This window comes from Arthrobacter sp. S2(2024) (assembly GCF_036662515.1).
In the GTDB taxonomy this organism is placed as follows: Bacteria; Actinomycetota; Actinomycetes; order Actinomycetales; family Micrococcaceae; genus Arthrobacter.
In genome coordinates, this window is sequence record NZ_JAYKZI010000012.1 from 65,818 (window position 1) to 113,525 (window position 47,708).

Here is a 47,708-nt window from a genome sequence, read left to right on the forward strand (position 1 = left end):
TCGGAATCCATGGGAGGGTCTCTTCGATGAAGCCGCCCGTGGCGGCTCCGCCTTTTCCGGGATAGATCCGGTCGTACTGCAGGAGCAGCCAGACAAAGGCGAGGGCGGGAACGGCAGCAAGGACGTAGAAGGCATTCCGTTGAAGTTTCCGGAAGATCCAGGGCGCCACAGTTGCCGCTGCAAAGGTCACGGCAAGAACTGTGATCACTGGAATCTCCGCAAAGTCAGGAATAAGTTGTCAAAAGTTGGAGCAGGCGGTCAAGCGTTGGGTTCGGTGCAGGTAGTTTATCAACCATGAACATGGCAACTGCGCCTGAGGCCCCGCACCCGTCATCCGAGCTTGCTTCGGGGCCTGCCCTGTCGAACAAGGGCCAAATCCTTGCGTGGGCATCCTGGGACTGGGGTTCCGCGGCATTCAATGCCGTCATGACCACCTTCGTGTTCACCGTCTACCTGACGTCCAAGGCATTTGGCGGGGAAGACTCGGCGTCGGCGACGTTGGGTGCCGCGCTGGCGATTGCCGGCGTCGCGATTGCGCTCCTGGCACCGGTCACCGGTCAGCGCTCCGACTCCGGTGGCCGCAGGAAACTGTGGCTGGGGGTCAACACCGCCCTCGTGGCTGTCCTCACGGGCTCGTGCTTCTTCGTTTTCCCCAAGCCCGAGTTCCTGCTGCTGGGCGTCACGTTGGTTGCGCTCGGAAATGTGTTTTTCGAGTTCGCCGGTGTCAATTACAACGCCATGCTGGCCCAGATCTCCACCCCTGCCAATATTGGCAAAGTGAGCGGCTTCGGTTGGGGAATGGGGTATCTGGGCGGGATTATCGCGCTGCTCGCGGTGCTGCAGCTTTTCGTCCAGCCGTCTTTTGAATGGTTCGGGGCCTCCACCCAGGACAGCCTGAATATCAGGCTCGTGGCTGTCTTTTCCGCGCTCTGGTTCTTCATCTTCGCGCTACCGGTCCTCTTCGCCGTGCCGGAGCTCTCCGTCAAGAAAGCGGAATCCCGGCTCGGGTTCCTGGCCTCTTATGGTTTGCTCGTCCGCCGGATCAAGGCCATCTATCGAACCAGCCCGCACACCATCTACTTCCTGCTCGCGAGCGCCATCTTCCGCGACGGCCTGGCGGCGGTCTTCACCTTCGGAGGGGTCATTGCTGCCGGGACTTTTGGATTCGAGCTCAAACAAGTCATCTTCTTCGCGATTTTCGGCAATGTGGTGGCCGCCGTTGGCGCCATGATCGGCGGATTCCTGGACGACAGGATCGGGCCCAAGTCCGTCATCGTCATTTCCCTCATGGGACTCCTGGTCGCCGGCACCGTCATCCTGGTGCTTGGCAACGGCGACTACGGCTTCTTCGGGACCCATTGGGCAGGCAGCACCACTTTCTGGGTGTTCGGACTGTTCTTGTGCCTCTTCGTGGGACCGGCGCAAGCTTCCTCCCGCGCCTACCTCGCGAGGCTGGCGCCCGACGGCGAATCCGGCGAGCTGTTCGGGCTCTACGCCACCACCGGCCGGGCCGTGAGCTTCCTGGCGCCGGCCCTTTTCACCCTGTGCATCACCTTGGCCACGCCCCTGGTTGCCCCTGGCGCGGCCCAACGCTGGGGGATCCTGGGCATCATGGTGGTGCTCCTGGCCGGCTTGCTGGTGATCTTGCCCGTCAAGGCACCCGACAAGACCGAAATCGCCACAGTGCCGCTGAGCTGACAGATGGGGCTCACACAATCTGCCACAAACCCTTGATCTTTGATTGTTAGTAGAGTTTACTAACTCACATGGAAGCCCTTCGTGACCGCCAGCGCACCGATCGAGCAAGCGCAGCGACCCTGCCTTCGGACGGGCGCGCCCACAATCTCTCCTTGGTGCGCCAAACGCTCCACTCTGCAGGGGCGATGAGCCGTGCGGAACTTTCCCGGGTCCTGGGCCTGACCCGTGTCACGGTGTCGGACCTCATCTCGGACCTCCTCGAACGCGGCCACGTCGTGGAACTGGGACAGTCCGATGAAGTCCGCCCCGGCAAGCCGGCCATCCTGGTAGACATCAACCGCCGGGGCCTCCAAGTGATCGGCATGGACTTGGCGGAAAATTCCGTGCTGCGCGCCGCCGTCCTGGACCTTGACGGCAACATCCTCGAAAGGGTCGAGCGGTCCATCTCCGAGGAGACCGGCCCGGACGTCGTCAACGAGGTCCTCGAACTCGCTTCGGAAGCCGTCGGCCGGGCCACCGCCACGCTGCTCGGGATCGGCGTCGGGACCCCCGGCATCGTCAATGCGGGCGGCGAGGTCACCACGGCCCCCAACTTCGGATGGACGGACGTCGCCCTGCGCGATCTCCTCCAGGAGCGGACCGGCCTTCCGACCCTCGTTTCCAACGATGCCGACGCCGCAGTCCATGCGGACCACACTTTCGGCGGCGGCAGCGACGACGAAATCCTCGTGAAGATCGGCCGCGGTGTCGGTTCAGGACTCATCGTGGGCGGCAGGCGTGCCCGGGGCGCCCACTCCGCGGCTGGCGAAATCGGCCACGTCACAGTCGGCACCGACGGCGGGACCGTGTGCAAGTGCGGTAAAACAGGCTGCCTCGAAACCTGGATGTCAGTCCCCAGCCTCGAACGTGCCCTGGCCGAAGCGGCGGCGAGCTCCGAACCGGAGGCCGCGGCCGCCGTCGTACTCCGGGAAGCGGGCGAGCGGCTCGCCATCGCCCTCGCGCCCGTGGTTGGCGCCCTCGATTTGGGCGAAGTGGTCCTCAGCGGACCCCGGGAGCTTTTGGAAGGCCCCCTTCTCAACGCCGTCCAGCAGACCCTGCTTGAGCGGCTCTTGCACCAGGACCCTTCACCGGTGTCCGTCCGTCTCGCGGCAGACGCACAGGACATTGTCCTGCGCGGAGCCGCCGTGATGGTCCTGTGGAACCAGCTTGGTGTGGCCTGAGTGCCGCCCCGCCGTTTCCAGCCCTGACTACAAGCCACGCATCCCTTCGAAGGAGCCGGACATGGACACGATTCAGTCCCCCGCTACCCACTCTCTTGCCACAGGGGCCGCCCGCGCCCACCTCCGCCGTCTCGCGGCAGGCACCCTCATGCCCGGATTTACCGGCATCGCCGTCCCCGTCTGGATCCTTGAAGCGTACGACGCCGGGTTGGCGGCTGTGTGCCTCTACGGCACCAACGTGGCGTCCCCCGTCCAGTTGCGCGAGCTCTGCGCCGGGCTCCGCGCACATTCCCCGAACACGCTCATCGCCGTCGATGAAGAGGGCGGCGATGTCACGAGGCTGCACTACCTCACGGGATCGACGCAGCCCGGGAACGCGGTGCTCGGGCGTCTGGACGACGTCGAACTGACCGCCGCCAGCGCCAGCGCCATCGGCCACGAGCTCGCAGGCCTGGGCATCAACTTGAACCTGGCCCCGGATGCCGACGTCAATTCCGCTCCGGACAATCCCGTGATCGGTGTGCGTAGCTTCGGGGCCGAACCGGGCCTGGTGGCACGGCATACCGCCGCCTGGATCCGTGGACTCGAAGACGCCGGTGTTGCGTCCTGTGCCAAGCACTTCCCGGGCCACGGCGACACCACCACAGACTCCCATCTGGCGCTCCCTAGGGTCACGGCCGACGCCGCCACCCTGGACGCACGCGAACTGGTCCCGTTCCGCGCGCTCGTCGCGGCTCGCGGGGCCACCGTCATGACGAGCCATATCCTGGTCGAAGCCCTGGACCCGGACCACCCCGCCACGTTCTCCCCGCGCATCCTGCAGGACCTGCTGCGCCGTGATATGGGGTTCGAGGGCGTCATCATCACGGACGCCCTGGACATGGCCGGCGCGTCCGCCCAGACCGGCATTCCGGAAGCAGCCGTCGGCGCACTGATCGCCGGGGCGGACCTGCTGTGCCTTGGTTCGGAGACCGGACCGGCCCTCTTCGAACAGACGATCACCGCGATCGCCGATGCCGTTGGCGACGGGCGGCTGCCCATGGAACGCCTGGCAGACGCTGTTGCCCGCACGCAAGCACTGTCCTCGCGGTTCCCCGCCGCGGGTGCCGCGGAAATCCAGGAAGCCGCCATCAGGGGCCAGCTCGGCCTGCCCGGCCAGCCGCAGCATGCCGGGGTGCCTGCCGAGCCGAAGGCGCTCGACGGGGAGCGCATCGCCGAGGCCTTCGAGGTGTCCGAAGCCGCCGAAAGGTGGCTGGCGCGGGAGGAGCCCGTGGCGATCGTGCAGGTCGAAACCGGGTCCAATTTCGCGGTCGGCCGCGTGCCTTGGGGCCCTGCCGCCACAACTTCGGCAGTGGTCCGCGAAGGCGAGGTGCCCGACGGCGCGCGGGTCGCCGTCGTCGGGCGCGGCTTGGATGCCGAACACCCGCTGTGGACCGTCTTCGCCCGCTTGAGGGCCGAGGGGCACGCGGTGATCGCCGTCGAGTGCGGCTGGCCGCGCGGCGGGGCGGACATCGTCACCTATGGTGCGTCGCTCACGGTGTCCCAGGCCCTGACGGCGCTGCTGAACGGCACTGCCAAAGCCTGACCGCACCACGCCCAATCCATCGACAGAAAGTTGCCATGGAAGTCATTGTCACGCCCACTCCGGAATCGGCTGCTTCGGCCGCCGCCCAAGCCGTCCTCTCAGGACTCCCTGCGGGCGCGGGACCAGTACTGGGACTGGCCACCGGTTCGTCTCCGCTGGGACTGTATGCGGAGCTCGCAGCCGCGGCCGCTGCGGGACGCGTGGATTTCTCGGCCGCCAAGGGATTCGCCTTGGACGAATATGTGGGCCTTCCGGCTGGACATGTCCAGTCCTACCGCGAGGTCCTGATCCGCGAGGTCTGCGAAGTCATCGGGCTTCCCATGGCCGGGCTGAATGTCCCCGACGGTAGCGGCGCCACCCAGGCCGAGCTCGAAGCGGGAGCGGCTGCCTACGACGCCGCCATAGCTGCCGCCGGCGGGGTCGACGTGCAGATCCTCGGCATCGGCGCCAACGGCCATGTGGGCTTCAATGAGCCCGGATCCTCGCTGTCCTCGCGGACCCGTTTGAAGCGGCTCACGGCCCGCACGAGGCTGGACAACGCCCGCTTCTTCGAACACGACGGCGACGTCCCGACCCACTGCATCACCCAAGGATTGGGGACCGTGCTGGAGGCGCGCCGGCTGGTGCTCATCGCCACCGGCGCCGCGAAGGCCGCCGCGGTCGCTGCCGCCGTCGAGGGCCCGCTGACGGCGTCGTGCCCGGGTTCGATCCTGCAATGGCATGCCGACGCCGTGGTGGTTCTCGACGAGGCGGCAGCGTCCGGATTGGCTAACCGCGAGTACTACGACGACGCCGCGCGCGGCCTGGCTTTGGCCCCCTAGAAAGGCGCGGGCCGCTTTGCGCGACGGCCCCGAGTGGCATCATTCCGCCGCCCCTTCAAGAGGGCTAGGGTGGACGTATGAACGTGGATGAGACAGAACTTCCAGGCCTCGGGGTCCGCAAGGATTTCATCACGGCCTCGGGACGCCGGATCGGTGTTGTCGAGATGCGGGAGGGTGAGACCGAGCTTTTCGTCTCCACGTGGGACGATCCCGATACCTGCCAGGCATCCATCCCGTTGACCGCAGACGAAGCCGCCGCCCTGGGCAACCTCCTGGGCGGTCAGCACATCGCCATGCGTTTGGCCGAAGCCCACAAGGAAATCCCCGGCATTGTCACGCGGCAGTTCTCCATCACCGCTGACTCCCCTTTCAACAACCAGCCCATGGGCAAAGCCCAGATCCGCACCCGCAGTGGTGTCTCGATCGTGGCGATCATGCGCGAAGGCGAAGTGGTTCCCTCACCGGCTCCCGACGTCGTCCTTCACACGGGTGATCTGCTGGTGGCTGTCGGTACGCAGGAAGGTCTTGACTCTGCGGCTGCCATTCTGCGCAACGGCTGACGTTCATGGACCCCCTGGCCCTGACCCTCATTGAGCTGGGCGCAGTCGTTTTCTGTCTCGGCCTCTTGGCTCGCTTGGCCGGCAGGATCGGCATGTCCCCCATTCCGCTCTATCTGGTGGGGGGACTGGCGTTCGGGGCGGGTGGACTGATCAAACTGGATGGCATGCACGAGTTCGCCCATCTTTCCGGCGAAATCGGTGTCATCCTGCTCCTGTTGATGCTCGGCTTGGAATATACGGCGGCGGAACTCGTCACGGGGCTGAGGCGCTCGTGGCAAGCCGGTGTGCTGGACCTGGTGTTGAACTTTCTTCCGGGTGCCGGCATCGCCGTGTGGCTCGGTTGGGGGCTTGTCGGGGCGATCGTCATGGGCGGTGTCACCTATATTTCTTCCTCCGGCATCGCCGCGAAGGTGATCACGGACCTCGGCCGGATCGGTAACCGTGAGACGCCGGTGGTGCTGGCCATCTTGGTTTTCGAAGACCTCACCATGGCCATCTACCTTCCGATCCTGACGGCGATCCTCGCAGGCGTGGGCTTCCTGGGCGGGCTCCAGACGGTGGGTATTGCGCTGGCCGTGGTCACCTTGGTGCTGGTGGTGGCCCTCAAACACGGCCACCGGGTATCCCAGGCCGTGCACAGCGAAAACTCCGAAGTCTTCCTGCTCAATCTCCTCGGAGCCGCGCTCTTGGTGGCCGGCATCGCGTCCGCCCTCCAGGTCTCCGCGGCCGTGGGGGCGTTCATGCTGGGCATTGCGATTTCGGGGGCAACGGCCCACAACGCGACGCGGATCCTTGAACCGCTCCGGGATCTCTTCGCGGCCATCTTCTTCGTAGCCTTCGGCCTCAACACGGACCCGTCCAGCATCCCGCCGGTCCTGGGCTGGGCGCTGCTCCTTGCACTCGCGACAGCCGTGACCAAGGTACTGACCGGATTCTGGGCGGCAAAGCGGGCAGGGATCGCCGTTCCCGGCCGTTTCCGCGCAGGAGCCGCCCTGATTGCCCGCGGTGAATTCTCCATTGTCATCGCAGGCCTGGCCGTGGCCTCGGGAGTCGTACCGCGCGAGCTTGCCGCCCTCGCTACCGCGTATGTGCTGCTCATGGCCATCATCGGACCGCTCGCAGCCCGCTTCGTGGAGCCCACGGTCAAGGCCTTCCGCAAGTCCTCACGCAAACCGAAGGCCTCCGAGCCTATTGCGTCCTTCGAAGCGTGAGCATCGGCCGTTCCCCGACGCTCGCTCACTTTTGGGGCGTTTCCTTTGGACGCTCGCTCACATGATGAGCGAGCGTCTCCGCTATTGCCCGCATATCTGAGCGAGCGTCTTGGGAGATCTCACCCCTCGGCAGGGGCTAGACCGTTGTCCGGTGGAAGTTCAAGTGGCTGCGGCTCGCGGTGGGGCCGCGCTGGCCTTGGTAACGGTTGCCGTATCCGCCGGAACCATAGGGATGCTCAGCCGCCGAGGAGAGCCGGAAGAAGCACAACTGGCCGATCTTCATGCCGGGCCACAGCTTGATGGGCAACGTGGCAACGTTGGACAGCTCCAAGGTCACATGGCCTGAGAACCCGGGGTCGATGAAGCCGGCCGTGGAGTGCGTCAGGAGGCCGAGGCGCCCCAGCGAAGACTTTCCTTCAAGGCGTGCGGCGACGTCGTCCGGCAGGCTCACGGTCTCGTACGTTGAACCGAGCACGAACTCGCCCGGGTGCAGGATGAAGGGTTCGTCGCCCTCCACCTCAACCAGGCGGGTCAGCTCAGGCTGCTCCTCGGAGGGGTCGATGTGCGCGTATTTGTGGTTGTCGAACAGCCGGAAGAAGCGGTCAATCCTCACATCCACCGAGGACGGCTGAACCATCGCGGGGTCGTAGGGCTCCAGGACGATACGTCGGGAGTCGATTTCGGCACGTATGTCGCGGTCAGAGATCAGCACAGGATCAAAAGTACCGTATCCACCCCGTACCCCGTGGTGCCGGAGTGGCGCATGGGACTATAGTGCACCACATAGACTGCCGTTACCGCTGTTGTATTTGGGAACGGTGGCACGATGCGAATCTGGGGAAACATTGAGACGAATTGCGGTGCCCGTTGCCGTAGTGGTGGCCTGCCTTCTCACGGTGATGGCCCCTGCCTCCGGACCGCTAACCGTCGCGGCCCTGCCCTCCGAGACTGCCGCCCCTTCCACCTCAAGCACCACCGCAAGCGCTGAAAGTACGACGACGGCGTCCGCACCGCCGTCGGGATCCGGCCTTCCACAGGCCGCACCTGCGCCGGGGTCACCAACTGCCACCCCCGCAGCACCAGCAGCGGCCGCCCCCGCCCAAGCGGCACCCGCTGCTGCGGGCACCGCGTCAACGGTCCAAGCCGCGGCCTCGCCCGCGCAGGCAAGCCCCCCCGTCGCCCCAGGCAACGGCACGTCACCCCAGGCAGCGGCCGGCCCGCCCCCGGTGCCCTCCATCCCGCCGGCTTCGGGCCCGGACCCGCTCCCCGGCGCCGCAGGGGACGTCCCGCCGCCGGATCCGGCTCCAGCCCCGACCAAATCCTCCCCCGCGGCCGTCCCGCTCGTCTCAGCGCAAGCATTGGTCAATGACGACAATTCCGCCCAGGTTCTGGCCGTGTTCAACGCCATCAATGCCTACAGGACGTCGCTTGGCTTGAACCCGGTGAAGTACAACCCCACGGTGTCCACTCTTTCGCAGGACTGGTCCAACAACATCGCCAGCCGCCAAGTGATTGAACACCGCCCCAACTTCTGGACCGATCCCAGGGCCTTGAACCCCAACAACGGCGCAGGTGAAGTCATCGCTGTCCGCTGGGATCGGGATGCCGCCCAGCTTGTCGAATGGTGGAAAAGCTCGCCCGCCCACGACGCACTGCTGCGTGATCCACGTTTCAACGTGATTGGCGTCGGCATCACTTTCACGGACGGCAACTACCAAACCACCCCCAATAGCTACACGATGTGGGGCGTGGTCAATCTCTTCGGCTACACGACGCTGCCCGCCGGCACAGTCAACAGCCCGGGCGAGGGCACAGCCCCTCCCCAACTTCCGCCACCGACGGTCTGCGACCCCATCGTGAAGCACGAGCCGCCCACGCTGGACCTCAGTGCGGCAGCCATCCGCAGCGCAGGTGACCTCGTCGCCGTCGACCCTTCGGGAAACCTGAGGGACTACCCTGCACTTGGCAACGGCACGTTCGGTCCCGCCCGGACAGCCGGGACCGGTTTCGCCGGGGCGAAAGAAGTGATGACCACTGATTGGGACCGCGACGGCGTGATCGATGTCCTCGTCCAGATGCTGGATGGCAGGCTCCTCCTCTACCCCGGAGTGGTGAGCGGCGGGTTCAAGGCCCCAGTGGTGTTGGGCCTATCGGGTTGGCAGTCGATGACCATGGCCGTGGGCATCTGGTGCGGCAACAACCGGCTCCCGCAGATCCTCGCCATTGATTCCAGCGGCGCGCTTTACCTGTACCGGAACGTGGGGCTAACCGCCATGGTGGGGCGGACTCAAGTGGGCACGGGCGTCAGTGCCATCCGGCTCAGCATGGTGGACTACGACGCCGACGGCTTCCAGGACCTGCTGGCCGTGGAAGCAAACGGGAACCTGCGCCTCTACCGCGGCTCCGGGCTCACCACGCCGAAGTCGGAGGCAAGGCTGGTAGTGGGAACCGGATGGACGGACTACTCCGGATTGCGCTCGCTCAACGGTGTCACGGGCCTCAACACGACTGGAATCGCGGGCCTCCTGAGCAACGGAACGATCGAATATTGGGACCTGACCGGCGGACGCCTCACGACGCCGAGCACTCCGGTCACCGGCTTGGGCGGACTCAAGCTGGCGCAGTAACTGGGCCCTAAGCCTCGGAGGTCTGCTCCTCGATGACCGACTTGAGCTGCTCCAGCTGGACGACTTCCTCTTCCATGGTCTTCTGGATCATGCTGTTCATGAGTTTCTGCAAGCCCTTCGGGTGGTACTCCAGCGCGAACCGCAGGCGGGTATTGGGCCCCTCGGTGCTGAGGTAGTAGCCGCCGGTGGGCCGCGCAGGACCGGCAACGACGGCGAAGCGCACTTCGGCGCCCGGCCTGGCTTCAGTGATTTGGAAGTCAGCCGCGATCGGCCGCCCGCCCGGCCCCGCCAAAGTCTGCTGGTAAACGGCGCCTTTTTCGCCGGCATGTCCGGAACGGAGGGAAATGCTGCGGATTCCACTGCGCCACAGGGGATTGTTGAGCCCGTCCACCAGGAATTGGTAAACGGTCATGGCGTCGCGACCAATGAGTACTTCATGCTCTGCAAATGCCACGGAATCCTCTTTCGGCGTATGGCTCTTGGACATAGCCGGGTTCCCCATGACACAGCAGCTAACTGCTACAGAATAGTCAGGCGTGGCGCAGCGCAACACACCCACGTCGAGCCTTAACCGAATCTTTACGAGCCCGGCAGGGAATTTGATGAGACCGTGATACCGGTGAGTCTGTGTCCGGATCAGCGCGCCATCTGCGCTAAGCTGGGATCTGCTCCGGCTGGTTTGCGGAGCAATGCGGGCGTAGCTCAATGGTAGAGCGCTAGCTTCCCAAGCTCGATACGCGGGTTCGATTCCCGTCGCCCGCTCCATTTCTGCCCTGATTCAAGGTGCCCAAGCCCTTGGGTGTATCGTCAGGAGCTAGGAGCCATTTCGGCTCTGCTCTAGGGAGCGATCATGGCTGACAAATCACCTCGCCAAGCTGCATCGAAAAAATCCGGCAAATCCATCAAAGAAAAGCGCGCGGATAAGAGGGCTTCAGAGTCCTCCGCAACCACGGTGGCCAAGCCGGCAACCGGCAACAAAAAGTGAGCGGCCATATAGGCGCCATGACCCTCGGCATCCTGTCGACATCGCGGAAGCCGGACGAGCGCCGGCTGCCCGTCCATCCCCTGCATCTGGAGCGCATTGCTCCGGAACTCCGGCAACACATCCGGCTGGAGCGCGGCTACGGCGAGCGCTTCGGCTTTTCGGACAGCCAACTTGAGCCGCTGGTCGGTGGCATGGCAAGCCGTGAAGAACTGATCTCGAATTCGGATGTCATCCTCCTGCCCAAACCGCAGCCGGAAGACCTGGCCGACCTCCGCGACGGGCAAGTCCTCTGGGGTTGGCCGCACTGCGTCCAGGACAGGGCCATCACCCAACTCGCCATCGACAAGAAGCTGACCTTGATCGCCTTCGAGGCGATGAACCATTGGGCCAGCGACGGCGGCTTCGGGCTTCACGTGTTCCATAAGAACAACGAACTTGCAGGCTACTGCTCCGTCATCCATGCCCTTGCCCTGACGGGCTCGACGGGTGACTACGGGAGGCGGCTGAGCGCCGTCGTGATTGGTTTCGGAGCCACGGCGCGTGGCGCGGTCACAGCCCTGAACGCGCACGGCATCCACGATGTCCAGGTGCTGACCAACCGCGGAGTTGCGGCGGTCGGTTCGCCCATCCACTCGGTGCGCATAGTGCAGTTCGACCACGACCAGAACGCCCCTTTCCTGAGCGAGGTCATTACCGATCGCGGACGCAAGCCGCTGGCTCCGTTCCTTGCCGCCGCCGACATAGTGGTCAACTGCACGCTGCAGGATCCGAACTCGCCGCTGACGTACCTGCGGACCGAGGACCTGGATGCGTTCCAGCCGGGCAGCTTGATTGTTGACGTCTCCTGCGACGAAGGCATGGGCTTCAGTTGGGCGCGGACCACGACGTTCGCCGAGCCCATGTTCACGGTGGGCGACCACATCAACTACTACGCCGTGGACCACAGCCCGTCCTACCTGTGGAACTCGTCCAGCTGGGAAATCAGCGAGGCGCTCCTGCCGTTCCTCGAGACTGTCATTTCGGGCCCCGAGGCCTGGGACGCCAGCGAAACAATCTCGCGTGCCATCGAAATCCGCGACGGCATCATCCGGAACCCGGACGTGCTCCAGTTCCAAGAGCGCTCAGCCGACTACCCGCACCTCGCGGCGTAGTCGCCTCGTAACCTCATAATGCGGCTGAGCCGGGCGCCTTGTGGGTGCCCGGCTCAGCCGCGTTTTGGCGACACTCCGCTACGCCGACTGCGGGACGATCCGCACCATCCGGCGTCGGTCCCGGACATTCACTTTGAGCCGCAACTCAGACTTCCGGGCCAGCACGACGGCGACTGTCGCCGCGGCGAGCGCCGGCACCCCGCCTGACACCAAGAGTGCAGCGTGCGGGTTCAGGTGCTCGGCAAGCCAGCCCATCATGGGTCCACCGATGGCTTGGCCACCGATGAGCACCATGATGTAGAGGCTCATGACGCGGCCGCGGATGCTCATGTTGGCGCTGACCTGGACCAGCTGGTTGGCGGCGGTCAGGAACATGAGGCACCAGAATCCGGAGAGGACCATGGCAGCGGAGAGCCACACCATCGATGGCGCCAACGCGGCCAGGCACAGCATCAAGCCATACATCCCGGCGCACAGCACCACCGAGCGCAGGCGCAACTGGCGGCGGCGGGCAGACGTGATTGCTCCGGCGAGCGCGCCAAGGGCCACCATGGCGTTGAGCAAACCGTAGCCGCCGGCACCGGCATGGTAGATGTGGTCCGCGAAGGCAGCGAGGAGCACGGGCAGGCTCATCGCGAAGACCGCTACAAAGCCGGCCATGAGCCACGGCCAGTAGATCGTGGGCTTGCTGAGTGCGTATCGCAGTCCCTCCTGCAGCATCCCCTTGCGTTTTGGCACGGGCGTGCTGACATAAAGTTCATTCTTGCGCAGCATCAAGAGCATGGTGACCGTGGAGCAGCAAGCCACCGCGTTCGCCGCGAAGGCCCAGCCCGCTCCGACCGCGGTCAGCAGCACGCCGGCCAGGGCGGGACCAATGAGGCCGCCCAACTGGAATGTGGTGGAGTTGACGCTAATCGCATTGCGCAGGTATTTCGGCCCCACGAGTTCGTTGACAAAGACCTGCCGTGCGGGCTGGTCGAGGACCGTCACGAGGCCCAGGACAAAAGCGATCACGTAAACGTGCCACACCTCGATGTGGTGGCTCAACGCCAACACGGCAAGGATGGCAGCCAGGGAGGCCGCGACGCTTTGACACAGGATGAGGATGCGTCGCTTGGCGAAGCGGTCCGCCATCATGCCGCCCCAGGGGCCCAGGAAAAGCGACGGCGTGAACTGCAATGCCACCGTTATTCCGACGGCGGTGACGGATCCGGAGAGCTGTAGTACCAACCAGTCCTGGGCGATTCTCTGCATCCAGAGTGCGATGACAGCTACGAAGTGGCCTACGGCGAAGATCCGGAAGTTGGGTACTTTGAGGGAAATGAAGGTGTGCCGCCAAGGCAGCCGTTCGTTGACGACGGCAATCGGCTGGGTGACCGTGTCAGGGTCGGCAGCGTGCGGAATTCGGCTGCTTGCGGCGAGTGAATCGATGGCAGGTTGGCTGACGTTTGCCGCTGAGGGCGGTGGGGGTGCCAAAAGTAGTCCTTGGATAGGCGTTTCGCTGGGATGCCTTTAACGCTAGGGTTGGCCGCGGTGATTATGGAAGTGAATTGGCCGTATAACTAGCATTGCGAAGTGCAATACACCGGCGTGAGCGGCGGTGAAGGTAGCTATCCAAGGAGTCCCGTGTTCGAACCCGTGCAGCTGCGGTCCTTCCTGGCCGTGGCCGAGACTTTGAGTTTCACGAAGGCAGCCGAGCGCCTCGGCCTGGCCCAACCCACGGTCAGCCAGCATGTGCGAAAGCTGGAGATGGCGGCCAAACGGGCGCTCGTAGCCCGCGACACCCGGGATGTCCGGCTCACCGACAATGGCGACGCCATGGCAGGCTTTGCCCGCAACATCCTCTCAGCGCACGATTCCGCGGCGAGGTACTTTTCCGGTTCAGCCATGCGCGGCCGTTTGAGGTTCGGAACCGCCGACGACCTCGCGATCACGGGGCTGCCTCGGATCCTGCGCGAGTTCCGGCAGCTGTACCCCCAGATCAACCTTGAACTCACGGTCAGCCAGAGCGACCAGCTCTACAAACGGGTCAATGCGGGCCAGTTGGATCTCGTCTTCGTGAAGTGGGTGGGCGAGGCGAAGGACGGCACGGTGGTGCGGCACGACAAATTTGCCTGGGTCGGGGTCGAACAAACGGTGCTGGACCCGGCCAGCCCCGTGCCGCTGATCTGCTATCCGGCTCCGAGCGTCAGCCGGAAACTGGCCATCGACGCGCTGGAGGCCATGGGCCGGACGTGGCGGGTCACCTGCTCGACCAAGCAGATCGCCGGTGTCCTGGCAGCGGTGCGTGCGGGCATCGGCGTCGCCGTGATGCCGTCGTCGTTGGTTCCCGAGGACCTCACGGTGATCACCAAGCGCTTCGACCTCCCGCCCGTGGGCGACGTCGACTTCACCTTGATCCGCAACCCCTTGGCGAACGCCGAGGTGGTGGATGCGCTGACGCAGGCGATCATCGGCAGAACACTCAATAAGCAGGCGTAGCAAGCGCCACCAAACCGCGCGTGGCTAAACCGCGCTGCGCTCCGGGGCGAGCGCCTGCGCGGCGAGAAGGACGGTCCGGACGATCGCCTTCCGGCGCCGCTCCGCCCTGATTGGCCCCTTGCTGCCGGCCATGAGGCCATCCAGCTCGGGCAGTACCGGCCACGCGTCACACAACGCAATGATGGTGAGCATCAGATCTGCCGCGTCTTCCTTGGACGTCCCCGGCATGGCCCGGATGACACCGTCAACCTTGTTCCTGCAGTTCGCGGCCCGGTCCGGACGGTTCACCACATATTCGCCCCGCTCCAGGCCCTCCCAAAACAGCAGCCTCGGAAGGGTGGGGTCCTGGTGGTGATGGTCGAACAGGCGTCCGGCGTAATCGGCCAAGGCTTCGGGACCGGCGCCCTCGATGCGGACTTCGTCCACCACTTTGCTGAGCTGGGACGCGATCACGGCGTCGAAGAGAAGATCCTTCTTACCGAAGTACTGATAGATGCGTTCCTTGTTGACTCCGGCCGCAGCAGCGATGCGGTCCACCCTGGCGCCGGCGAGTCCGAATTGGCAAAACTCGGCAGTCGCCGCCTCAAGGAGGAGTCGCTTGGTCCGCTCGGTATCCCATGCCATGTGTCCACCTTAACAGATTCCAACCAAGTAGTTGCAGTTTTCGAGGGTGGGGTCTAGTCTGAACTCACGCCGAAAGCAACCAATTAGTTGGAGAATGTCATGAACACCCAAATCCCCGTTGCCGCATCCGCGGACAGCGCCGCGGTTGCGGCGTTTGCCGAGCCGGCCGCACACGCGCACTCTGCGCATCTGCCTTCCATGCACACACCGTCGGTGCATATGCGTGCCGTGATCACCTGGCTCGCCATTTTTCCCCTCGTGGCGATCGGCATGACGATCCTCGCTCCGCTCACGGAGTCATGGCACCCCGCGCTGCGCGCCCTCGTCCTGACCCTTGTTGTGGTTCCTACCGCCGTCTACCTCGTTGTCCCCAAACTGATCGCTGGCTACGGCTCGCTGAAGAGGCGGCAGGCACGGAAGGCCGCCGCCAAGGCCTAGCGTGTGTCAGGCATCACCCGGCGATCCGGCGGCCACACGCTAAACTTGTCACGTTATGAACCGCACAATGTTTAAGTCCAAGATCCACCGTGCCACGGTGACCCATGCCGATCTGCACTACGTAGGTTCAGTGACGGTCGACCTGGATCTGCTGGATGCTGCGGATATTCTCCCCGGCGAGCTCGTCTCCATTGTTGACGTGACGAATGGCGCGCGTCTGGAGACTTACACCATTGCCGGCGAACGCGGCTCCGGCGTCATCGGCATCAACGGGGCCGCGGCGCACTTGGTGCACGTGGGCGACGTCGTCATCCTCATCACCTACGCGGAGATGACCACCGAAGAAGCCAAGGCCTACCAGCCCAAGGTTGTCCATGTGGACAGGGCCAACAAGCTCGTCCAACTCGGCAGCGATCCCGCCGAAGGCATCACTCCGGGCATCATGCGCCCGCCGCACGCCCTCAACAACGCCCAGCTGAACTAGGCTTCCCGTAGTCACGGGGCACTTCCTTACGTGGTCCACATGGCGGAACATGCCGCCGTCGTGCCTTACGGGCGAATAAAGCTGATTTAGGCTGGGACTGTGAACCCACGCCGCCCCGCGCCCGTCCCCCGCCGGATGTCGTAGTGCTGGGCGTCCTTTCCGGGTTCTTCGTGGTGTGGGCCATCATCCTGGTGGGCATGTTCGTCGGCAAGCGCGGGATCCTGGGGGACAATGCGCGTTCGGTCCTCAGCGGCCTGACTTTCTTCGTCGCGAGCCCTGCGCTTCTCTTTGAAACCCTGGGCAAGGCCCGTCTTCACGATGTCTTCGCCGCTCCACTCCTGGTCACGGCGGTGGGCGCCGTCGCCACAGGCAGCCTTTTCTTCATCGTCGTGAAGTTCTGGCTCAAACGTTCCCTGCCCGAATCGCTTATGTCCTCCATGAGCGCTTCGCTAGCCAACTCGGCGAACCTGGGCATCCCTATCGCGGTGTTCGTCCTCGGCGACGCCAGCTATGTGGCGCCCCTGCTGATCTTCCAGCTCGCGTTCTTCACGCCCATGTACCTGATGGTGCTCGATGCCAGCACCAGCAGCCACCGCACCACTCCCCTGCGCTTCGTCCTGATGATCGTCCGGAACCCGATGATCGTAGGATCCGCCCTCGGTTTGGTGGTCGCCGGGACGGGCTGGCAGGTGCCTTCGCTCATCATGGAGCCGATCCATTTGATCGGCGGTGCCGCAATTCCCGCGATGCTGATGGCGTTCGGGATGAGCTTGAATGGTTCGCGGCCCCTGCAGAAGGACACGGGCCGCCGGACGGATGCCCTGCTGGCCAGCGGCTTCAAGCTGTTTGTCCACCCCACAATGGCGTACCTGTTCGCCCGCTTCGCGCTGGGCCTGGAAGCGCATGCGCTGTTCGCCGTGGTGGTCACGGCGGCCCTGCCCACCGCGCAGAACGTGTTCGTGGCGGCGAGCCGCTACAACACGGGAATCACCGTGGCCAAGGATACGGTCCTGATCACCACGGTGGTGGCCGTCCCGGCAATGATCGCAGTGGCCCTGCTGCTTACCTAAGCCCGCCCCACCCAACTAGCTCGCAGTAGGTGTCGTTTAGACGCCCCAAAACGACATTAAGTGCGAGTCAGCTGGGCGGGCGCCTACTCTTCGTCCACTGAGTCCAGGTACCTGTCCAGGAGCTGTGCGCAGCGGATGAAACCCAAATGCGAATACGCCTGCGGGTGGTTTCCCAAGTGGGTCTCCGTGCCGGGATCGAACTCCTCGGGAAGCAGCCCGGTAGGACCGAAGAGCGCCACCAGCTGGTTGAACAACTCCAGCGCGTCGTCCAGTCGGCCCACGGCGAGGTACGCCTCAATCAGCCAGGTGGTGCAGATGTGGAACCCGCCCTCCAAACCCGGCAGGCCGTCGTCGTACCTGTACCGGAACACGGTGGGACCCACCCGCAGTTCCCGCTCGACGGCGGTGACGGTGTCCAGGAAGCGCTGGTCGCGGACGTCCAGCAGGCCCGAGAGTCCGATGTGCAGAACGGCCGCGTCCAGGTCGGGGCTGTCGTAGGCCACGGTGTAGGAGCTCGCGGATTCATCCCAACCCTCGCGGAGGACTTCAGCGCGGATGGTGTTGGCCGTTTCCTCCCACTCGGCCCCGATGGGGCGTCGGAACCGGACCGCCGTGTGCATGGCCCGGTCCAGCGTCACCCAGCACATCACCTTGGTGTAAATGTGGTGCCGCGGCGCGCGCCGGGCTTCCCAGATGCCATGGTCAGGTTCGTGCCAGCGGGCCAGCACGGCGGACGCCATCTGTTCCATGAGCTGCCAGTGCTCGTCCGGCAGCGTGCCGCGGCGCCTGCTGAGGGTCTGGATGAGTTCGGCGATCGGGCCGAAGACGTCCAGCTGCACTTGGTGGTCGGCGGCGTTCCCGATCCGCACGGGCCGTGAGCCGGCGTAACCGGGCAGGCTCTCGATAATTGCCTCGGTGGACAGCGGGGAGCCGGTCACGGAGTACAGGGGGTGCAGCCATTCCGGCCCGGGCGCGTTCTCGAGGATGCGGCCGAGCCAGCGGAGGAACCCGTCTGCCTCCTCGGTGGAACCCAGGTCCACGAGCGCATTGACCGTCATGGAGCCGTCGCGGAGCCAGCAGTAGCGGTAGTCCCAGTTGCGGGTGCCGCCGATCCCTTCCGGCAGCGACGTGGTTGGAGCCGCGAGGACGGCCCCGGTCGGCTCGTGCACCAGCGCCTTGAGGACCAGTGCCGAGCGCCGCACCAACGAAGGTTTCATGTCGGGCAGTTCCAGCCCACGGACCCACTGCCGGGATTGGTGCGCGACGGCGGCCCGCCGGGCAAGCTCTCCGGCGGGGTCCGGCGTCGTCGGCTCAGTGTCTCCGCACCTCAGGTTCATGACGATAGGACCGTACGCGAGGCTGACTTCAGCGGTGGCGGTTCCGTGCTTGCCGTCGCTCGTGACCGTGAAGGACACTCCGGGGGCGAACAGGATAATGGGATCCGAGGTGCCCACGACGTGCAGTTCTTCGCCGCGGATCTCCATGTTGAACGGAGCGTTGGCGTAGTCCGGCCGCGGGGCGAAAACAATCCGCGCGCTGCCGGTTCCGGAGAGGACACGGACCAGGCTGGTGATGCCGTCCGGTGCCGGCTCAAGGTAGTCGGTGACCGTGACGTCCGCCCAGCGCGTCTCCACGATCATGGTGTTGTCCACGTAGCGCTGGCCCAGCACCTTCGACGCCTTGACCGGTTCCACGCTGAAGTGGCCGGCCGGGTCTCCACCCAGGATGTGCGCGAACAAGGACCCTGAATCCGGGAGGGGATGGCTCATCCAGCAGATCTTGGCCTCCGGGGTGAGCAGCGCCGTCGAGGTCCCGTTGCCGATCATCGAATGCCGCTCCAGCCCCACTGCGTCCTCGCCGAACAGCCACGCTCGGCGCAGTTCGAACAGGATGGCGAGCACTTTGGCGAAGGATTGCGGGTCCGGCAAGCGATGGCGCGCCTTGGTTTCTCCGTCTCCGACGTGCAGGCCAAGATCCGGGCCCCGCAGGGTGGCGATTGCGAGCTCATCGCTGTCCGCGTCGCCGGCAAACAGGGCCGCGCTGGCCCCCAACTGTGTACGCAGATGCTCCAGCGCGGCGTCTTTGGAGGGTTCCACGATGGACAGGTCCAGAACGGATCCGTCCACAATGAAAAACAGGCCCACTTCACGGGCGATCTGGTGCGCCTCCCGGGTCACCCTGGCGACCACGGCAGGCGTGGCTGGCCGGGTGTGGATGGCTACCGCCACGGGCTTGCGCTCGATGCTGATGCCCTTTTCGAAGCCAATGGATTCGTTGAGGGCCGTGGCTGCCTGTTGAAGGACGGCTTCCGTGGCCATCGAGATGCTGTACGCGTAGGTCATGTCGAACTCGGCGCCGTGCGAGCCCACCAAGTGGACTTCCGCCGGCAGCCGCGACACTGCGGCAAGGTCCCGCAGCGACCTGCCGGAGATGACGGCAGTGTGCGTGTTCGGCAGCGCTGCCAGTGCCCGGAGAGCGACGGCGGCACTCCCCAACGGGAGTGTCTCAGTGGATACGCCTTCCGCGGCGCAGAGTGTTCCACCGTAGTTGCAAGCCACCAGGAGTCCCGGAGTGCGGGCCAGCATCCTCAGTTCCGCGAGCAGCTCCGGAGTGATTCCATCGTGCGCGGCCTCGGATTGGACTGCCGTCCGCAGGAGACCCAGCGGAAGCGATTTTGTCAGCAGTGCCGAATCGGCCACGGACAAATTGAGCGGAGTAGCCATGGGGACGATCCTTCCGGGGTGGATTCGTCCAGTTTCCGCCCGGCGGGTTTCGCCTCCATGACCCGCGTATTGCCGGGGTGTAACGAGTTTGATCGGCACAACAGCCATCCTCCGCGTGCTCGCTCGTTCCTCGCTTAGACGCACGCTTCCGGATAACTGCCGCGCCGATCGCTCAGTCCTTACACCCGCGTCAGCCCCACGGCTTCCGCGACCAGCTCCACGGAACGCAAGCGCTGCTTCGTGCCGGTGCTCTGGTGGGCGACGATCAGTTCGTCGGCATCGGCGTGGCGGGCAAACTCGTCGAGATACTCGCGCACCACCTCCGGTGTGCCCACCGCCGAGTACTTCACCATTTGCGCGATGTGCTGGCCCTGCGGCGAGTCGAGGATGAGGTCCGCTTCGGCGTCGGTGAATTCGCGTCCGCCGCCCAGGAAACGGGAGACCCGGTCCCTCTTGACCTCGAGGAAGAGCCGTTGGGCTTCAGCCGCCGAATCCGCGGCCACTACGTTAACGCCAGCGATCACGTAAGGCTCCTGCAGCTGTTCGGACGGTTTGAACTCGCGGCGGTAGATGGCGACGGCGTCCTGCAGCGCGTTGGGCGCGAAGTGCGAGGCGAAGGCGTAGGGCAGGCCGAGCTGCGCGGCCAGATGCGCCCCGAACAGGGAGGAGCCGAGGATGTAGAGGGGCACGTTGGTGCCCTTGCCGGGCGTTGCTTCGACGCCCTGGATCCGGGTGGGTCCTGTGAGGTAGCCCTGCAGCTCCAGCACGTCCTGCGGGAAGGTGTCCGCGGCCATGGGATCGCGGCGGAGCGCCCGCATGGTGTTCTGGTCACTGCCGGGCGCCCGTCCGAGGCCGAGGTCGATGCGGCCCGGGTGCAGGGTTTCGAGGGTGCCGAACTGTTCTGCGATGGTGAGCGGCGAATGGTTGGGCAGCATGACGCCGCCTGCACCGAGCCGGATAGTGCTGGTGTTGGCCGCGATATGGGCAATCAGCACGCTCGTAGCCGAGGAAGCGATTGAGCCCATGTTGTGGTGCTCGGCATACCAAATCCGTCGGTAGCCGAGCCGTTCGGCCAGTTGCGCCATGGCGACGCTCCCGGCGAAACTCTCCGCCGCCGTCTGGCCTTTGCCGATGATTGCCAGGTCGAGGATGGAGAGGGGAACAGTCACGTGATGCCGGCCTTTCGAAGGTGGTTTCGTTCGAGGGGCCGGTCTCCCGGCCACTCTTGCGACAACGACGGCGGTGCCCGGGTTATTTCTCCAGCTCGCGTGGGTTCCGTCTCAGCTCGCGAAGATACTGCACATCGTTGAACTCGACCTGAACGCGCTCGTCGCCGGGCGAAGAGAACCATTCGGCCGCCATCGACCGCCAAGACTCGATTCCCGTGTATTGCCATTGCCCCCAGGAATCGTAGATGTGGACGTTGTCGTTGTAGAGCGCCGCGAATGCGTCAACGTCCTTCGCGTGGACAGCGGCTGCGTAAGCTTCCAGCGCCTGATTGACCGGGGTTTGCTCGTTGCTCACGAAAAATCTCCTCACGTGTCGGCAGTTGTGTGGGAAGCCTAGACCGCGGTTGTTTTGTGACCCTTCGGGACCTCTAATGAACCCCAGTTAACCCTTGTATCCCCGCGTTTCAGAGCGCTTTGACCGGCTCTTGGCGCTGCCGGATAGTTGCAGCAACGCACACCATCCATCACTTTCGAAGGGGATTCCATGGCTATTTCACGACTCAAAACAGGCGCCGCACTGGCACTCGCCGTGACCACGACTCTCGGCCTCGCCGCTTGCTCTGACCCGGGCGCCTCAGCGGCGTCAGCGCCGTCGTCGTCCGCTTCCGCGGGCAAGACTTTCAACCTGTCGCCGGAGCAGAACCGCTTCCCTATCACCAAGGACGACGCCGCTGCGGCGCTCGTCCCGGAGGCCATCAAGGCTGACGGCAAACTCACCGTGGTGACCACAGGCGGCACCGCTCCGTTGAGCCTCTTCGCGACGGACAACAAAACCCTCATCGGCAACGAAGTCGACCTCGCCTACGCAGTCGGAGAAACCTTGGGCCTAAAGGTTGAGGTCCTTCCCGTGGCTTGGGCCGATTGGCCCTTGGGTATTGAATCGGGCAAGTACGAGGCCGTCCTCTCCAACGTCACCGTAACGGAGGCGCGTAAGGAGAAGTTCGACTTCGCCACCTATCGCACGGACCTCCTGGGCTTTTATGCCAAGAGCGACTCCCCGATCGGTGAGATCAAGGAAGCCAAGGACGTGGCGGGCAAGCGGATCATTGTGGGCTCGGGCACCAACCAGGAAGCAATCCTGTTGCGCTGGGACGCCGAGAACAAGAAGAACGGCTTGAAGCCGGTTGAATTCCAGTACTACGACGACGACTCGGCTTCCTCGCTCGCCGTGCAATCCGGCCGCGCGGACCTGACGTTCGGCCCGAACGCTGGAGCGGCGTACAAGGCCGCAAAGGACGGCAAGACCAAGCAGGTGGGAACAGTCAACGGCGGCTGGCCTCTTAAGGCGGACATTGCCTTCACCACCAAGAAGGGCAACGGTCTTGCCGTTGCAGCCCAGGCAGCCCTCAACAAACTGATCCAAAACGGCACGTATGGAAAGATCTTGGACCGCTGGGGGTTGTCTTCGGAGGGTATCGCGAAGTCGGAACTGAACCCGCCGGGCCTTCCGAAGAGCTAGCGCCGGCTCCGGGGTGTAACTTTCCACGTATCCGGAACCGCTGCGGACCGGACAAGCGAAAGGGAGTTCCATGGGCCAGCGCCTTGCCATCCTCGACGACTACCAAGCCGTGGCCTTCGACTACGCGCCGTGGGCCGAGCTCGCCGACGACGGCGTCGAAGTCACCGTTTTCACGGAGCCTCTGGCGGACGTCGCGGACTCGCTCCGCGACTTCGACATCATCATCGCAATGCGTGAACGGACCACTTTCGACGCCGGGCGCTTCCGGCAACTGCCGAAGCTGAAGCTCCTGGCCACCACCGGGATGGCCAACGCAGCCATCGATCTACTCGCGGCCGCGGAGCAGGGCATCACGGTCTGCGGGACGGGCGGCTCGCCGGCCGCGGCGCCCGAGCTGACGTGGGCACTGCTCCTGGCGTTCGCACGGAGAGTGCCGTTCGAGGACCGCCGGCTGCGCGCCGGAAAATGGCAGAGCACCGTGGGTTTCGAACTGTCTGGGAAGACCTTAGGAGTACTTGGACTCGGTAAGATCGGGAGCAAAATCGCCGGCTACGGCAACGCGTTTGGCATGGAGGTCATTGCTTGGAGTCCCAATCTCACGGAGGAAACCGCGGCTGCGGCGGGTGCGCGCAAGGTGGGCAAGGAAGCACTCTTCCGGGAGTCCGACGTCGTTAGCGTCCACGTGCGGTTGTCGGAGCGGTCCCGGGGGCTCGTCGGGGAGGACGAACTGCGGCTCCTCGGGCCCAACGGTGTCCTGGTCAACACTTCGCGTGGACCGATAGTGGATGAGTCCGCCCTCCTCCGCGGACTGAACGAGGGGTGGCTCGGCGGCGCGGCCCTGGACGTGTACGACGTCGAGCCCTTGCCGGCGGACCACCCGCTTCTCATGGCGCCGCGCACCGTGCTGACGCCGCACTTGGGTTATGTTACTTCGCAAAGCTACGCCCGCTTCTACGGCGAGGCCTTCGAGGACGTCCGGGCGTGGTTGCGGGGCGATCCGTTGCGGGTGCTTACGGGTTAGTGCATCAGTTGGGCTTAGATTGTCAGGTGCCTGCCGAATTCTCGCTCCGTCCCGCCCTGCCCGCCGATGCCGCGTGGATCGCGGAACTGCGCGCCGTCGTCATGCGACCCGATTTGGAGCGGCTAGGGCGTTGGGATCCGGTCCGCGTCAGGGAGCGTTTCTTGAAGGCGTTCCAGCCGGAACACACCTTTGTCATTGCCGTGGAAGGGCAAGCTGCAGGTGTCATCGCGGTGCGCCCGGAACCCGACGCTCTGTGGATCGAACACTTCTACCTCGCTCCGGAGTTCCAGGGGCAACGGCTTGGTGCCGGCGTGCTCCGGCGGGTCATGGGCGAGTCCAAGGACCACCGGCCATTCCGTCTCAACGTGCTCCAGGGCAGCCCGGCCCGACGCCTCTACGAACGCCACGGCTTTGTCCTGGAAACCGAGGATCCGGTGGACGTGTTCATGGTCGCCGCGCCTGTCGGGCACTGTTAATCGATCCGTGTCGGACTAAGTGACATCGCAGTTCGCCGGGCGTGTTCCAAGCGCGCGCAGAAGCCTGCCGGCACTTGAACTGGCAATTCATTGATCGGGAACCAGCGGACGTCATCGCTTTCCTCACTCACGGCGATCTCCACATCCGGGTTTGCTGTCGCGGCGAACCCCACATCCCAATGGGCGGCACATGAGAATCCCCCATGCAGATCGTGTCGGTCAAGATCCACGATTGCTGGAGAAAGCAGGACCAGGTCATCAATTCCGGACTCCTCGCGGGCCTCCCTCTGTGCAGCTTCCGCCACCGACGCGTCGTTCGACTCGACGTGACCGCCGAACTGCACCCAGAACTGCCCCTTGCGATGGAAACACAACAGAACACGATCGAATTCAGGCGAAAACACGAAGCAGGACCCGGTGACATGCTCCGGCCCACCATTTCGACGCAACGCGGCGTCCCCCGCCAAGTTCAGGAACTGCAGATACGCGTCCCGTAATCCCGATTCAGGAAGTGTCCTGAGGCTGGCAAGCAGATTGGCAAGAGGCATCCTGCTATTTTGCCGCACAGGGCAACGAACAACTCAATGCCACGACGAGGGGTGTGATGCGTCGGATAGATGTCACCCTAGGTGCCCGTTAGCCGATCCTTTACCGCACACTCCTGACGCTCTGAACAAAATCTATCTGCAGGGATTGCGGGGGCACCTCCGAACGAGCTGCGACTCTTGGTGGATGCTTAGAACATGCCCGCTTGGGGCGGGGGTCGACGCACTTGCCGGAGAATGGAGACGACTCATGACCAATTTTGAGAACCCGGCATTGGAGCAACTGGCCGACGCGATCGCGCTGTGGAGGTTCAACCCCGACGGCCGCGGCCAGGAAATCGTCGACGCCGCCGTCGACGCACTCGTTGGCGGTGTCGACTCACCCACCCTGCGCGAGCTGGCCGGCATCCCCGGCAACGAGTCACGCTCCGTCCTGGGCGAACTGGTTGACACCACTACCGCCGAGTTGGGCATCAACCACCTGCCGGATCCCACGGGCTCTGCTGCTTTTCGGGTCATGGCCCGCCAGGCGATCGCTGGACGAATCACGGCCAGACAACTCACCTTTTGGGCGTACCGTAACATCGGACCGGAAGCCGAGGAGTTTGCGCAGCCCTTCGTGCACCTCTCCTGGCTCTACGAGGACGTCGACATACAGAAATGGTCTATAAACGACGTCGACCGCGCCGTCATCTCCGAGGCCAAAGCGTATTTGGCAGGAGAACCATCCAAATGGTTGAAGCTCCCTATCAACGCAGCGAACCTGACAGTGGAGCCACGAAGTCCGACTGCCAGAATTCGGCAGTGGCTCAAGCGGAAGACAACACATTGACACTCAAGAACGACACCAGTACCGTCAGTGTCCTTTGATCCCGGCAGTCCCATTTCCTGGAACTGAGACATTAGCCTGTCTAATCGCGCCGGGCCGCCCGGTCAAAGAACTTTCATGTGGCACGGGCCTTCAGCGGCCCTTGGGCTCAGTGGGCCATGCGGCCATTTCTGACCTGGTGAAGGATCCTCCACCGGACAGAATCGCTGTTGCAGGGTGACTGCGTCTCACGCACCAGGCCTGGCCAACGGTTCGCTACATCGCTAGAGCGACCGGCTGATGTGCGCGAGGTAGATTTGCTTGAGGTCCGGCCTCCAAATGAGTGCTTGCCACTTGCCATTCGCGATCACCGTCAGTGTGACCTTGTCGCCTTTGCGTACAGAGCCAATCGGGCTGACGAATTTATAGAAAACATTGAAGGGACACACGTTTCCTGAGAGATCCTCTGCCTCCAACCTGACCGTGATGCCGCTGCGGCTGCCCGTTTTCCGCGTGACGGTCGCCTCGAACTGCCGCCATTGAGCCCCGGACGCGAGTAGCTTCCGGATCCCGCCGTAGTCGGTGAGCTCGGTCCAGAGCGCGAAGGCCACCGCGGCCGGGACAAACAGGAAAAAGAGACCAAAGAGCAAGGGATTCGGATGGTTCGCATCGCTGGCCCCATCGATCCAGATGTCGTGCAGATCGGTTGTATCGACGTTGAGCGCGACGCGGGAGCCGGGCCCGGGCAGGGTGTTGCAGACTGCGTTGACTCTTGTAACACCCTGCAGGTGCTGCCCACCGACGGTGTAGTCGAGGTCCAGCTGGCATCCGTCAGAGTGACGACCCGTTTCGGTTTGGGCACTGACGATTCCATTAGTCCTTGTGTAGCTGGCGAATGCGTGTTTAATCCCAGCTAGGACAGCCCATCCGAGCAATCCCGAGATCGATGCAATGACCAGCACCGCAGCCGCGCGTCTCAGCCACAGCCTCCTGCGAAGCCAGCTGCCTTCCCAGACCGGGAACCCCGGGCTCGGCGGTATGGATGCCCGGATACGGACCTCCTCGGTGAGCTGGACCCAGGAGCTCCCGTTGTCGTCCCCCGCACCACCCGGCGACGGGGCGTCCGTCGCATATTCATGAGCCATGCTGCCATCTTGCCGCATGGAACAACGAACAACTCGTTGCTCCGGCAGCGCCGCGGTCAACGTCGATCAGCGCCCGTAAGCCGGTCCCCCACCGGCCAGCTCAACACCTTCATGCCTTCCCTTCAGGAAAGCCTTAATGTGGGTCCCCCCTGATTCCCGTATGACCCGCCCGCAAAAGTGCCCGGTGAAGGCGCCCTAAACGCTACACTTCAGGGCTCCCGGCAGCCCTGAAAATTCGAGGACGCACTAAGGCTTCTCGGCCAGCGAAGGCGTCCCGGTGAACGCCGCCCGCGGTGCTCACCGTTTAGGGCCTCCATGGGAACCACCGTGATGAATGCCGGCGTTCAGCCCCAATTGGCCGCTCAAGAAGTTTGCGGTTATGGTTTTGGCTATGGAGATTGAGGTCGACAGAGCCTAGCCACCTGACGTTCGGTGGCCGCCCGGTTGTTTGCGCTCGTGCGCACCCGGTGAGAAATCTCGCTTTCAGCTGTCTGTAGCCGCTTTTCCGGCGGCCCTGCGTCCGAGCTGAAAGATTCCGTACGTCAGGTGCAGTGCCCTCCGAAGTAGCGCGCGTTTTCGCGCCCCGGAGAGAGCACGTTGACCCATGACTATGCCCCCAGATGGGCAAGAACCGAAGGACTGTGTCTCATGTCAGCACAATCAGCCATCTCCTTGCACGATCTTTCATTCGAGTGGCCCGACGGCACTCCCGCTCTTCAGCGGCTCAATGGCACCATGACCACCGGCCGGACTGGACTAGTCGGCCGCAATGGTGCAGGAAAATCGACCCTGCTCCGTTTGATCGCCGGCACACTGACGCCGACCCTGGGCCGGGTCGAAACCGTCGGTGACGTGGGCTACCTTCCTCAGACCCTCACCCTCGGGCAGCACACGACGGTCGCCGCATTGCTCGGCATCGACGACATACTCACGTCGCTCCATGCCATTGAGGACGGCGACGTCGATGAGCGCCATTTCGACACGGTCGGCGACGACTGGGACATTGAGTCCCGGGCAGACGAGGCTCTGCACGAAATCGGCTTCTCAGCGGGTGACCTCAAGCGGCAGGTCGGGGAGCTCTCAGGTGGCGAGGCAATGCTCATCGCGCTGACCGGGCTGCGCATCCGCCGCACCCCGGTCACGCTCCTCGACGAGCCAACCAACAACCTTGATCGGCGCACCCGGGCCAAACTTGCCGACTTCGTCGACAGTTGGCCGGGTACCCTCGTGGTGGTCAGCCACGACCTCGAGTTGCTTGAGCACATGGACTCCACTGCTGAGCTTCATGCCGGCAAGCTTGACGTGTTTGGTGGCCCGTACAGTCTTTTCACCGAATATCGCGAGCAGGAACAGGCCGCCGCCATCCAGGCAGCACGGAGCGCCCAGCAAGCGCTGAAGGTCGAGAAGAAGCAACGCGTCGAAGCCGAGACGAAGCTTGCCCGCCGCGAGCGGACAGCGAAGAAAACCCAAGCCAGCGGCGGCATCCCGAAGATCCTGGCCGGCAACCGGTCTAGCAAGGCGCAGGCATCTGCCGGCTCGATGCGCTCGACCCTCGACGACAAGGTGCTGTCAGCCCAGGCCGCCGTCGACGCCGCCGACGCGAGGGTCAGGGAAGTTGAGCACATCCACCTCACCCTTCCAGATCCCGACGTGCCACGGAGCCGCCGGATCGCCGAGCTGAGCGACGGTTCCCGCACGATCGCCATCCAAGGCCCCGAACGCGTGGCCCTGGTGGGACCCAACGGCTCAGGCAAATCGACGCTCCTCAAACACCTCGTTGAGAGGCGCCCTGCAGAATCCTCGGGCCGGATCACCGGAAAGCTGCTGACCGGCCGGGTGGGATACCTCCCGCAACGGCTCGACGGACTGGACGATTCCCGCTCAGCGCTGGACAACGTGCGGGCAGCGGCTCCGGCGTCGGCGCCCGAAGACATCCGCAATCAACTCGCACGTCTCCTCCTCCGGGGATCCACCGTTGATCGCCCGGTCTCCAGCCTGTCAGGAGGAGAACGGTTCCGGGTCAGCCTCGCGAAGCTGCTCCTGGCGGAGCCGCCCGCCCAGCTGCTGATCCTCGACGAGCCGACGAACAACCTCGACATTGCCAGCGTCGAGCAGCTCGCCGAAGCCCTGGACGCCTACCGTGGCGCACTGCTCATCGTGAGCCACGACCTCGGGTTTCTCCGGCGCCTCAACATCGACACGGTAGCCGAGCTCGACGGCGAAGGGGGCCTGCGCGAGCGCACGGAGCCACTCACCTAGGGCCCGCAGCAAATCAGAGCTGTTGTTCCCACACGGTCAGTTGGAGCCGCACCAGCTCCGCGTCCGGGTCGCGCGAACCGCCGTCGTCGGTCTGCAAGCCGACGACGGCGGCCGCGACTCGCGCACGGAAGCTCACCGCGCGCCCCCGGCGGGTACCGACTCCAACGCCCCCGAGCGCGCCGGCGTCGTGAGGCCCAGGTTCTCGCGGAGGGTCCTGCCGACGTATTCCGTGGGGTACACGCCACGTTCCTGCAGCTCGGGCACCAAGTGGTTCACGATGTCGTCTAGGCCGGTGGGGATAAGCCACGGCGAGATGTTGAAGCCGTCGACGGCACCCACCCGGGCGTACTCGGCCAAGGTATCGGCCACGGCTGTGTAGGATCCGGTGAACGTCGCGTCAACCCTGGACGTCCTGGAGCTCACGAACTGCCGGATGGACAGGCCCTTCTCCTTGGCCTCGGCGCGCCATTGCTCGGCGAGCTGCCGGGCTTTGGCCCCGTGGAAGCCGCTCCCCCGGGTCTCGGAGGTCTCCTCCACCACCGGATCGATCTCCGGAAGCGGACCATCGGGATCGTAGGTGGACAACTCCCGGCCCCAGAACTGTTCGAGATACGCAACTGCCTGCTGCGGCCCGATCTGCAGGCCGCGGACCCACTCCTTCTTCTCGCGGGCTTCCTCGTCAGTGGCGGCGAGGATGAACTCGCTCGCCGGCATGATCTGGACGTCGTTGGCGTCCCGTCCAGCAGCCAGGGAGCGCGAGACGATATCGGCGCGGAACTCCACGGCGTCGTCGAACTTCGGGTGCGCAGAGAAGATCACATCCGCTTGGCGGGCGGCGAAGTCGCGTCCTTCCGGGGAATCCCCGGCTTGGAACAGCACCGGCCTGTACTGGGCGCTGCGCGGCAGCCGGGGGGTGACGTCCACGGAATAGTGCTGCCCGGAGTGGTGCACGCGCCGCGCATGGCCGGGAACCGCCCAGGAATCCGCGCAGACGGACGAGGAGACCGCTCCGTCCTCCCACGAATCCCAGATCTTCTTGGCGGTCTCCACGAATGCTTCGGCGTGGATATAGCGATCGGCGTGGTCCAGGTAGCCGCCCCGCCGGAAGTTGGCCCCGGTCCACGCGTTGTCCGTGGTCACGACGTTCCAGGCGGCGCGCCCGCCGGAGAGCAAGTCGAGGGAGGCGAGCCTGTGAGCGAGGTCGGCGGGATCGTTGTACGTCGTATTCTGCGTGGCCACGAGCCCGATATTGGACGTCACCGACGCGAGCGCCGCCAGCATGGTCTGCGCGTCCGGCCTGCCCGCGACGTCCAGGGCGTGCGGTCGTCCGAGATGTTCCCGCAAGCGCAGGCCCTCGCCCAGGAAGAAGGCTGCGAACAGCCCGCGCTCGGCGGTCTGGGCGATCCGTCGGAACGACTCAAAGTCGGTCTGCGAACCGGATTCAGGCGCTTTCCAGATGGTGCCGGAATTGACGCCCTGGAAGAAGATCCCGAACTGGATCTTCCCGCTCGGCTGGAATTTAGCACGGTTGTGCTGTGTCATAGTCTCTCCTCAGTTTTCCAAGCCAACGACGGCGGCGCCCGCCGCGCCCACGCTCGCGTACCGGCTCAGCGGCCGTTCAAGACCCAGCAGTTCCCGGAACGTGCCGCCCTGCGCAACAGGCTTCAGCACCCCGCGGCGACGAAGCTCGGGCAGGACCAATTGCGCCAGTTCCTCGAGCTCCACGTCCAGCACAGCCGGATGCAGCCTTACGCCGTCGGCCACGGCCAGCAACCCGGCAAGGAAGTCGACCAATTCCGCCGCCGTGCCGACGAAGCGCGCCCGGGAACTGGTCCACGGAGTAAACGCGTCCAGTTCGGCGAGCCGCGCGGAGGCGCTTTGCCCACGCGAGTCAAGGACGACGTCGAGCTCCGCCACTACCGACGGGCCGCCCCCAACAGCCGGGCCGCCCCCAACAGCGGTCCGGGCACGCACGTCCGCAACCTCCTCGGCGAGAAGTGAAGGCGTCGGAGCGGACACCAGCACCACGTCGGCGTCCGAACGAAGCAAGCCAGCCTGGGCAACCACGGGCAATTGCCCCTGCAGCGGGCGCGGAATGATGGAGGGACCCTTCACGGAATACCCGGCCCCTGCGAAATCCGCCGGCGTCTCGAAGTCGATGTAGTGCAGTTTGTCCACGTCAAAGTACCGACCGGTGGGGACGTCGCGGATCACGGCGTCGTCCTCCCAGGAATCCCAAAGCCGCCGGCTCACTTCCACCGACGCCGCGGCCTCCTGCGCCAAGGCGGCACCTTCAACAAATGAACGCCCGACGGCGGCAGCCTCCTCCGCGGAGCCGCTCGCCGCGACGAGCCAACCCGCCCGTCCGCCCGAGACATAGTCCAAGCTCGCCAGCTGAGTGGAGATGTGGAACGGCTCGGTGTAGACCGTGTCCACTTCCGGTACCAGCACGATGGAACTCGTGACGGGACCCGCGAACGCGGCGCGCTGAAGGGCGTTCAGGCGGCCTGCAACATCTCGCCCGCCAGCGCCGGAGCCGTCAGTCCCAGACCCATCAGCGAACGTCGCCACATGAATCCCGGCCGATTCCGCCGCCAGCACCGTGTTCCGGATCCGCGAACCGTTCAGCAACTCATCCGGGGCATGCCGGGCTTTGCGCCAGGCCGCGGGGTGGGCGCCGTCGCCGTCGAGCTCCAAGGCCAGGAATCCGGGCTGGCCCGGACGGGAGATGCCGCTCATTGCTGCTCCTGCCTTTCGTAAGGGATCTGTTCGCCGGCTTCGATGGCCACGCTCAGCCGGTTTTCCGAGGGTGGGAGCGGGCACGTGGCAAGGTCCGTGTAGGCGCACGGCAAGTTGACGGCACGGTTGAAGTCGAGCACCACGGAGCCGTCCGATTCCGGGGTCACCGTGAGCGAGCGATTGGCCGCGTAGGTGGTCTTGCCCGACGTCGCATCCGTGAACAGCACCGAGAGTGTGCCCGGCGCATGTCCGTTGAAGGCCGTGAGCACCAAGTCCTGGCCCGCGAGGTTGAAGTGGAGCTCGCCGGGCGCCTCGTAGACGTGCTGGATACCCTCGACGGCGGCCCCCACTGTGGTCGGTCGGGGAACCTCAAACGGCACGAACGTACCGTTCACCGCGAACGATGCATCCGGTGCGTATGCGGGCGTTCCGCGGTATTCGTTGAGCAGCGGATTCCCGGGGTGCCGCGGCCGGACGATGTACTCGCCGCCGCGCTTGGCGAGCTCGACGACCGTGTCCCCCGCGTTGAGGTTGAGGCCGTCTCGTTCCGCGATGGGGCCGAAAACGACGGTGGCCCCGGCGGCGTCGGTGTTGAGTTCCCGGCCGTCCCGAAGCAGGCTTTCGCCTGGTCCTAAAACCACAGTGACGACGTCGTTCTCCACACTCCAGGCGCCGGGCACCCCGTCGAGCGGAGCAGCTTCGGAACCAAGCCAGTGCAGATGGGTGACAGCGAGGAATCCGTGCGGATCGGCCCGGTGACGCTCGTGCTCGGCGTGCCATTCCTGCCAGGCGGCGGTGAAGGCCGCAGTGGTGGACGTAGCCGTTTCAGTGGGCGTAGGCATGATTCCTCCTGTGGTTTGCATGATCTGTGGTGACAGTTCCGGAAGCGTCCGGTGACGTGGCGCCAGCGAATTCCGGGCGGCCACCAAAGGGATCCGCCGGTTCCCACAAGGTGGTGGGCGCGGCGGCGCGGACGGCCGGGATGACCTCGAGCGCGAACCGCTCCAGGATCTCCAGCTGCTGCTCGAAGGGCAACGTGGTGGGCAAGGAAATGGACTGAAGATCGTGGCCGTAGAGCGAGTGGTAGCTCAGGATTTTGTCGATCACCTGTTCCGGACTGCCCACCAGTGCTGGCCCTTCAGCCACGGCATGCTCGATGTCCCGGAACGGCGAATTGTTGCCCGGGACGTTGCGTCCAGCGGTCAAGGCCTCATAAACAGGCCCGAACTGGCGCTTGGCTTCCTGCGTGGTGTCCGCGACGAACACGCCGCCTGCGCCGGAACCCGAACCGAGGTACTGGTGCCGAGGATCGTGGCCGTGGCGTTCGTATTCCTCGCGGTAGTGGTCGATCAGGATCTTGTAGTTCTCGCGAGGCTGGATGGCGTTGGCCGTGAAAAGTGGATCGCCCCACTGGGCGGCGAGGGCAGCCGAGGTCAGGGTTGTAGCCGAGCCGTGCCAAATCCGCGGCGAACCCGCAAACGGTCGCGGCGTCGTCGTCGTCGCTTCGCTCAATGCGGGCCGGAAACGGCCGGACCAGGTGACGTTTTCTTCACGCCACAGCCTCCGCAACAAGCCATACTTTTCGGCGAGCAGCTCCCACTGATCATCGAGGGAGAGCCCGAACAACGGATATTGCAGCACTTCGTTGCCCTTGCCGATCACGAGTTCCAGGCGGCCCCGGCTCAGCTGATCGATCGTGGCGTAGTCTTCGGCCACCCGCACGGGATCGAGCACCGACAAGACGGTGACGCCGGTCTGCAATCGAATACGGTTGGTGACCGCCGCGATGGCGGCGAGGACCGTCGTCGGGGACGATGAGATGAACTCACCGGCATGCCTCTCCCCCACAGCGAAACTATCGAAACCCAATTCCTCGGCCCGGCGCGCAGTCTGCACCACTTGGTTGAGCCGCTCGGCCGTCGAGACGATTTCTCCCGTCAGCGGGTTCTTCAGGTGCGGAATGATGTCGAGTACCTGGAACTTCACTGTGTTTTCCCTGTCTGGGCACTCCCGAAGTTTGCCTCTGTCACGGTCTTCGATTCCGGCAAGGCTTCCTGCGAAAGGCCCCAGCGGTCCAGGACCTTCCCGTAGGAGCCATCCTTGATCGCCGAATTCAGGGCATCCGTGATGGCCGGAGCCAGGCCGTTGCCTTTGAGGGTGGTGGCCGCGACGAGGGTCTCTGAAGGCCAGCCAGCGTTGACTTTGCCCACCACTTTCAGGTCGTCCCGCGTGTTCTCGCGGTAGGAGACGGACGGATAGGGCGCGATGTTCAGGTCCGTCCGGCCCGAGGAGAGCGCCAGGATGGTGTCGGCGTCGGAGGAGTAGTACTGCAGTGTTGCCGGAGCCTTGCCACGGGATTCCAGGTCCTTGTTCCAGGCCAGGAGGATCTTCTCCTGGTTGGTGCCCGAGCCCACCGAGACCTTCAGCCCGGAGATGTCGTCCGCACCCTTGATGTTGTACGTGGACGATTTCTTGGCTTCGAATCCCATGTACGCGGCGCGGTAGGTGGAGAAGTCGAACAGTTTCACCCGGTCCTTATTGATGCCCACGTTCGAGAAGACCGCTTCGAAATCGCCCGACTGCGTCTTGAGCGGCCAGTTCTCCCAGGAGGTGACCTGCACGTCCAGTGCGAGGCCCAGCTTGTCGGCCACGAGCTGGGCGATGTCCACCTCGACTCCGATCGGGGTCTTGTCATCCGTCGCATGGAAGGACAGCGGGATGGACCCGGCCGTGGTGGCAACGGTCAGTTTGCCGTCCTTGCCGATCGCGGCCGGCACGGCGGCTGCCGCGGCGGGATCCTTCTGCGCCCGGATACGGTTCTGCTCGGGCGAGGTGTTGTAGACGACGCCGTTGCGGGCGGCACTCGCCGACGGGCTGGCCCCGGCCGCGGAGGCACCGGGGTCGGAGCACCCGGCGAGCGCCGGGAGTACGACGGCGGGCAGCACCGCGAGCGCGAGAAGCCTGGTTTTGATGCGTGGCATTGGGTTGGTTCCTCAGATGTTGAAAGCTGGTTCGATGACTTTGGAGAAGAAGCTCCGCGTCCGGGGTTCACGGGGATTCGCGAAGATCTCCTGGGGACTGCCTTGCTCAACGATCTGGCCCTGATCCATGAAGACCACGATGTCTGCGACGTCGCGGGCGAAGCCCATTTCGTGCGTGACGATGATCAACGTGGTGCCGGAGGTGGCGAGTTCGCGGATGACGTCCAGGACTTCGTTGACCAGCTCCGGATCGAGCGCCGACGTCGGTTCGTCGAAGAGCAGGATCTTAGGGTCAAGGGCAAGCGCCCGGGCGATGGCAACGCGCTGTTGCTGGCCGCCGGACAACTGCCGCGGATAGGCGTCGGCCCGGTCCTTGAGGCCCACGCGGTCCAGGAGTTCCAGCCCGCGCTTGCGCGCTTCGGCCTTGTTCCGGTGGAGCGCGACGACGGGTGCTTCCGTCACGTTTTCCAGCGCGGTGAGGTGCGGGAACAGGTTGAAGTTCTGGAACACCATGCCGATGTCCGTGCGTTGCTTGAGGATGTCCTTTTCGCGCAGTTCGTGCAGCTTGTTTCCGCGGACCTGGTAACCCACCAATTGGCCGTCGATGGTGATGTACCCGCCGTCCACCTTTTCCAAGTGGTTAATAGTCCGCAGAAGCGTGGACTTACCCGAGCCGGAGGGTCCCACGATCACGGCGACGCCGCCTGGCGGCACCGTCAGGGACACACCCTTGAGGACTTCCGTTCCCCCAAAGGACTTGCGGACGTTGGTGATTTCCACGTGGCCGCGGGTTGCAGCGGCGGCTGGCGCCGCCGTCGTCGGGCTCTCAGCGGGAAAAGCAGCGGTGCTCATCGGGCGTCCTTCGCTCGGTCAAGGTTCACGGGTGCGTGGGTGGCAAAGAACTTCCTTGCCTTCTGCAGCGGAGTGAGCGGCAAGTTGCGGACGGCGCCCTTCGAATAATGCCGCTCGATGTAGTACTGGAAGACGCTCAGGACCGAGGTAATGGCGACGTACCAGAGGGTCGCCACGAGGAGCAGCGGAAGGACTTGCTGGGTGCGGTTGTAGATGACCTGCACGGTGTAGAAGAGCTCGGAATAGGCCAGGACGTAGACGATTGAGGTGCCCTTGACCAGGCCGATGATCTCGTTGAAAGCGGTAGGCAGGATGGCCCGCATGGCCTGCGGCAAGACGATCCTGGTGGAGCGTCGCCACGCCGGAATGCCTAGGGCCGCGGCTGCCTCGAGCTGGCCCTGATCCACCGAGAGGATGCCGCCACGGATGATCTCCGCCGAGTACGCCGCCTGGTTGAGGGTCAGGCCCAGGATTGCCGCAGCGAATTGGCTGATGAGCGTGGTGGTCTGGACCTCGAAGAAGCGGATATCCGTGAAGGGTATGCCCAAGCTGATTTTCTCGTAGAGGTAGCCAAGGTTGTACCAAAGCAGCATCTGCACCAACAAGGGAGTGGAACGGAAGATCCAGGAAAACGTCCAGGACACCGACAGCAGCAGGGGCGAGGCCGACAGCCTCATGAGGGCCAGGATGAAACCGAGGACAAAGCCGAGCGCGCCGGAGATGGCCGTCAGCTTGAGTGTCTCCACGAGGCCGTTCACCACGGACTGCGCGGTGAACCATTGCGCCACCACGCCCCACTCCCAGCGCGGATTCGTCGCGAGGGACCAGGCCACCGCCACGACGCCAAGCGCCACCACAACCGTGCCTACCCAGCGCCATGGATGCCGGGCCGGGACCAGCTTGTAGCCGGAGTAGTCGGTTGGGGCACCCGGGGCGGCAGCACCCTCGGCTGCACTCCGGGCGGCGGCACCCGGCCCGGCGGCCGGCGTCGGGCCTTCCGTGACGGCGCTGGCGGGCGCCGGTTCCGGTGCAGATTGCTGTGCGGACTGCGCCACTGTGGTTGCTGCTGAACTCATGCGCCACCTCGCTTCGTATGGGTTGTTGGCTATCGGATGGCTGCCAATCTAGGGGCGCTCCCGAAGCGGCTGCAAGGCAGGTTTTTGCACTTCTTCATGGGGATTCATCGCGCTTCGCGCGGCTTCATACGGAGCCATATGAGTCCGTTCTTTGCGCTTGTTGACGCACCGTGACGCGTGGTGAACGGCCGTTACCCGGGCCTCGACCGAGGGCCCGCCGGGTCCCTAGGCTCGGGTACCACCAGCCACCGCCAACAGGAGTTGCCATGCCGCCCTTCGCCCCCACGATCGTGTTCATTGGCGGTGGCCCGCGCTCAGCCGGCATCCTCGAACGGCTCGCGGCCAACAGGTCCGGCCTCTTCGACGGGCCCCTCTCCATCCACGTCGTCGAGCCGTACGAACCCGGTTCCGGGAGGATCTGGCGCTATGACCAGAGCCCGGGACTACTGCTCAACTCCACGGCCGCGGACGTCACGATGTTCACCGACAACTCCGTGGCCTGCGACGGTCCCTCCGTTGACGGTCCGGGCCTCGCCACATGGGCAACGGGCGTGCTCGACGGTTCCATCCGCGACGTCCCGGAGTTGGAAGCCCACCTCCTCGAGCAGCTCCGGGTGCTGACACCGGCCTCGTTTCCTAGCCGGCAGCTCCAGAGCAAGTACCTCGAGTGGTTCTTCCGCCGGGCCGTCGCGGCACTCGGCCCGGACGTTTCGGTGACGGTCCACCGGGACACGGCAACCGCCGTCGAACGCCACTCTCCGGAGGGTCCGGGAGGGCCCGACGGCGGTGCGAAGTACCGCGTGCGGCTCGCTTCTGGCGGGGTGCTGGAGGCTGACCTCGTGGTGTACACGCTGGGCCACACGGACTCCCGCGCCGAGCCGGAATCGGCGCGGTTGGCCGAGTTCGCCGCCCGGCACGGCGGGTTCCACGCGGCGCCGTCGTACACCACCGACGTCGACTATTCGGCGATCGCACCCGGCCAGGACGTCCTGGTTTCGGGCATGGGGCTGGCGTTCGTGGATCTGTTGGTGCTCTTGTTCGAGGGCCGTGGCGGCCGCTTCGAAGACAGGCCCGACGGCGGCCTGGACTATGTGCCGTCCGGCGCCGAACCGCGGCTCTGGGCAGGCTCCCGGCGCGGAGTGCCGTACCACTCCAAGATCTCCTCCACCCTGCGCGGCGAACCCGTCGGCGCACCCCGGTACTTCACCGCGGACGCCGTGGAGTTGCTGCTCGCCGCGCACGAGGAGCTGGATTTCCGTACCCAGCTGTGGCCCCTCATCGCCAAAGACGCCGGCTACGCCTACTACCGCGAGCTCTTCACCGGCTATCCGGAACGCGTCCACGGCGGCTGGGACGAATTTTCGGCGCGCTTCGATGCCCTGGATTGGTACAGCCGCGAACGCGAAAACCTCGTGGCCTCGGCGGTCCCGGACCCGGCCCTCCGTCTCGACCTCGAGGCCCTGGACCAACCGTTCAGCGGTTGCGCCTTCGCGGACCATGCCGCGGTGCAGAGATCAGTGGCGAACTACATTGAACGCGACCTCAAGCTCCGCACGAGTCGCGACCATTCGGAAACCCTGGCCTTGTTCACGGCCCTGCTCCGGGTCTACATGGAACTCGGCCGGCTGGTCCCTCAGGAGCGGCTCAATTCGCGCTCCCAACAAGCGGTGCATGGTTGGTGGCACGGCTTCTTCAGCTTCGTGGATTCCGGCCCGCCGCCGCACCGGCTGCGCGAAATCCTTGCCCTGCACCGGGCCGGATTGTTGCAGTTCCTGGGTCCGGGCATGTGGGTGCGCCCGGACGAGGCCAGCGGGCGGTTCGTGGCCGGTTCCTTCCAATCGCCCGTGGTGGTGGACGCGGCGGCGTACATCGAGGCCCGCTTGCCGTCGCCGTCGGTGGCGCGATCGGCCAACCCCGCGCTGGCGGACCTGCACGACGTCGGTTGGGGCACCGAACAGTCGCTCCTCACCTCGGACGGTCCCCACTCCACCGGTAAGCTGTTGGTCTCGGGTTCGCACGAAGTCCTAGCTGCCGACGGCGTGCGGCAGGCGGGGCTTTTCGCCGTCGGACCCTGGACCTCGGGTTGGGGCGCTGGCGCGTTCGCTCGGCCCGGCACCAACGCAGCGCCGTTCCGCGAGAACGACGCCCTGGCCCGCCGCCTCCTGGCCGAACTCTCCGCCCCTCACCCAACCAGCTCCGTCCACCCAACCAGACCAGCCCACCCAACTGACTCGCAGTTGTTGTCGTTTTGACGCTCCATAACGACAACAACTGCGAGTTAGTTGGGGACATTCACGAAAGGTAAGCCATGACAACAACGCCGACCCTGCCGCCGTCGGGCCTTTCCGTCCTGACATTGCCCATGCGCGATCCCCGCGTCAAGCCCCTCCTGGACGAACTCGCCGTCGAATACACCACGCGCTACGGCGACCTCTTCGGCAGCGGAGGCGCGGCCGAGGAACTCAACAGGTACCCGGCTGGCGAGTTTGCCGCACCCCACGGCGCGCTGCTCATTCTGCAGGAGAACGGGGAAACCGTGGCTGGCGGGGCTTTCCGCCGCTACGACTCCCGCACGGCGGAGCTCAAGCGGATCTGGACGCATTCGGCGCACCGCCGTCGAGGACTGGCCCGGGTTGTCCTCGCGGAACTGGAAGCCGAGGCATCCCGCCGCGGCTACCGCCGCATCTACCTCACCACCGGTCCGCGGCAGCCCGAAGCCAAGAACCTGTACCTGGCCACGGGCTACACCCCGCTGTTCGACGTCGACGCGGATCCGGAAGAGATCAAGCACCTGGCGTTCTCGAAGGACTTGGCGCCCATCGAGGCGTGAGCCTACCCCACAGCCTGGCGCGCCGCGGCTTCGATCCGGGCGCGGTGATCGGCCCATTCTTCGGTGGTTCGCTGCGACAGGTTCAGGTCCCCCGGACCTTTCCCCGCCGAGCCGTCGATCAGCTCACGAAGTATGTCGGCATGCCCCAAGTGCTGGGCTGTCTCGACGCACATGTGCACCAGGATTTGATGGAGCGTCACGCGTCGGCGTTCTTCCGGCCACCACGGCACTTCCCCCGGAGCGTCGAGTGGGAGCGATTCGATGGTTGCATCGCTGTGCCCGGCCGAGAAGCGGTGCAGTTCGATGATCTCTTCCCTGCTCTCTTCCTGCGGAACCCACAGGTCCGCGTCAGGTTCGGCATCGTCGGCAAACCACGGTAGATCCCGGCCGCTCGGCCGGCCAAAGACCTCCCCGAAATACCCAAGCTCCACACTGGCCACATGCTTGACCAGTCCCAAGAGGTTGGTGCCGGTGGGGGTCATGGGCCGGCGGACGTCGTACTCGTCGAGTCCGTCGAGCTTGGCGATGAGCTCGCCGCGACGGGCGCGCAGATATTTGAGCAGAACCGCTTTGTCATCCATCCGGGCACTATACCGTTGCGGAGCACGGCAAAACTTTCCCGCCACACCGCGGCCCTGGACCACTAGGCTATGCGCATGGCCAAGAAAACAACAGCTGAAAAACTTGCCACGATCCAGCAGGGATACACCCTCGATGGGCCCACGATCGAGCTGGGTGCCGCCATCGTCGACGGCGAAGTCCACAAAGAGGCCCAAGTCCGGTTGCCGCTGTCCATGATGAACCGGCATGGCTTGGTGGCCGGGGCCACAGGCACCGGCAAGACCGTCACCCTGCACATGATGGCCGAACAGCTGTCCACGGCCGGCGTCCCCGTCTTCCTGGCGGACATCAAGGGAGACCTTTCAGGACTCGCCACCGCGGCGACGGCCAGCGAGAAACTCACGGCCCGCACCGCAAGCCTCGGCCAAGAGTGGGTAGGCAAGGCCTTTCCGGTCGAGTTCCTCTCATTGGGCGGGGATGGCAACGGCGTTCCCGTCCGGGCAACCATCACCTCGTTTGGCCCCATCCTGCTCTCGCGCATCATGGAACTCAACGACACGCAGGAATCCAGCCTGCAGCTGATCTTCCATTTCGCCGACCAGAAAAAACTGGAACTGATCGACCTTAAAGACCTGCGGGCCGTCATCCAGTTCCTGACCTCGGATGAGGGCAAGGCTGAACTCGAAGACCTCGGCGGACTCTCCAAGGCCACGGCCGGCGTCATCCTGCGCGAACTCGTCAACCTCGAGGCCCAAGGCATGGAGAAGTTCTTTGGCGAGCCGGAGTTCGACACCGCAGAACTCCTCCGCACAGCCCCGGACGGCCGCGGCGTGATCAGTTGCCTTGAACTTCCCACGCTCCAGACCAAACCCATGCTGTTCTCGACGTTCCTGATGTGGTTGCTTGCGGACCTTTTCGAAGACTTGCCCGAAGCAGGAGACCTGGACAAGCCCAAGTTGGTGTTCTTCCTCGACGAAGCCCATCTGCTCTTCTCCGACGCATCCAAGGCCTTCCTCGAAGCCATCACCACCACTGTGCGGCTCATCCGGTCCAAGGGGGTCGGGATCTTCTTCGTCACCCAGACACCCAAGGATGTCCCTGCCGCCGTCCTCGGTCAGCTTGCCAACCGGGTCCAGCATGCCCTGCGCGCATTCACCCCGGAGGACGCCAAAGCCCTCAAGGCCACCGTGTCCACGTTCCCGGTGAGCGACTACGACCTTGAGGAAACCCTCACTTCCGCCGGTATCGGCGAAGCGGTCATCACCGTCATGAACGAAAAGGGCGCGCCCACGCCCGTGGCGCTGACCAAGCTGCGTGCCCCGGAATCCGTGATGGGACCCAGCACGGACGAACTGATCCGCAGCACCATCGCCGCTTCCCCGCTGCTGCCGAAGTACGGCACGGCCGTGGACAACATTTCGGCCTACGAGAAACTCACTGACAAAGGGACCGCGCCCTCCACCGGAGAAGCCGCACCAGGTCGGCCACCGGTACCAGCCTCCGTTGATCCTCGATCCGTGGACGCCGAAGCCCGCAGGATAGAGGAAGAAATCCTTGGCCGTCCCAGCAGCCGCCCGCTACCAGGCTCCGAAGCGTGGCCGCCCGCACCCGCGCCGGTCCAAACACCGGCTCCGCAGCAAGGCGGCGACGGCATGATGGGCGATCTCGCGGGCGTCCTGGGTGGTGCGCTCGGCGGCGGAATCAAAAGCATGGCACGGTCCTTCGGCACGCAACTCGGCCGGGAATTGCTCCGCGGAGTGTTCGGAACCTCATCGCGCCGGCGCCGCTGAAACGGAGCTGCCACCCGCCGTCGGACTCTTCCCAAATGCGTGTCCAGATGTCACGGGAGGGGAAGGATGCCGGGGTATTGCGGAACCGGCGGGTAACGTAAAGGGCGTGCAGTTGAGTCAAGCGTTGGTCAAGACCGCGGCCGGGTGGCTGCTCGGTCTGATGCTTGCTGTGGCCGCTGCGATCGTTTCCATCAACCTGGTGAGCAACTCCATAGCCAGCCCCCAGCAGCAAGTGCGCGATTACCTGTCGGCCCTCCAGCAGGGGCACGGCGGGGAAGCCCTCGGACTCCTGCACGCCTCCGTGCCCAACGCCAATGCGGCCATGCTGGACGGTACCGCCCTGCAGACGGCGGCGTCGAAGATCACTGATATCAAACTCGGCAACGCCGAATCCCGTGGCGGAAACCGGGTGACGGTCCCCATGGACTACCAGATCGACGGCAAGGCGCTGCATTCGGACTTCCTCCTGGAACGGACGGGCACCGAGTGGCTGTTCTTCGGCAAGTGGTCCTTCGTGCCGTCATCCTTGCCGACCATCGAGGTCACCGTGGTGAACGCCAACGAGGCCACCCTGAACGGCGTCCCGGTAAACTTGCCCAACGGCCGCAACAGCTTTGCCGTGTTTTACCCCGGCCAATACGAAGCCAGCCTCGCCGGCAAATACTTCTCGGCGCCGACTACCAGCACGTCAGTGACCACAGGCGCCCTGCCGCAGGCGCCCCTCAACCTTTTGACCAAGCCCACCGACGCCATGATCAAGGTGGTGAGCGACAAGGTCAAGGAATTCCTGGACACCTGCGCCGCGGATGCCACCAAGCAGCAAAAGCTTCAGCCCGATTGCCCGTTCTACCACGTGACCAACAGCCGGGTGGTGGACGGGACCATCAAGTGGCAGATCACGGAGTACCCCAAGGTCAGCATCGACCCCTTTAACGGGCAGTGGGTCGTGGCGCCCCTCAACGGCAAGGCCAAGGTAACCGCCCGCGAAATCGACCTCTTCAGCGGACTGGTCGGCGACCTCAGTGCCGTTCACGACTTCAGCTTCACCACACGGTTGGACATAGGCGCGGACACCATCACGGTCACGCCGCTGGTCAGCTTCTAGGTTCGGCTGCGGCCCGCCCGGTCCAGCCAGCCCCTGCCTAGTCCATCCCGCGCAGGTCAAGCACCAACTCGGAGTCGCCGTCGGCCTGCAGGACCACGGGGATGCCCCAGTCTTGCTGGTAGAGGTGGCACGCGGCGTGATCCGGGATTTCGCCGTCCTCGGTTTCCGGGCCATCACACGCAGCCGCGCGGGCCGTAATGTGGAGGATTCCCTCCGGAACGTCCGCGGACAGCTCGACGGTCCGCAGCAGCCCTACCGACGTGCCACCGCCGGAAAGCAGCAGCTCAGGCGGGGTCGACGAGATCTTCAACTGCGTGGGGTCGCCCCAGCGGTCGTCGAGCTTCTGTCCCGTCGGGGCCGTGAAGCGCACGGTGAGCTCCAGGTTTCCCGGCGCCACGGGGCTCTTGGGCCGCTGCGTCTGGGATGCTCCCTCGTCCACCTGCTGGGCTTCCTTGGGGATGGGAACAAGGACCAGTTGGTGCTTGTTTGATTCCACCACCACCAGCAGCGGTTCGCCGCCTTCCGGGTAGACCACGACGACGTCGCTCGGCTCGGCGAGTCCCCTCGCCAGGGTGGACACTGCCTTCGTGGCGGGATCGTAGCGCCGAACGGCACCGTTGTAGGTGTCTGCGACGGCCACGGAGCCATCGGGGAGCACTGTGACGCCGAGGGGGTGCTGCAGGCGGGCTTCCGTGGCCTCGCCGTCGCGGAAACCGAAATCGAACAGGCCCTTGCCCACGGCCGACTCAACAGTCACACCTGATTCGCCTACGACCAGCCGGCGCAGCGCCGAGGTTTCGGAGTCGGCCACCCAGATGTTGTCATCCGCATCGACGGCCAGGCCGGAAGGCTGGGCGAACCAGGCTTCCTCGGCGGGGCCGTCAAGCAAACCTTCAAGGCCCGAGCCGGCCAGGATGGATACCTCGCCGCTGAGAGGCTCAAAGGCGAAGATCTGGTGCGTGCCGGCCATCGCGATGACAACGCGCTGCAGCTTCTCGCTCCACACCACGTCCCACGGCGAGGACAGGGACACCCCGGTCCCCACACCAAGTACCCCGACGTCGAGTGCGTCGGCCGCGAAGTCAGCCGGACCGCCGTCGGGGTGTTCAGCCCAAACGCCGGCACCGCTTTCCGTCACACGGGCAGGGCCGGCGTCGAGCAGGCGCTGCACGCCGTTGCCGACAACAGTCTGCACGTAGCCCGAGCTGAGCGTGACGCCGCGGAGGCGGTGGTTCACGGTGTCCGCGACCACTGCTTCGTAGCCAAGCTGCCAAGCCAGCGACGACGGGAGCACCGCCACGCCCTGCGGCTCGTTGAACTGCGCGATTTCCGCCGCACCATCCAGGTAACCCTTGGTTCCGGAGCCGATGACACGCTCAACCGTCTCAAGGTCAGGACGAAGTTCCACCAAACGGTGGTGGCCGGAATCGACCACCAGGTAGTTGCCGTTGTCCAGCTGGGTCGCCTTGCCGGGGAAGCGCAAGGTGCCCGACGTCGGGACGGGAGCCACGTAGGGGCCGTCGCCGCGGTGAAGGGTCCCCTTGGCTTCGTGCTCGGCCACGAGTTCCTCGAGGAGCACCGCAAGGCCGTCTGCGTGGCCCTCACCGGAAAGGTGCGCCACGATGTAGCCCTCGGGGTCCACAACCACCAGCGTCGGCCAGGCGCGGGCCGTATAGGCCTTCCACGTAGCGAGCTCGGGGTCGTCCAGGACGGGGTGGTGGATTTCGTAACGCTCGACGGCGGAAGCGAGGGCCACGGGATCGGCCTCGTGCTCGAACTTGGGAGAGTGCACGCCGACCGTCACCAGGACGTCGGAGTACTTCTCCTCGAGGGGGCGCAGCTCATCCAGGACATGGAGGCAGTTGATGCAGCAGAACGTCCAGAAGTCCAACAGCACGATCTTGCCGCGCAGCGCTTCCAGGTCCAGGGCCTTCCCACCGGTGTTGAGCCAGCCACGGCCCACCAGTTCAGAGGCGCGGACACGCAATTGGGTGCGTACGGTTTCGCTCATCAGCGTCCTTCCAGGTTGGTCTTGCCTTCGGGCTGCTTGGAGTCCCGATCAATCAGTTTCGCATCGCGGTCTGCAAGCCGCGCAAACATATCGTTGTAAGCATTCAGGTCGGCGTCGTTATTCCTGTCCGCCGCCCGGTCGGTGCGTTTGGTCTCCCGCTCATCCGAACGCGACCACATGACCGCGACGCCGATCGCCACCAGCAAGGTGGGAACTTCGCCGATTCCCCAGGCCACGGCGCCGCCTGTCTGCTGGTCGAGCAAAGCCGATGGTCCCCAGGTCCGGCCGAGGTTGCCGAAGTAATCGGCGGCGAGCAGTCCAGTGCCTCCCATGATGGATACGCCGAAGAAGGCGTGGAAGCCCATCGTGGCGAGCAAGAGAAGCAGCCGCATCGGGTAGGGCGCACGACGCGGCAGCGGGTCCGTGCCGATCATGGTGAGGACGAAGATGTACCCGGTGAGCAGGAAGTGCAGGTTCATCAGTTCGTGGCCCACGTGCTCACGCATCGCCCAGCCGAACGCGTCCGAGAAGTAGAACAGGACGATCGAACCGGCAAAGTTCGCCGCGGCGAAGAGTGGGTGGGTCACCACTTGGGAGAACTTCGAGTGCACGAACACCAGGAGCCATTCACGAAGGCCACGGGAGCCATCTCCGCGTGATCCCTCGCCGCGCGACGGCAGGGCCCGCAATGCCAACGTCACCGGGGAACCCAGGACCAGGAACAGCGGCGCCACCATCGTCAACGCCATGTGGTCCACCATGTGGGCGGAGAACAGTATGCGGCCGTATACCGACGGCGGCCCGGACGTGATGTAGGTCAGGACGAGCAGGCCGATCATCCAGTTCACCGCACGGAACCACGACCAGGAGTCACCGCGGCGACGGACCTTGGCCACGCCAAGGATGTAGCTCGCCGCGCCGAAGAGGGCCACAGCCACCCAAAGCCAGTCGAAGCGCCACTCGGTCAACCATCGCGCGGGCGTCAGTTCGGGCGGCAGCTCGTAACCGGACAGGATGAAGGCCGGCGAGGCGTCGGGCGCGTAGGTGGTGGGCAGCGGCGGTGCCGAACTGGCCAGCGCGACGGCGAGTCCCGACGTGGCGCCCATCACCAGAAGTTCAACCAACACCAGCTGCCACAGCACGCGGCGCGTGGTCATCGACTTGCGGCCCAGCTGCGGGATCACCCACTGGCGGTGCATGAAACCGATGCCGCCGAGGACAACGGTGGCAAGCGCTTTCGCCAGGATGATCTGCCCATAGGGGGTGCCAACCAAGGCCGAAAAACTGGTCACACGAATGCTCGCGTTCACGACGCCCGAAGCGAAGACCAGCACGAAGGCGAAGCCGGCCAACGCGGAGAACCGGCGCAGGGTCTGCTCAGTAATGTCCTTGGTGCCTGTTGCCTTGGAACCTCGCAGGAGGCTCGAGAGGACCGCAAGCATGATGATGCCGCCCACCCAGGTGGACACGCCCACCAAGTGAAGGCCGAGCGAATTGATGGCGCCCTCGTGGTCGTTGGAACTCGCGGAGTGCCCGATCAGCGCACTCGGGATTAGTCCGCCCAGGGCCAGGACGAGCGTCAGCGCTAGTCCCGCCAGCGAGCGGACGCCGAACAGCGCCGTCGTGACAATCGCAGCGATGATCGTCACGGCGAGCCACGCCTGGCCCGTCTGGATGTCCGTCATGAAGTAGACGAGGGATGCAGTGAACTGCGCGTCCCCCGAGAGGCTCTGCCCGGCCACATCCGAGTACGTCAACACAAGGACAGCGACGGCGGAGAGCGTCCAGGCAGCGCCTGCTGCTGCCGCTACGGCCAACGCACGCGCGAACGCCGGGTGTTCCGGGGCGTCATCGCCCCTGGATCGGGACAGGTGCTTGGGAAGGATGACGACGGCGAAGATCAGCCCGCCGATCACAGTCGCCAAGGAGACGTTGTGAATGGCTTTGGCGACGGGCAGCCCCCAACGCACCAAGGCGCCCGGGTCAGAGACTTGGCGCGCGGCCGAGGCGCCGGAGAAGATCAATGCGCCCGCTAGAGCCAGGAAGAGCGCAGCGAAGCCCGCAAGCTGCCACGGTAGGGAGATCCCCTCCACGGCAGCGCCTGCCTTCGTTCCCGGCTTGGAAGCGGGCGAGGGGGCAGTGGAGGGAGTTTTGGCTGATGGCACCTATCCATTGTCCGCTAACGTCGGCGGCGCGGCGAATCGAGCGGGTTAAAGCAGAAAGGCGGCAACCCGCAGGTTGCCGCCTTTCCTAGGCGTTCGCCGAAGTGTCTTACTTCTTGGCGACAGCTGCCTTCAGCTTGGAGCCGGCGGTCAGCTTGACGCTGTGGCCAGCGGCGATCTGGATGGTCTCGCCGGTCTGCGGGTTGCGGCCCGTGCGAGCTGCGCGGTCGGTGCGCTCGATGGCGAGCCAGCCCGGAATGGTGATCTTCTCGCCAGCGGCGACGGAAGTCTCGAAAACTTCGAACAGGGCATCGAGCACGGAGTTGACTGCAGCCTGGCTGGTGCCAGCCTTGCCAGCTACCTCGGAAACCAGTTCGCTACGGTTCTTAGCCATTTGTGTCCTCCTGGACTTTACGATTTTGGAGCCCACACACGGCATGCGTGCGAGCCACTGTTCGAAAACTTACCAGCTTGGGAGGACTCGGCCAGCAAATTCCGCGTGTTTCCGCGCTTTTTTGACCAAATTCACCCTATTTCGGGCGCTTTTGGGGGTCAATTCCGCCGCGGGCGAACTCCCGAACCCCCGACGCTCGCTCACTTATAGGGGGTTTTGAGCGGACGCTCGCTCACGTATGGCGGGTTCTGGCGGGACGCCGGCTCACATGTGGCGGCTCCTGGCGGGACGCCCGCTCACATCTGCCGGGTTCCGGGCGGACGCTCGCTCACATCTGCCGGGTTCCGGTCGGATGCCGGCTCACATCATGTGGGCGGGCGTGGGCCGTGGAACCCGCATGTCTGAGCGGGGGTCCGGGGAAACCGGGTCATATGTGAGCGGGGGTCCGGGGAAACCGGGCCATAGGTGGGCGGGGGTCCGGGGAAACCGGGTCATAGGTGAGCGGGGGTTGGCTCGTGTGTCGTGTGTTGGGGTGTGTTAAGTGGGTCAGGCCCCGACACGGTGTGTCGGGGCCTGGCCGGTGAATG

The 47,708-nt window shown here is 64.9% G+C and carries 44 protein-coding genes and 1 tRNA gene (1 of these 45 running past the window's edge); 23 read left to right on the forward strand and 22 right to left on the reverse strand.

All coding sequences use genetic code 11. The annotated features are described in order from the left end of the window. Positions 1-208, reverse strand: partial view of a Na+/H+ antiporter subunit A gene (locus VLA65_RS18185; RefSeq protein ID WP_332603306.1) — the 5' end (the start) only. 2,909 nt of this gene lie to the left of the window's left edge; the window shows 208 of its 3,117 coding nt (coding positions 1-208); it begins with the start codon at positions 206-208; the stop codon falls past the left edge of the window. A gap of 86 nt (positions 209-294) precedes the next feature. Here VLA65_RS18185 and VLA65_RS18190 point away from each other — a divergent pair, with 86 nt between their 5' ends. The 6 genes from VLA65_RS18190 to VLA65_RS18215 all read left to right on the forward strand — a co-directional run bounded on the left by VLA65_RS18190 (position 295) and on the right by VLA65_RS18215 (position 7,095). Next, on the forward strand, positions 295-1,698 hold the full coding sequence (locus VLA65_RS18190) for an MFS transporter (RefSeq protein WP_332603307.1): 1,404 nt from the start codon (positions 295-297) through the stop codon (positions 1,696-1,698). A 68-nt stretch (positions 1,699-1,766) separates the two neighbouring features. Next, entirely contained in the window at positions 1,767-2,918 is a 1,152-nt protein-coding gene (locus VLA65_RS18195) for an ROK family transcriptional regulator (protein WP_332603308.1), read from the forward strand. Positions 2,919-2,979: 61 nt separating this feature from the next. Next, the gene (locus tag VLA65_RS18200) at positions 2,980-4,503 is read left to right on the forward strand and encodes a glycoside hydrolase family 3 protein (protein ID WP_332603309.1); all 1,524 of its coding nucleotides are present in this window, start codon (positions 2,980-2,982) and stop codon (positions 4,501-4,503) included. A gap of 35 nt (positions 4,504-4,538) precedes the next feature. Further along, positions 4,539-5,324, forward strand: coding sequence for a glucosamine-6-phosphate deaminase (locus VLA65_RS18205; protein ID WP_284991141.1), 786 nt, complete (start codon positions 4,539-4,541; stop codon positions 5,322-5,324). Between the two features lie 77 nt (positions 5,325-5,401). Next, on the forward strand, positions 5,402-5,884 hold the full coding sequence (locus VLA65_RS18210; RefSeq protein WP_059389838.1) for a cation:proton antiporter regulatory subunit: 483 nt from the start codon (positions 5,402-5,404) through the stop codon (positions 5,882-5,884). 5 nt (positions 5,885-5,889) lie between these two features. Further along, the gene (locus tag VLA65_RS18215; protein WP_059389837.1) at positions 5,890-7,095 is read left to right on the forward strand and encodes a cation:proton antiporter; all 1,206 of its coding nucleotides are present in this window, start codon (positions 5,890-5,892) and stop codon (positions 7,093-7,095) included. A gap of 136 nt (positions 7,096-7,231) precedes the next feature. Here the strand turns inward: VLA65_RS18215 and dcd are convergent, their stop codons facing one another. Next, entirely contained in the window at positions 7,232-7,807 is a 576-nt protein-coding gene (gene dcd / locus VLA65_RS18220; protein ID WP_059389836.1) for a dCTP deaminase, read from the reverse strand. 148 nt (positions 7,808-7,955) lie between these two features. On the opposite strand from dcd, the gene VLA65_RS18225 reads away from it, so the two are divergent. Beyond that, the gene (locus tag VLA65_RS18225; protein ID WP_332603310.1) at positions 7,956-9,722 is read left to right on the forward strand and encodes a CAP domain-containing protein; all 1,767 of its coding nucleotides are present in this window, start codon (positions 7,956-7,958) and stop codon (positions 9,720-9,722) included. Positions 9,723-9,729: 7 nt separating this feature from the next. Here VLA65_RS18225 and VLA65_RS18230 read toward each other — a convergent pair whose 3' ends face one another. Next, the gene (locus tag VLA65_RS18230) at positions 9,730-10,176 is read right to left on the reverse strand and encodes an SRPBCC family protein (protein ID WP_284991138.1); all 447 of its coding nucleotides are present in this window, start codon (positions 10,174-10,176) and stop codon (positions 9,730-9,732) included. A gap of 237 nt (positions 10,177-10,413) precedes the next feature. Here VLA65_RS18230 and VLA65_RS18235 point away from each other — a divergent pair. The 3 genes from VLA65_RS18235 to VLA65_RS18245 all read left to right on the forward strand — a co-directional run bounded on the left by VLA65_RS18235 (position 10,414) and on the right by VLA65_RS18245 (position 11,858). Beyond that, positions 10,414-10,487, forward strand: a tRNA-Gly gene (locus VLA65_RS18235). Between the two features lie 85 nt (positions 10,488-10,572). Then, complete coding sequence (locus VLA65_RS18240; protein ID WP_264637052.1) at positions 10,573-10,707, forward strand: hypothetical protein; 135 nt, start codon at positions 10,573-10,575, stop codon at positions 10,705-10,707. 17 nt (positions 10,708-10,724) lie between these two features. Continuing rightward, on the forward strand, positions 10,725-11,858 hold the full coding sequence (locus VLA65_RS18245) for a N(5)-(carboxyethyl)ornithine synthase (protein ID WP_370872243.1): 1,134 nt from the start codon (positions 10,725-10,727) through the stop codon (positions 11,856-11,858). A 78-nt stretch (positions 11,859-11,936) separates the two neighbouring features. Here VLA65_RS18245 and VLA65_RS18250 read toward each other — a convergent pair whose 3' ends face one another. Continuing rightward, positions 11,937-13,334 (reverse strand): MFS transporter, encoded by a 1,398-nt coding sequence (locus VLA65_RS18250; RefSeq protein WP_059389832.1) that lies wholly within the window; start codon positions 13,332-13,334, stop codon positions 11,937-11,939. A gap of 150 nt (positions 13,335-13,484) precedes the next feature. On the opposite strand from VLA65_RS18250, the gene VLA65_RS18255 reads away from it, so the two are divergent. Further along, positions 13,485-14,339, forward strand: coding sequence for a LysR substrate-binding domain-containing protein (locus tag VLA65_RS18255; protein ID WP_059389831.1), 855 nt, complete (start codon positions 13,485-13,487; stop codon positions 14,337-14,339). Positions 14,340-14,363: 24 nt separating this feature from the next. Here VLA65_RS18255 and VLA65_RS18260 read toward each other — a convergent pair whose 3' ends face one another. Next, complete coding sequence (locus VLA65_RS18260; protein WP_332603311.1) at positions 14,364-14,963, reverse strand: TetR/AcrR family transcriptional regulator; 600 nt, start codon at positions 14,961-14,963, stop codon at positions 14,364-14,366. 99 nt (positions 14,964-15,062) lie between these two features. Here VLA65_RS18260 and VLA65_RS18265 point away from each other — a divergent pair, with 99 nt between their 5' ends. From VLA65_RS18265 to VLA65_RS18275, 3 genes are all read left to right on the forward strand, one after another. Next, entirely contained in the window at positions 15,063-15,401 is a 339-nt protein-coding gene (locus VLA65_RS18265) for a hypothetical protein (RefSeq protein WP_284991136.1), read from the forward strand. A gap of 55 nt (positions 15,402-15,456) precedes the next feature. Beyond that, complete coding sequence (gene panD / locus VLA65_RS18270; protein ID WP_332603312.1) at positions 15,457-15,885, forward strand: aspartate 1-decarboxylase; 429 nt, start codon at positions 15,457-15,459, stop codon at positions 15,883-15,885. 143 nt (positions 15,886-16,028) lie between these two features. Beyond that, entirely contained in the window at positions 16,029-16,955 is a 927-nt protein-coding gene (locus VLA65_RS18275; protein WP_332603313.1) for an AEC family transporter, read from the forward strand. Positions 16,956-17,038: 83 nt separating this feature from the next. Here VLA65_RS18275 and VLA65_RS18280 read toward each other — a convergent pair whose 3' ends face one another. From VLA65_RS18280 to VLA65_RS18290, 3 genes are all read right to left on the reverse strand, one after another. Then, positions 17,039-19,678 carry a trehalase-like domain-containing protein gene (locus VLA65_RS18280; RefSeq protein ID WP_332603314.1) on the reverse strand — a complete coding sequence of 880 codons (2,640 nt, stop codon included), beginning with the start codon at positions 19,676-19,678 and terminating at the stop codon, positions 17,039-17,041. 179 nt (positions 19,679-19,857) lie between these two features. Beyond that, the gene (locus VLA65_RS18285; protein WP_332603315.1) at positions 19,858-20,847 is read right to left on the reverse strand and encodes an LLM class flavin-dependent oxidoreductase; all 990 of its coding nucleotides are present in this window, start codon (positions 20,845-20,847) and stop codon (positions 19,858-19,860) included. A gap of 82 nt (positions 20,848-20,929) precedes the next feature. Continuing rightward, positions 20,930-21,202, reverse strand: coding sequence for a nuclear transport factor 2 family protein (locus tag VLA65_RS18290; protein ID WP_332603316.1), 273 nt, complete (start codon positions 21,200-21,202; stop codon positions 20,930-20,932). 189 nt (positions 21,203-21,391) lie between these two features. On the opposite strand from VLA65_RS18290, the gene VLA65_RS18295 reads away from it, so the two are divergent. The 3 genes from VLA65_RS18295 to VLA65_RS18305 all read left to right on the forward strand — a co-directional run bounded on the left by VLA65_RS18295 (position 21,392) and on the right by VLA65_RS18305 (position 23,863). After that, positions 21,392-22,366, forward strand: coding sequence for an ABC transporter substrate-binding protein (locus VLA65_RS18295; RefSeq protein WP_332603317.1), 975 nt, complete (start codon positions 21,392-21,394; stop codon positions 22,364-22,366). 70 nt (positions 22,367-22,436) lie between these two features. Beyond that, a complete protein-coding gene (locus VLA65_RS18300; RefSeq protein WP_332603318.1) occupies positions 22,437-23,387 on the forward strand; it encodes a D-2-hydroxyacid dehydrogenase family protein in 951 nt (316 codons plus the stop codon). Positions 23,388-23,413: 26 nt separating this feature from the next. Beyond that, positions 23,414-23,863: a GNAT family N-acetyltransferase gene (locus tag VLA65_RS18305; protein WP_332603319.1), complete on the forward strand. Its 450-nt coding sequence runs from the start codon at positions 23,414-23,416 to the stop codon at positions 23,861-23,863. Here VLA65_RS18305 and VLA65_RS18310 read toward each other — a convergent pair. Beyond that, positions 23,860-24,411 (reverse strand): NUDIX hydrolase, encoded by a 552-nt coding sequence (locus tag VLA65_RS18310; protein ID WP_332603320.1) that lies wholly within the window; start codon positions 24,409-24,411, stop codon positions 23,860-23,862. The genes VLA65_RS18305 and VLA65_RS18310 overlap by 4 nt on opposite strands. A gap of 247 nt (positions 24,412-24,658) precedes the next feature. On the opposite strand from VLA65_RS18310, the gene VLA65_RS18315 reads away from it, so the two are divergent. After that, a complete protein-coding gene (locus tag VLA65_RS18315; protein WP_332603321.1) occupies positions 24,659-25,240 on the forward strand; it encodes a hypothetical protein in 582 nt (193 codons plus the stop codon). Positions 25,241-25,500: 260 nt separating this feature from the next. On the opposite strand, the gene VLA65_RS18320 is transcribed toward VLA65_RS18315, so the two are convergent. Further along, positions 25,501-26,361, reverse strand: a complete 861-nt coding sequence (locus VLA65_RS18320; RefSeq protein ID WP_332603322.1) for a hypothetical protein — start codon at positions 26,359-26,361, stop codon at positions 25,501-25,503. A 648-nt stretch (positions 26,362-27,009) separates the two neighbouring features. On the opposite strand from VLA65_RS18320, the gene VLA65_RS18325 reads away from it, so the two are divergent. Then, complete coding sequence (locus tag VLA65_RS18325) at positions 27,010-28,620, forward strand: ABC-F family ATP-binding cassette domain-containing protein (RefSeq protein WP_332603323.1); 1,611 nt, start codon at positions 27,010-27,012, stop codon at positions 28,618-28,620. A 13-nt stretch (positions 28,621-28,633) separates the two neighbouring features. Here VLA65_RS18325 and VLA65_RS18330 read toward each other — a convergent pair whose 3' ends face one another. Genes VLA65_RS18330 through VLA65_RS18365 form a run of 8 tightly spaced genes read right to left on the reverse strand, consistent with a single transcriptional unit; the run spans position 28,634 to position 36,268 of the window. Beyond that, complete coding sequence (locus VLA65_RS18330) at positions 28,634-28,756, reverse strand: hypothetical protein (protein WP_284991125.1); 123 nt, start codon at positions 28,754-28,756, stop codon at positions 28,634-28,636. Continuing rightward, positions 28,753-30,162 carry an NtaA/DmoA family FMN-dependent monooxygenase gene (locus VLA65_RS18335; protein ID WP_332603324.1) on the reverse strand — a complete coding sequence of 470 codons (1,410 nt, stop codon included), beginning with the start codon at positions 30,160-30,162 and terminating at the stop codon, positions 28,753-28,755. The genes VLA65_RS18330 and VLA65_RS18335 overlap by 4 nt, the downstream gene beginning before the upstream one ends. A 9-nt stretch (positions 30,163-30,171) precedes the next feature. After that, complete coding sequence (locus VLA65_RS18340; RefSeq protein WP_332603325.1) at positions 30,172-31,359, reverse strand: LLM class flavin-dependent oxidoreductase; 1,188 nt, start codon at positions 31,357-31,359, stop codon at positions 30,172-30,174. Continuing rightward, positions 31,356-32,201 carry a DUF1684 domain-containing protein gene (locus VLA65_RS18345; protein WP_284991122.1) on the reverse strand — a complete coding sequence of 282 codons (846 nt, stop codon included), beginning with the start codon at positions 32,199-32,201 and terminating at the stop codon, positions 31,356-31,358. Before VLA65_RS18345 ends, VLA65_RS18340 begins: the two co-directional genes overlap by 4 nt. Beyond that, the gene (locus VLA65_RS18350; protein ID WP_332603326.1) at positions 32,185-33,345 is read right to left on the reverse strand and encodes an LLM class flavin-dependent oxidoreductase; all 1,161 of its coding nucleotides are present in this window, start codon (positions 33,343-33,345) and stop codon (positions 32,185-32,187) included. Before VLA65_RS18350 ends, VLA65_RS18345 begins: the two co-directional genes overlap by 17 nt. Continuing rightward, complete coding sequence (locus tag VLA65_RS18355; RefSeq protein WP_284991120.1) at positions 33,342-34,340, reverse strand: ABC transporter substrate-binding protein; 999 nt, start codon at positions 34,338-34,340, stop codon at positions 33,342-33,344. Before VLA65_RS18355 ends, VLA65_RS18350 begins: the two co-directional genes overlap by 4 nt. Positions 34,341-34,352: 12 nt before the next feature. After that, a complete protein-coding gene (locus VLA65_RS18360; protein WP_284991119.1) occupies positions 34,353-35,192 on the reverse strand; it encodes an amino acid ABC transporter ATP-binding protein in 840 nt (279 codons plus the stop codon). Next, entirely contained in the window at positions 35,189-36,268 is a 1,080-nt protein-coding gene (locus VLA65_RS18365) for an amino acid ABC transporter permease (RefSeq protein ID WP_332603327.1), read from the reverse strand. The genes VLA65_RS18360 and VLA65_RS18365 overlap by 4 nt, the downstream gene beginning before the upstream one ends. A gap of 266 nt (positions 36,269-36,534) precedes the next feature. On the opposite strand from VLA65_RS18365, the gene VLA65_RS18370 reads away from it, so the two are divergent. Then, positions 36,535-38,520 carry an FAD/NAD(P)-binding protein gene (locus VLA65_RS18370; RefSeq protein WP_332603328.1) on the forward strand — a complete coding sequence of 662 codons (1,986 nt, stop codon included), beginning with the start codon at positions 36,535-36,537 and terminating at the stop codon, positions 38,518-38,520. Positions 38,521-38,576: 56 nt separating this feature from the next. Beyond that, entirely contained in the window at positions 38,577-39,098 is a 522-nt protein-coding gene (locus VLA65_RS18375) for a GNAT family N-acetyltransferase (protein WP_284991114.1), read from the forward strand. Positions 39,099-39,100: 2 nt separating this feature from the next. On the opposite strand, the gene VLA65_RS18380 is transcribed toward VLA65_RS18375, so the two are convergent. Continuing rightward, positions 39,101-39,679, reverse strand: a complete 579-nt coding sequence (locus VLA65_RS18380; protein ID WP_332603329.1) for a DinB family protein — start codon at positions 39,677-39,679, stop codon at positions 39,101-39,103. 75 nt (positions 39,680-39,754) lie between these two features. On the opposite strand from VLA65_RS18380, the gene VLA65_RS18385 reads away from it, so the two are divergent. Both VLA65_RS18385 and VLA65_RS18390 read left to right on the forward strand, forming a co-directional pair. Then, positions 39,755-41,449 (forward strand): helicase HerA-like domain-containing protein, encoded by a 1,695-nt coding sequence (locus tag VLA65_RS18385; protein WP_332603330.1) that lies wholly within the window; start codon positions 39,755-39,757, stop codon positions 41,447-41,449. 112 nt (positions 41,450-41,561) lie between these two features. Further along, positions 41,562-42,554: a hypothetical protein gene (locus VLA65_RS18390; RefSeq protein WP_253257532.1), complete on the forward strand. Its 993-nt coding sequence runs from the start codon at positions 41,562-41,564 to the stop codon at positions 42,552-42,554. Between the two features lie 37 nt (positions 42,555-42,591). Here VLA65_RS18390 and VLA65_RS18395 read toward each other — a convergent pair whose 3' ends face one another. The 3 genes from VLA65_RS18395 to VLA65_RS18405 all read right to left on the reverse strand — a co-directional run bounded on the left by VLA65_RS18395 (position 42,592) and on the right by VLA65_RS18405 (position 47,121). Beyond that, positions 42,592-44,565, reverse strand: a complete 1,974-nt coding sequence (locus VLA65_RS18395; RefSeq protein ID WP_332603331.1) for an NHL domain-containing thioredoxin family protein — start codon at positions 44,563-44,565, stop codon at positions 42,592-42,594. After that, positions 44,565-46,730: a cytochrome c oxidase assembly protein gene (locus VLA65_RS18400; RefSeq protein WP_332603332.1), complete on the reverse strand. Its 2,166-nt coding sequence runs from the start codon at positions 46,728-46,730 to the stop codon at positions 44,565-44,567. Before VLA65_RS18400 ends, VLA65_RS18395 begins: the two co-directional genes overlap by 1 nt. A gap of 106 nt (positions 46,731-46,836) precedes the next feature. Further along, complete coding sequence (locus tag VLA65_RS18405) at positions 46,837-47,121, reverse strand: HU family DNA-binding protein (protein ID WP_184739845.1); 285 nt, start codon at positions 47,119-47,121, stop codon at positions 46,837-46,839. Positions 47,122-47,708: the final 587 nt, after the last annotated feature.

Bases quoted from the DNA above. Each gene is read 5' to 3' on its own strand.
- VLA65_RS18190 (WP_332603307.1), top strand. From the start codon at position 295: ATGAACATGGCAACTGCGCCTGAGGCCCCGCACCCGTCATCCGAGCTT.
- VLA65_RS18195 (WP_332603308.1), top strand. From the start codon at position 1,767: ATGGAAGCCCTTCGTGACCGCCAGCGCACCGATCGAGCAAGCGCAGCG.
- VLA65_RS18200 (WP_332603309.1), top strand. From the start codon at position 2,980: ATGGACACGATTCAGTCCCCCGCTACCCACTCTCTTGCCACAGGGGCC.
- VLA65_RS18205 (WP_284991141.1), top strand. From the start codon at position 4,539: ATGGAAGTCATTGTCACGCCCACTCCGGAATCGGCTGCTTCGGCCGCC.
- VLA65_RS18210 (WP_059389838.1), top strand. From the start codon at position 5,402: ATGAACGTGGATGAGACAGAACTTCCAGGCCTCGGGGTCCGCAAGGAT.
- VLA65_RS18215 (WP_059389837.1), top strand. From the start codon at position 5,890: ATGGACCCCCTGGCCCTGACCCTCATTGAGCTGGGCGCAGTCGTTTTC.
- VLA65_RS18240 (WP_264637052.1), top strand. From the start codon at position 10,573: ATGGCTGACAAATCACCTCGCCAAGCTGCATCGAAAAAATCCGGCAAA.
- VLA65_RS18245 (WP_370872243.1), top strand. From the start codon at position 10,725: ATGACCCTCGGCATCCTGTCGACATCGCGGAAGCCGGACGAGCGCCGG.
- VLA65_RS18260 (WP_332603311.1), bottom strand. From the start codon at position 14,963: ATGGCATGGGATACCGAGCGGACCAAGCGACTCCTCCTTGAGGCGGCG.
- VLA65_RS18265 (WP_284991136.1), top strand. From the start codon at position 15,063: ATGAACACCCAAATCCCCGTTGCCGCATCCGCGGACAGCGCCGCGGTT.
- panD (WP_332603312.1), top strand. From the start codon at position 15,457: ATGAACCGCACAATGTTTAAGTCCAAGATCCACCGTGCCACGGTGACC.
- VLA65_RS18280 (WP_332603314.1), bottom strand. From the start codon at position 19,678: ATGGCTACTCCGCTCAATTTGTCCGTGGCCGATTCGGCACTGCTGACA.
- VLA65_RS18295 (WP_332603317.1), top strand. From the start codon at position 21,392: ATGGCTATTTCACGACTCAAAACAGGCGCCGCACTGGCACTCGCCGTG.
- VLA65_RS18300 (WP_332603318.1), top strand. From the start codon at position 22,437: ATGGGCCAGCGCCTTGCCATCCTCGACGACTACCAAGCCGTGGCCTTC.
- VLA65_RS18310 (WP_332603320.1), bottom strand. From the start codon at position 24,411: ATGCCTCTTGCCAATCTGCTTGCCAGCCTCAGGACACTTCCTGAATCG.
- VLA65_RS18315 (WP_332603321.1), top strand. From the start codon at position 24,659: ATGACCAATTTTGAGAACCCGGCATTGGAGCAACTGGCCGACGCGATC.
- VLA65_RS18320 (WP_332603322.1), bottom strand. From the start codon at position 26,361: ATGGCTCATGAATATGCGACGGACGCCCCGTCGCCGGGTGGTGCGGGG.
- VLA65_RS18325 (WP_332603323.1), top strand. From the start codon at position 27,010: ATGTCAGCACAATCAGCCATCTCCTTGCACGATCTTTCATTCGAGTGG.
- VLA65_RS18335 (WP_332603324.1), bottom strand. From the start codon at position 30,162: ATGACACAGCACAACCGTGCTAAATTCCAGCCGAGCGGGAAGATCCAG.
- VLA65_RS18340 (WP_332603325.1), bottom strand. From the start codon at position 31,359: ATGAGCGGCATCTCCCGTCCGGGCCAGCCCGGATTCCTGGCCTTGGAG.
- VLA65_RS18345 (WP_284991122.1), bottom strand. From the start codon at position 32,201: ATGCCTACGCCCACTGAAACGGCTACGTCCACCACTGCGGCCTTCACC.
- VLA65_RS18355 (WP_284991120.1), bottom strand. From the start codon at position 34,340: ATGCCACGCATCAAAACCAGGCTTCTCGCGCTCGCGGTGCTGCCCGCC.
- VLA65_RS18360 (WP_284991119.1), bottom strand. From the start codon at position 35,192: ATGAGCACCGCTGCTTTTCCCGCTGAGAGCCCGACGACGGCGGCGCCA.
- VLA65_RS18365 (WP_332603327.1), bottom strand. From the start codon at position 36,268: ATGAGTTCAGCAGCAACCACAGTGGCGCAGTCCGCACAGCAATCTGCA.
- VLA65_RS18370 (WP_332603328.1), top strand. From the start codon at position 36,535: ATGCCGCCCTTCGCCCCCACGATCGTGTTCATTGGCGGTGGCCCGCGC.
- VLA65_RS18375 (WP_284991114.1), top strand. From the start codon at position 38,577: ATGACAACAACGCCGACCCTGCCGCCGTCGGGCCTTTCCGTCCTGACA.
- VLA65_RS18380 (WP_332603329.1), bottom strand. From the start codon at position 39,679: ATGGATGACAAAGCGGTTCTGCTCAAATATCTGCGCGCCCGTCGCGGC.
- VLA65_RS18385 (WP_332603330.1), top strand. From the start codon at position 39,755: ATGGCCAAGAAAACAACAGCTGAAAAACTTGCCACGATCCAGCAGGGA.
- VLA65_RS18395 (WP_332603331.1), bottom strand. From the start codon at position 44,565: ATGAGCGAAACCGTACGCACCCAATTGCGTGTCCGCGCCTCTGAACTG.
- VLA65_RS18405 (WP_184739845.1), bottom strand. From the start codon at position 47,121: ATGGCTAAGAACCGTAGCGAACTGGTTTCCGAGGTAGCTGGCAAGGCT.